46 protein-coding genes, 3 tRNA genes and 1 pseudogene (2 of these 50 cut by a window edge) are annotated in these 57671 nt (G+C 59.5%); 31 read left to right on the top strand and 19 right to left on the bottom strand.

Features of this window, described 5'->3' with window-relative positions; genetic code table 11:
• The 7 genes from modB to CKW21_RS14985 all read left to right on the top strand — a co-directional run.
• Window positions 1–396, top strand: partial view of a molybdate ABC transporter permease subunit gene (gene modB / locus CKW21_RS15015; protein ID WP_095194728.1) — the 3' portion only. It extends 285 nt beyond the left edge of the window; 396 of the gene's 681 nt are visible here — the last part of the coding sequence; the start codon falls outside the window, past its left edge; its stop codon occupies window positions 394–396.
• A gap of 3 nt (window positions 397–399) precedes the next feature.
• Window positions 400–1479: a molybdenum ABC transporter ATP-binding protein gene (gene modC, locus CKW21_RS15010; protein ID WP_095194727.1), complete on the top strand. Its 1080-nt coding sequence runs from the start codon at window positions 400–402 to the stop codon at window positions 1477–1479.
• Between the two features lie 93 nt (window positions 1480–1572).
• On the top strand, window positions 1573–2592 hold the full coding sequence (locus tag CKW21_RS15005) for a DNA topoisomerase IB (protein WP_371917524.1): 1020 nt from the start codon (window positions 1573–1575) through the stop codon (window positions 2590–2592).
• 72 nt (window positions 2593–2664) lie between these two features.
• On the top strand, window positions 2665–2886 hold the full coding sequence (locus tag CKW21_RS15000; protein WP_095194725.1) for a hypothetical protein: 222 nt from the start codon (window positions 2665–2667) through the stop codon (window positions 2884–2886).
• Window positions 2887–3076: 190 nt separating this feature from the next.
• Window positions 3077–3307 carry a hypothetical protein gene (locus CKW21_RS14995; RefSeq protein WP_008031039.1) on the top strand — a complete coding sequence of 77 codons (231 nt, stop codon included), beginning with the start codon at window positions 3077–3079 and terminating at the stop codon, window positions 3305–3307.
• Window positions 3308–3515: 208 nt separating this feature from the next.
• Window positions 3516–3800, top strand: a complete 285-nt coding sequence (locus CKW21_RS14990; RefSeq protein WP_095194724.1) for a hypothetical protein — start codon at window positions 3516–3518, stop codon at window positions 3798–3800.
• Window positions 3801–3946: 146 nt separating this feature from the next.
• Window positions 3947–4372, top strand: coding sequence for a hypothetical protein (locus tag CKW21_RS14985; RefSeq protein ID WP_095194723.1), 426 nt, complete (start codon window positions 3947–3949; stop codon window positions 4370–4372).
• Here the strand turns inward: CKW21_RS14985 and CKW21_RS14980 are convergent.
• Window positions 4365–5048, bottom strand: a complete 684-nt coding sequence (locus CKW21_RS14980) for a TetR/AcrR family transcriptional regulator (protein ID WP_095194722.1) — start codon at window positions 5046–5048, stop codon at window positions 4365–4367. The genes CKW21_RS14985 and CKW21_RS14980 overlap by 8 nt on opposite strands.
• Before the next feature lie 178 nt (window positions 5049–5226).
• Between CKW21_RS14980 and CKW21_RS14975 the strand changes: the two are divergent.
• From CKW21_RS14975 to CKW21_RS14960, 4 genes and pseudogenes are all read left to right on the top strand, one after another.
• Window positions 5227–6063, top strand: a pseudogene (locus tag CKW21_RS14975) (NAD(P)H-binding protein).
• A gap of 103 nt (window positions 6064–6166) precedes the next feature.
• A complete protein-coding gene (locus tag CKW21_RS14970) occupies window positions 6167–6367 on the top strand; it encodes a hypothetical protein (protein WP_095194721.1) in 201 nt (66 codons plus the stop codon).
• A gap of 140 nt (window positions 6368–6507) precedes the next feature.
• Window positions 6508–6801 (top strand): hypothetical protein, encoded by a 294-nt coding sequence (locus CKW21_RS14965; protein WP_095194898.1) that lies wholly within the window; start codon window positions 6508–6510, stop codon window positions 6799–6801.
• 182 nt (window positions 6802–6983) lie between these two features.
• Complete coding sequence (locus CKW21_RS14960; RefSeq protein ID WP_256590232.1) at window positions 6984–7427, top strand: hypothetical protein; 444 nt, start codon at window positions 6984–6986, stop codon at window positions 7425–7427.
• Window positions 7428–7510: 83 nt separating this feature from the next.
• On the opposite strand, the gene CKW21_RS14955 is transcribed toward CKW21_RS14960, so the two are convergent.
• Window positions 7511–7597: transfer RNA gene (locus CKW21_RS14955), tRNA-Leu, on the bottom strand.
• A gap of 528 nt (window positions 7598–8125) precedes the next feature.
• Here CKW21_RS14955 and CKW21_RS14950 point away from each other — a divergent pair.
• Window positions 8126–12271, top strand: a complete 4146-nt coding sequence (locus CKW21_RS14950) for a CheR family methyltransferase (RefSeq protein ID WP_095194720.1) — start codon at window positions 8126–8128, stop codon at window positions 12269–12271.
• Between the two features lie 268 nt (window positions 12272–12539).
• Here the strand turns inward: CKW21_RS14950 and CKW21_RS14945 are convergent.
• From CKW21_RS14945 to CKW21_RS14920, 6 genes are all read right to left on the bottom strand, one after another.
• Window positions 12540–12613, bottom strand: a tRNA-Cys gene (locus CKW21_RS14945).
• A 46-nt stretch (window positions 12614–12659) separates the two neighbouring features.
• Window positions 12660–12735 (bottom strand) — tRNA-Gly (locus CKW21_RS14940).
• A 63-nt stretch (window positions 12736–12798) separates the two neighbouring features.
• Window positions 12799–13359 (bottom strand): CDP-diacylglycerol--glycerol-3-phosphate 3-phosphatidyltransferase, encoded by a 561-nt coding sequence (pgsA, locus tag CKW21_RS14935; RefSeq protein WP_095194719.1) that lies wholly within the window; start codon window positions 13357–13359, stop codon window positions 12799–12801.
• A 32-nt stretch (window positions 13360–13391) separates the two neighbouring features.
• Window positions 13392–15215: an excinuclease ABC subunit UvrC gene (gene uvrC / locus CKW21_RS14930; RefSeq protein WP_095194718.1), complete on the bottom strand. Its 1824-nt coding sequence runs from the start codon at window positions 15213–15215 to the stop codon at window positions 13392–13394.
• Window positions 15216–15217: 2 nt separating this feature from the next.
• On the bottom strand, window positions 15218–15859 hold the full coding sequence (gene uvrY / locus CKW21_RS14925) for a UvrY/SirA/GacA family response regulator transcription factor (protein ID WP_008015884.1): 642 nt from the start codon (window positions 15857–15859) through the stop codon (window positions 15218–15220).
• Window positions 15860–15986: 127 nt separating this feature from the next.
• A complete protein-coding gene (locus tag CKW21_RS14920) occupies window positions 15987–16430 on the bottom strand; it encodes an N-acetyltransferase (protein ID WP_095194717.1) in 444 nt (147 codons plus the stop codon).
• 620 nt (window positions 16431–17050) lie between these two features.
• On the opposite strand from CKW21_RS14920, the gene CKW21_RS14910 reads away from it, so the two are divergent.
• The 13 genes from CKW21_RS14910 to CKW21_RS14850 all read left to right on the top strand — a co-directional run bounded on the left by CKW21_RS14910 (window position 17051) and on the right by CKW21_RS14850 (window position 34601).
• Window positions 17051–18124 (top strand): 3-deoxy-7-phosphoheptulonate synthase, encoded by a 1074-nt coding sequence (locus CKW21_RS14910; RefSeq protein ID WP_095194716.1) that lies wholly within the window; start codon window positions 17051–17053, stop codon window positions 18122–18124.
• Window positions 18125–18312: 188 nt separating this feature from the next.
• Window positions 18313–19194, top strand: a complete 882-nt coding sequence (locus CKW21_RS14905) for a triacylglycerol lipase (RefSeq protein WP_095194715.1) — start codon at window positions 18313–18315, stop codon at window positions 19192–19194.
• 231 nt (window positions 19195–19425) lie between these two features.
• Window positions 19426–19707, top strand: coding sequence for a peptidylprolyl isomerase (locus CKW21_RS14900; protein WP_095194714.1), 282 nt, complete (start codon window positions 19426–19428; stop codon window positions 19705–19707).
• Window positions 19708–19842: 135 nt separating this feature from the next.
• Window positions 19843–21711, top strand: a complete 1869-nt coding sequence (locus CKW21_RS14895) for an extracellular solute-binding protein (RefSeq protein WP_095194713.1) — start codon at window positions 19843–19845, stop codon at window positions 21709–21711.
• Window positions 21711–22772, top strand: a complete 1062-nt coding sequence (locus tag CKW21_RS14890) for a microcin C ABC transporter permease YejB (protein WP_095194712.1) — start codon at window positions 21711–21713, stop codon at window positions 22770–22772. The genes CKW21_RS14895 and CKW21_RS14890 overlap by 1 nt, the downstream gene beginning before the upstream one ends.
• Window positions 22772–23794, top strand: a complete 1023-nt coding sequence (locus tag CKW21_RS14885; protein ID WP_095194711.1) for an ABC transporter permease — start codon at window positions 22772–22774, stop codon at window positions 23792–23794. Before CKW21_RS14890 ends, CKW21_RS14885 begins: the two co-directional genes overlap by 1 nt.
• A gap of 16 nt (window positions 23795–23810) precedes the next feature.
• Window positions 23811–25388 (top strand): ABC transporter ATP-binding protein, encoded by a 1578-nt coding sequence (locus CKW21_RS14880; RefSeq protein ID WP_095194710.1) that lies wholly within the window; start codon window positions 23811–23813, stop codon window positions 25386–25388.
• Between the two features lie 146 nt (window positions 25389–25534).
• Window positions 25535–26950 (top strand): sigma-54-dependent Fis family transcriptional regulator, encoded by a 1416-nt coding sequence (locus CKW21_RS14875; RefSeq protein ID WP_095194709.1) that lies wholly within the window; start codon window positions 25535–25537, stop codon window positions 26948–26950.
• Window positions 26951–27228: 278 nt separating this feature from the next.
• Window positions 27229–28620 (top strand): GntP family permease, encoded by a 1392-nt coding sequence (locus CKW21_RS14870; RefSeq protein WP_095194708.1) that lies wholly within the window; start codon window positions 27229–27231, stop codon window positions 28618–28620.
• Between the two features lie 7 nt (window positions 28621–28627).
• Window positions 28628–29401, top strand: coding sequence for a 3-hydroxybutyrate dehydrogenase (gene hbdH, locus CKW21_RS14865; RefSeq protein WP_095194707.1), 774 nt, complete (start codon window positions 28628–28630; stop codon window positions 29399–29401).
• A 120-nt stretch (window positions 29402–29521) separates the two neighbouring features.
• On the top strand, window positions 29522–31477 hold the full coding sequence (locus CKW21_RS14860; RefSeq protein WP_095194706.1) for an acetoacetate--CoA ligase: 1956 nt from the start codon (window positions 29522–29524) through the stop codon (window positions 31475–31477).
• A 256-nt stretch (window positions 31478–31733) separates the two neighbouring features.
• Entirely contained in the window at window positions 31734–34271 is a 2538-nt protein-coding gene (locus CKW21_RS14855; protein ID WP_095194705.1) for a PAS domain-containing protein, read from the top strand.
• Between the two features lie 54 nt (window positions 34272–34325).
• Window positions 34326–34601: a peptidylprolyl isomerase gene (locus CKW21_RS14850; protein WP_095194704.1), complete on the top strand. Its 276-nt coding sequence runs from the start codon at window positions 34326–34328 to the stop codon at window positions 34599–34601.
• Between the two features lie 114 nt (window positions 34602–34715).
• Here the strand turns inward: CKW21_RS14850 and CKW21_RS14845 are convergent, their stop codons facing one another.
• The 10 genes from CKW21_RS14845 to CKW21_RS14800 all read right to left on the bottom strand — a co-directional run bounded on the left by CKW21_RS14845 (window position 34716) and on the right by CKW21_RS14800 (window position 42195).
• Window positions 34716–35648 carry a sugar kinase gene (locus CKW21_RS14845; RefSeq protein WP_095194703.1) on the bottom strand — a complete coding sequence of 311 codons (933 nt, stop codon included), beginning with the start codon at window positions 35646–35648 and terminating at the stop codon, window positions 34716–34718.
• Between the two features lie 128 nt (window positions 35649–35776).
• Window positions 35777–36994, bottom strand: a complete 1218-nt coding sequence (locus CKW21_RS14840) for an amino acid deaminase (protein ID WP_095194702.1) — start codon at window positions 36992–36994, stop codon at window positions 35777–35779.
• A 39-nt stretch (window positions 36995–37033) separates the two neighbouring features.
• Window positions 37034–37798, bottom strand: coding sequence for an IclR family transcriptional regulator (locus tag CKW21_RS14835; protein ID WP_095194701.1), 765 nt, complete (start codon window positions 37796–37798; stop codon window positions 37034–37036).
• Window positions 37799–37970: 172 nt separating this feature from the next.
• On the bottom strand, window positions 37971–38360 hold the full coding sequence (locus tag CKW21_RS14830) for a RidA family protein (RefSeq protein WP_095194700.1): 390 nt from the start codon (window positions 38358–38360) through the stop codon (window positions 37971–37973).
• Between the two features lie 30 nt (window positions 38361–38390).
• A complete protein-coding gene (locus tag CKW21_RS14825; RefSeq protein WP_095194699.1) occupies window positions 38391–39185 on the bottom strand; it encodes an amino acid ABC transporter ATP-binding protein in 795 nt (264 codons plus the stop codon).
• Window positions 39182–39844, bottom strand: coding sequence for an amino acid ABC transporter permease (locus CKW21_RS14820; protein WP_095194698.1), 663 nt, complete (start codon window positions 39842–39844; stop codon window positions 39182–39184). Before CKW21_RS14820 ends, CKW21_RS14825 begins: the two co-directional genes overlap by 4 nt.
• 8 nt (window positions 39845–39852) lie before the next feature.
• Window positions 39853–40515 carry an amino acid ABC transporter permease gene (locus CKW21_RS14815; RefSeq protein WP_095194697.1) on the bottom strand — a complete coding sequence of 221 codons (663 nt, stop codon included), beginning with the start codon at window positions 40513–40515 and terminating at the stop codon, window positions 39853–39855.
• Between the two features lie 49 nt (window positions 40516–40564).
• Complete coding sequence (locus CKW21_RS14810) at window positions 40565–41410, bottom strand: transporter substrate-binding domain-containing protein (RefSeq protein ID WP_095194696.1); 846 nt, start codon at window positions 41408–41410, stop codon at window positions 40565–40567.
• Window positions 41411–41675: 265 nt separating this feature from the next.
• Window positions 41676–41957, bottom strand: coding sequence for a type II toxin-antitoxin system RelE/ParE family toxin (locus tag CKW21_RS14805; protein WP_095194695.1), 282 nt, complete (start codon window positions 41955–41957; stop codon window positions 41676–41678).
• Entirely contained in the window at window positions 41947–42195 is a 249-nt protein-coding gene (locus CKW21_RS14800; protein WP_095194694.1) for a type II toxin-antitoxin system Phd/YefM family antitoxin, read from the bottom strand. Before CKW21_RS14800 ends, CKW21_RS14805 begins: the two co-directional genes overlap by 11 nt.
• A 315-nt stretch (window positions 42196–42510) precedes the next feature.
• Here CKW21_RS14800 and wecB point away from each other — a divergent pair, with 315 nt between their 5' ends.
• The 5 genes from wecB to CKW21_RS14775 are packed head-to-tail and all read left to right on the top strand — an operon-like array spanning window position 42511 to window position 50929.
• A complete protein-coding gene (gene wecB / locus CKW21_RS14795; RefSeq protein ID WP_095194693.1) occupies window positions 42511–43665 on the top strand; it encodes a non-hydrolyzing UDP-N-acetylglucosamine 2-epimerase in 1155 nt (384 codons plus the stop codon).
• Window positions 43662–45836: a cyclic di-3',5'-guanylate-activated glycosyltransferase NrfB gene (nrfB, locus tag CKW21_RS14790; RefSeq protein ID WP_095194692.1), complete on the top strand. Its 2175-nt coding sequence runs from the start codon at window positions 43662–43664 to the stop codon at window positions 45834–45836. Before wecB ends, nrfB begins: the two co-directional genes overlap by 4 nt.
• A complete protein-coding gene (locus CKW21_RS14785) occupies window positions 45833–48985 on the top strand; it encodes a phage receptor (protein ID WP_095194691.1) in 3153 nt (1050 codons plus the stop codon). Before nrfB ends, CKW21_RS14785 begins: the two co-directional genes overlap by 4 nt.
• The gene (locus CKW21_RS14780) at window positions 48985–49863 is read left to right on the top strand and encodes a DUF4434 family protein (protein ID WP_095194690.1); all 879 of its coding nucleotides are present in this window, start codon (window positions 48985–48987) and stop codon (window positions 49861–49863) included. The genes CKW21_RS14785 and CKW21_RS14780 overlap by 1 nt, the downstream gene beginning before the upstream one ends.
• The gene (locus CKW21_RS14775; protein WP_095194895.1) at window positions 49847–50929 is read left to right on the top strand and encodes a diguanylate cyclase; all 1083 of its coding nucleotides are present in this window, start codon (window positions 49847–49849) and stop codon (window positions 50927–50929) included. The genes CKW21_RS14780 and CKW21_RS14775 overlap by 17 nt, the downstream gene beginning before the upstream one ends.
• Window positions 50930–51043: 114 nt before the next feature.
• Here CKW21_RS14775 and CKW21_RS14770 read toward each other — a convergent pair whose 3' ends face one another.
• Window positions 51044–52603, bottom strand: a complete 1560-nt coding sequence (locus tag CKW21_RS14770) for a TerC family protein (RefSeq protein ID WP_095194689.1) — start codon at window positions 52601–52603, stop codon at window positions 51044–51046.
• A gap of 406 nt (window positions 52604–53009) precedes the next feature.
• Here CKW21_RS14770 and CKW21_RS14765 point away from each other — a divergent pair, with 406 nt between their 5' ends.
• A protein-coding gene (locus tag CKW21_RS14765; RefSeq protein ID WP_095194688.1) for a dermonecrotic toxin domain-containing protein crosses the window boundary here: on the top strand, window positions 53010–57671 show its 5' portion. The gene runs 240 nt beyond the window's last position; the window shows 4662 of its 4902 coding nt (coding positions 1–4662); the start codon lies at window positions 53010–53012; its stop codon lies beyond the right edge, outside the window.

Genomic DNA, 57671 nt, shown 5'->3' with positions numbered 1-57671 from the left:
GTCATCGGCTCGGTGTTGTACTCGATGCCGTTCGTGGTCCAGCCGCTGCAAAACGCCTTTTCTGCCATTGGCACTCGCCCGCTGGAAGTGGCCGCGACCTTGCGCGCCAATCCCTGGGACACCTTTTTCAGTGTGACTCTGCCCCTGGCCCGCCCCGGCTTCATCACTGCGGCCATCCTGGGTTTTGCCCATACCGTGGGCGAGTTCGGCGTGGTGCTGATGATCGGCGGCAACATTCCCGACAAGACCCGCGTGGTCTCGGTGCAGATCTACGATCACGTCGAGGCGATGGAATACGCCCAGGCCCATTGGCTGGCCGGGGCGATGCTGGTGTTCTCTTTTGCGGTCCTGCTGGCGCTGTACTCCAGCCGCAAAACCAAAGCGGGCTGGAGCTGATCGATGATTCAAATGCGCCTGAAGTTGAGTTACCCGGGGTTCGCCCTGGATGTCGATTTGCAGTTGCCCGGCCGCGGCGTTACGGCCCTTTATGGACATTCCGGTTCGGGCAAGACCACTTGTCTGCGTTGTATTGCAGGCCTGGAACGCGCCGATCGGGGGTTTATCAAGGTCAACGATGAAGTCTGGCAGGACAGCGACAAGAAGCTTTTCGTCGCACCCCACAAACGTGCGCTGGGTTACGTGTTTCAGGAAGCCAGTCTGTTCCCGCATTTGTCGGTACTGGCCAATCTGGAATTCGGCCTCAAACGCATCCCGAAACACCAGCGCCGGGTCGACATGGCCCACGCCACCGAATTGCTCGGGATCGGCCACCTGCTCGATCGCCATCCGCAACACCTCTCGGGTGGTGAACGGCAGCGCATCGGCATCGCCCGCGCCCTGCTCACCAGCCCGAAACTGTTGTTGATGGATGAACCGCTGGCGGCGCTGGATGCCCGGCGCAAAGGTGAAATCCTGCCTTACCTGCAACGGCTCCACGATGAACTGGACATCCCGGTGCTGTACGTCAGTCATTCCCAGGATGAAGTGGCGCGTCTGGCCGACCATATTGTGTTGCTCAGCGACGGCAAGGCGCTGGCCAGCGGCCCCATCGGTCAGACCCTGGCCCGCCTCGACTTGCCCTTGGCGCTGGGCGATGACGCCGGCGTGGTGATTGAAGGGTGTGTCAGCGCCTATGACGCTCACTACCAGTTGCTCACCCTGCAACTGCCCGATACGGACCTGCACATTCGCGTGGCACACACGCCGATGGCGGCGGGCCAGGCGTTGCGCTGCAAGGTTCAGGCGCGGGACGTGAGCTTGAGCCTGCACAGCGCCGAACACAGCAGCATCCTCAATCGCCTGCCGGTCACCGTGGTCAGTGAACTGGGTGCCGACAACGCCGCCCACGTACTCGTGCGCCTGGAGGCGGCGGGCACGCCACTGTTGGCGCGCATCACGCGCTTTTCCCGCGACCAGCTGAACGTGCATCCGGGCCAGCAGCTCTGGGCGCAGATCAAGGCCGTGGCCGTCCTGGCATAGGCGTAGCAATCCGGGTAAACGCGCTGGCACGTCTGCTGTGGCGTGAGGTCAATGGCTTTAACGCCCCAGGATTCCTTGCCCAGGACTATCGCCATGCCCGATGCGCTACCGCCTGATTTGCATTACGTCGACGATACCCAGCCCGGTATCACCCGCCGGAAACTGCGCGGCAAGTTCTGCTACGTCGATCCGGCTGGCCAGCGCATTACCGACCCGGACGAGATTCAGCGCATCAATTCCCTCGCGGTGCCGCCGGCCTACACCGATGTTTGGATCTGCGCAGACCCTCGGGGCCATCTGCAAGCCACCGGCCGCGATGCGCGCGGTCGCAAGCAGTACCGCTATCACCCGCGCTGGCGCGAAGTGCGCGACACCGACAAGTACTCACGCCTGCGGGATTTCGGCCTGGCCCTGCCGAAACTGCGCAAGCAGCTGGAAGCGTTATTGGCCGCACCGGGCTTCAGTCGCGACAAGGTCATGGCCACCGTCATCACCTTGCTCGATGCCACGTTGATCCGTGTCGGCAATACTCAATACGCACGGGACAATCGCTCCTATGGCCTGACCACCTTGCGCAGTCGTCATGTGGAAATCAACGGCAGCGCGATCCTGTTCCAGTTTCGCGGCAAGAGCGGCGTCGAACATCAAATCACCGTAAAGGATCGGCGCCTGGCGCGGATCATCAAGCGTTGCCAGGACATTCCGGGGCAAAACCTCTTTCAATACCTCGATGAAAACGGCGAGCGGCACACCATCACGTCCAACGACGTCAACAGTTACCTGCAAACCCTGACCGGTGCCGACTTCACCGCCAAGGACTATCGCACCTGGGCCGGTAGTGCCCTGGCGCTGGCGGTGTTGCGCACATTGCAGTGGCAGCCGGAATCGGAGGCGAAACGGCATGTGGTGGAGATGGTAAAAAACGTTGCCAGACAGTTGGGCAATACCCCAGCGGTGTGCCGCAAATGCTACATCCATCCGGCGGTACTCGAGAGCTTTCTGCTGGGCGCCCTGGCCGAATTGCCCCGGCCGAGAACCCGCAAAGGCTTGCGCGCCGAAGAAGTCGGCCTGGCGATGTTGCTGGAGAAACTGGCATCTGAACCGACGAATTGATCCGCCTATTTTTTGCACGATTACAAATGACTTCTATAGTTGATCTGTACACGAATCAGCTGCGGTGAAGCCATGGAAGACATATTCGTCGTCAAGCGTTGCAACAAGATCATCATTCATGGCCGCCGGGCAGGAGAAACCGGTCACCCACCCCCCGATGCCGCTGTCTGGTACCGCATAAACGATACCCGCACCCAAGGTTTCATCGGTGACGGCTACGATCTTGAAGAAGACGCCCAACGCGTCTGCCGCCAGCTGAATGCCAGATCACAAGTCACGGCCCGACAAGGCTGAGGAGCCTTGGCGTGCCTATTACGGGTCTATAATGAAGAGGGCTGAAGTGTGTAGGAGCGAACCTGCTCGTGATGGACTGAAGAGTGCCGCGTTCAGTCAATCGACACACGTCATCGTTAACGACCATCGCGAGCATGCTCGCTCCTACATTGGTAGGCCCTGCCAGGTGTCTTCAACGGAGGTGTTTCCCATGTCCGAAAAAGAGTCCATCACCACCCTGCTTACCCTGCTTGATTCCCGTCAGGTTCGCTTGGCTGCGGCATGCAAGGAAATCGCCGATTGGGTCGATCATCAAGGCGGACACCCGACTGCCCTGAGAATTCGTGATCGCCTGAACGACATCGAAAAGGATACACCGCTGATCCGCAACACCTTGTCGTCGCTCAAACCTGTCGAGCCACCGCTGCCACGGTTCAGATGAGTCGATCCGGACAGTCGATGCCAAGATACGGGCTGACAATGCAGGCATGATCGGCGACATTCTCGTCACCGCGTGTATGCCTGTCCGATGATTTCGTGCTTTACCCCGAACCCAGCCAGGCGCCGGGATTTTTTTGTGCCCAAGGCAGGCAACGAACGTCACCACGCGCGCGGGGTCCAACGATCACACGTCACGAGGAGACGTCCCGATGGTTACTCACTTCAAAGTCAGCGGGCATCTGGCCTGCGGCCACAAAGGCAACAAGCTTATCTCGACCCGTGAACTCAACCGGGTCAAATGCAGAAGCTGCCGAAATACCGAAGTGTACAAAGAGGCGCGCAAAGCCCAACGCAACGCCGCCCGACGCGCAGCGCGCAAAACCAAAGTCACCCAGACCGTTACCGACTGGCGCCAGAGCTGGACCGAGCGCCTGACCGCCCTGCCCGGGCTGCAAAGGCTGCCGCGCGGCTTTGCCGGCCAACCTTTCGTATGACCGACGACTTCGGCGGTCGAGTCGATTCGACCCGACCGCCCGAGGCGTGCGAACAGGAAAATGGATTGAACGAGAATGCTGATTGCTTTGCCCAACCTTTAGGTCCGCGCACACATGCGCAGGACACCATTGGCGAGTAAATCGGTATGAACAGTAGACTTCTGCTTCTGATCGGCAGCCTGTGCCCCAGCCTGGCCATGGCACAGGGCTGCGATGTCATCACCCGCTCCCAGAGTCCTTCCGTCCCGGTGATCGAGTCCCACACCTGCTATGAATACGAAAACATGCCGGTCGATGCCATCGATTGGTCATGCAGCAACGAGAGCAAGGAAATGCTCACCAGCACCAAGAAAAAAGTCGCTCGGTGCGGCGATCAGTACAAGGCCACGTGCCTGGGCAGATTGACCCCGGAGTCGCTGGCCAATCCCCAGTCCACCAGCAAGGACAAGGACAGCAAATCGCTGAATATTCCCGCGAATGCCCAAGTCGCTACGTATTACTACAACGCGGAAAACCTGGCGCAATCGAAGATCGATTGTGAAACCGGTGGTGGCAGCTGGAAAGTCAAATAGCCGGATCGGGCTTTTCAGACGTTGTATTCATGCAAGCTGGTTGCAGAATCTCGCGCAATGTCATGCGCTTGAAGGCCTCGACCAATCCCCGTCCTTCCTCAGGCGCGCAGGAGATCGCCAGGCGCATGGTCGCCTCACCCAGATGCCAGATCAGAAACGCCGACTCCCGGAGCTGCCGAGGATCGCTGTGCGGATAGACCCGCAGCATCGCTTCGGCCAATACACCACCGGCAACGCGACTCTCCTCCAGTTCCAGCGCCAACAGCTGTTTGTCGGCCTGCATGCCTGACCAGATGTCACGCATCGCCGGGGTTGCCAACACGATCTCGCAATACTGATCGAGCAAATCCGAATAGGCCGCTTGCAACCCCGGCACATCCTTGACTGCCCCCAACGCGTCCTCGATACAGCGACGGCTTTCGGCGTTGTAGCGTTCGGCCAACGTGCGAATGACCGAGCTTTTGTCGGGAAAATACTGATAAAGGGAGCCGATGGAAATCTCGGAACGCTCGGCAATCTCGCTCATCTTGAGCTGATCGCTGCCCTTGTCTGCGATCAATTGCGTAGCCACGGCGAGAATGCGCTCCTGGCGTTCGCGGCTGCGTTGCTGCGTGGGATTGCGCCGAATCGGCTCTGGAAGAGGCTGTTCAAGCACCTCGCTGGTCTTTTTGCCCACGGCCGCCTTCCCGTTCAATAAACATGACATTGACTCACCTTAGCATCGCACACCGGTGCGCCCAATAGGCGATGGCCGTACGTCGGGCTTTACCTTCCAGTGATTGACGCCAAAACATGAGGGTCTATCATCTTTTTAAACATGAGCATCACTCACATTGTAAAGAGAGATGAACGCGATGAACAACCATCAGCAAACCATTCTGATTCTCGGCGCCACCGGCAAGACTGGACGGCGCATTGCCCAGTAGCTCGAAGCGGCCGGACAGCCCGTGCGACTGGGCTCCCGTGGCGCCACCCCGCCCTTTGACTGGGAAAACCGTTCGACTTGGGCGGCTGCCCTGGAGGGCGTTCAAGCCGCGTACATCTCCTTTCAACCGGACCTCGCGGTGCCCGGTGCCCTTGAGACGGTCCAGGCGTTCACGGCCCAGGCGGTAAATAGTGGTGTCGGCAAACTGGTGTTGTTGTCGGGTCGCGGTGAGCTCGAAGCGGAACAGGCCGAACGCGTGGTGCAAAACAGTGGCGTCGACTGGACTATCCTGCGTGCCAGCTGGTTCTGCCAGAACTTCAGCGAAGCGCACTTTCTTGAACCGATCCTGCAAGGCGAACTGGCCTTGCCCGTCGGTGACATCGCTGAGCCCTTTGTCGACGTCGAAGACATCGCCGAGATCGCGGTCGCCGCGCTGACACAGCCCAGGCATTGCGGCCAGCTCTATGAGTTGACCGGACCAAGGGCACTGACCTTCGCCGACGCCGTCGCCGAGATTGCCCGGGCGACAGATCGCGATATCGGTTTCGTCGCAGTGCCGCCGGACGCCTATCGCCAGGCACTGGAGCAGGAACAGTTGCCGGCCGAGTTGATCGACCTGGTGTTGTATCTGTTCACCACGGTACTCGACGGTCGCAACACGCCCGTCACCGATGGCGTGCAACGAGCACTGGGACGGCCGGCGCGAGACTTTTCCGATTATGTCCGACGCACCGCTGAGACGGGAATCTGGAACCATCAGGGTTGAGTACCGACGTACTGCATTGGCGACAATCAGCTTCCTCGACTAGGGTCACCTTCGTGTCGAACTGCGATGCCTTTATTGGCAGGAGCCTGATAAGGAGGAAACAATGTCATCCATTCGTAGTGCGGAACAAACCTATCGCCAGTGGTCCAGCCCGATCCTGCTCGAACTCAAGGAGCGAGAACATCAACTGGCCCCGTCAGACCGCGAGGCGCTGCAAAATATTCTGCTGGAAAGGAGGCTGATTAATAGCGGCAATCCTAACGGCAGCGATCGACGCAAGACAGAACCTGGCACTGGCGGTTGAGTCGGACGTAGTAGATAGCACATATGCCAAAAGCCCGGCTAAACACCGGGCTTCCTGTTTTCCGCTCGTCAGGCGCACAGCACCTTTCCACTCACCGCTCTTCCAACGCTGTACACCCCTTTGTTCGGAAGACTCAAATGATGAACAGAAAAATGGCTGCGCTCACGTTGGCGGGTCTGATGTCGAGCTGCTCGTTTTTTACACTGGCTGCCGAGACGACAAAACAGGGATCCGCTGTTCCCCCTGCTGCGATTCCCGGACTCAACCAGGCTCAGGGCGCTGAGTCCAACGAGGAAAAGGCCGATAAAATTGGCGAGGAAGCGGCAGGCTCGAATTCCGGTGCCGATTCGCAAGCCCTGGAAAAAGAAGCGGAGTCCTCGAGTAACTCGAAGGACGACGGGGACAACCAGGGAAGTAGCGACTCGGAAGGCTGAGTACTCTCACCGCTCAACCCGCTCTATAATGCTCCCTGACTTCTGCGCTCCTGTAGTCGGGAGTTTTTCCTTGGCTGCGATTTACTGAGCAACCTTCGCTGCACATCCTGGGCTAGTCTTCCTCTCTTGAGTGAAAACGTACGACCACTCCTTATTCCATTGCCTTTTGAGGGTTCGTAAACGTGAAAGGCAAATTGATTGGCACTACTGTCGTCGTGACCCTACTGGCTGCCGTGACTTACGGGTTGAGCACGTGGGAGTCCAACAAGAACCGTCGACAGGAAGCACTGTGCAAAGTTGCGCAAGAGCATCTCAAGACCGTGCAGATCCAGGCACGCGCCATGGCAACCGGTTTGTCCGTCGAAGGCTATGCCGAAGCGGAAAAAGCCGAGGTGGGCAAACTCATCACCGCGCTGGATACCGCCAACACCAAAGAGGAAGTGGAAGCTGTCATCACGGAGCACTCCGCCACCGTCCAGGCGCAGGTTGCCGCAACGGATGCGGAAGTGAAATCCCGGGGCGACCAACCCTTTCTTGGACAACAGCTCAAGGAGCAGCGGATAACGACTGACGTGAAGCTGGAAATCCAGCGCGCCGAGAAGGCGGTCAGTACGGCGTGTGAATGAGGTGTGGGCTGCATCTGAAAATTGCGGCCCGGAAACAAACAAGGGTTTGCATTAGCTTTCGCTCGCAAACCCTTGATTTTAGATGGTGCCCGAAGCCGGAATCGAACCGGCACGCCCTTACGAGCGGGGGATTTTAAGTCCCATGCGTCTACCAGTTTCGCCATTCGGGCGGTAGCGCGGTGAATCAGAGGGGGGAAATATATACATCCCGTCCCGGTGAAGCAAGGTCGGGAGTGCGATTTTCAAGACTAAATCTTGCTGATTCCGAAAATAAAAAACTTCGCAAATCATGGACCTACGAAGTTTTCTTGCAGTGATCGACAAAGTCGGTACCAAACCGCTGTCGGGAGATTCTGCAATCCATCGAGAAATCCCGATATTTCAATAGCCTGGCGCTTACACTCCGCCCGCACCGTCAAGAAACAAGTCCTCGCCGAACACAGGTATCGTCGCCACGTGTGAGTGAAATCGACAGAGGTATAAACCTTTGGGCGAGGGAGTGATTCAACGGGTTATCAAGAACGGGTTCCCCACGGAAATTGCGACACTGGCCAACGCCTATACTTTAACTATCATGGGCGTCGGTAGCGACGATATTTCGCAATGCAACGCCTGCCGCATTATCCTTTTTTCACTATCTCTAACCCGTTTGGATTGGCGTCGGCAGGCCATTGTCGAAGCCTTTTAAGGCCATATGAATGAAGTCTTCCGCGAAGCGCTCACCCAGTGCCCCGCAGCGCAAGGAGTTGACACCCAGCACCCTTCCATTTGCCGTGGTCGGGATCGGAGCCTCCGCTGGCGGACTGCAAGCGCTCAAGTCGTTTTTTGAACACATGCCCGCTGACAGCGGCATGGCCTTTGTCGTCATTCTTCATCTATCGCCTGATCACGAAAGCATCGCGGACCGGATTATCCAGGACGTCACCCAAATGCCGGTCCGCCAAGTGACTGACACGATTGGCATTGAAATAAACACCGTGTACGTCATCTCTCCGGCCCATGACCTGACGATGAACGATGGTTATCTTTCGGTGACATCCTCGCAGCGACCACCTGGATCACACATCGCCATTGACCTGTTCTTCCGGGACTTGGCGGATGTGCACAAGGAGCGGGCCTTTTGTGTGGTGCTCTCGGGCACTGGCTCCGATGGCGCGGTCGGTCTGTCGCGGATCAAGGAGCAAGGGGGGATTACACTCGTGCAGGCGCCGGAAGATGCCGAGTTCGACGGCATGCCGCGGGCAGCCATCGACACGCAAATGGTCGATCTGGTGCTACCTGTCGTGGAGATGCCGCAAAAATTGCTGGAGCTTTGGCGCAACTCGCAAGCCATCACCCTGCCGACCGCCAATGACCCGGAATTCAAGGCCCTGCCACCGTCCACCGAACGCGACGTCGCCCTCGCCGAACAACTGCTACAGGACATTTTGCAGCAATTGCGCGTGGGTACTGGCCACGACTTCAAACACTACAAGCGTGCAACGGTACTGCGTCGCATTGAACGCCGCCTGCAAGTGACCGCTCAACCGGACTTGGCTGCCTACTACCAATACCTGCAAACCCACCCGGAAGAAACCAAGGCATTGCTGGGCGACATGCTGATCGGTGTCACCAATTTCTTCCGCGACCGCGATGCGTTCGAGGCACTGGAACGCGATGTCATTCCGAACCTGGTCACTTCGCTAAGAGAAACCCTGCCGTATCGAGAAGAAATCCGTGTCTGGTCGGCCGGCTGCTCGACGGGCGAAGAAGCCTACAGCCTGGCCATCCTGTTAAGCGACCAGCTGACGCTAGAAGCCAATCCTGCCAAGTTGCAGATCTTCGCTACCGACATCGATGATCGTGCCATCGCCTTTGGCCGTGCCGGCGCCTATCCCGAAGCGATCGTGACCGACGTTCCCCCTTCGCGTATGCGTCAGTACTTCTCACGGGAAAACCTGCACTATCGCGTGCGCAAGGAAATCCGCGAAAAAGTGCTGTTCGCCAAACACAGCCTGTTGCTGGATCCGCCGTTCTCTCAAATCGATCTGATCGTCTGCCGAAACCTGCTTATCTACCTCGACCGCGAAGTGCAGCGTGACATCATGCAGATGTTCCATTTTGCCTTGAGGCCGGGTGGCTATTTGTTTCTGGGCACTTCCGAGTCTGCTGATGGTTGCCTGGACCTGTTTACCCCGGTGGACAAGCGTAACCGCATCTTCCGCGCCAAAAGCGTTTCGAGCAGCGTCCGGCGTGCGCCGGCCATGCCGCGGGGTGGCTATGCACGGACCACAGCTGCCGTCAGCCCCATTGAAGCGACGGTGCCACGCAAAGTCTCTTACGCCGATATTCACCTGCGAGCGCTGGAAAAGGCCGCCCCGCCGAGCATCATTGTCGACAGTAACGCCAACATCCTGCACATGAGCGAAGGCGCCGGGCGTTTCCTGCGCTACGTTGCCGGTGAGATTTCCCGCAATCTGCTGACGCTGGCTCACCCGGACCTGCGCCTGGAAATCCGCACTACCCTGTTCCAGGCAAACCAGGCGGGTGTGCCAGTCACGTCCCGCAAAGTCCGCTTCGAGCGTGATCGGAATAACTACCTGATCGACCTGACGGCACACCCGTTCAACGATGAAAAAACAGACACCGACTGTGTGCTGGTGACCTTCGAGGAGCGCAGTGTCGACCCTCAAGACCCGCGGGAGGTCGCCGCCAATCAGACTGAAAACCAGATGCTGGTCAACCTTGAGCATGAGCTGCAGCGTACCAAGCTGCACTTGCAGGAAACGATCGAGCAGTCGGAAGTCTCCAGCGAGGAACTGAAGGCCTCGAACGAGGAAATGCAGGCCATCAACGAAGAGCTGCGTTCGGCCACCGAAGAACTGGAAACCAGCAAGGAAGAATTGCAGTCGATCAACGAAGAGTTGCTGACGGTCAACTTCGAGCTCAAGACCAAGGTTGAAGAAACCGACAAGATCAACGACTACCTCACCAACCTGATTGCCTCGACCGACATTGCCACGGTATTCGTCGATCGCAACATGCGCATCCGCTGGTTCACACCTCGGGCCACGGACATTTTCAGCATGCTGCCGGTCGACACAGGACGCTCGTTGCTGGACATCACCCATCGGCTCGATTATCCGGAAATGACCGAGGATGCCGCGGCCGTCTTCGAATCGCTGAACATGATCGAGCGTGAGGTCAGCAGCAACGACCAGCGCTGGTATATCGCCCGCCTCCTGCCCTATCGTTCCAGCGAGGATCACATCGACGGCACGGTACTGACCTTTATCGACATTACCAAGCGTCGCACGGCGGAAGATGAGTTGCGCCTGAATGAAGAACGCATGCGCCTGGTCGCCGAGAGCACACACGATTTCGCCATCATCATTCTCGATGAGCATGGCGTGATTACCGACTGGAACACCGGCGCCGAGCTGATATTCGGCTACACCAAAGCGGAAGTGCTCGGCGCTTATTACGACCTTATCTTCTCGCCCGAGGATCGTGCCGCCGGCATACCTGCGCTGGAATTGAAAGCAGCCCGCGAGCAGGGTCGCGGCGAAGACGAACGCTGGCACCTGCGCAAAGATGGCAGCCGCTTTTATTGCAGCGGTGAAGTCACGCTGCTAAAGGGAGAGAACCTGGAGGGCTACGTCAAAATTGCCCGTGACCTGACCGGTCACAAGCGCATGCACGACGAACAAAGCCAGAAACTCGCCGAAACCCAATCCAGCAGCCACCTCAAGGACGAGTTCTTTGCGGTGATGTCCCACGAGCTCAAGCACCCGCTCAATCTCATACAGCTCAATGCCGAACTGCTGCGCCGCCTGCCCGTCACCAAAACCGCCGGCCCGGTCATGAAAGCCGTGAACACCATCTGCGATGCCGTTTCGAGTCAGGCGCGGATCATCGACGACCTGCTGGACGTCGCCCGGGTGCGCACCGGCAAACTCAAGCTGAAAAAGCAGGCAGTGGACCTGGGGCGGATTCTCCAGGATATCTACACCGTGGTAATCAATGACCAGCATCCGTGCGAGGTCACGCTGCACGTACCGCAGCCGCCCGAGCCGCCGTTGGTGGTCGATGCCGACAGCACGCGCCTGGAACAGATCGTCTGGAACCTGGTGAATAACGCGTTGAAGTTCACGCCCAAGGAGGGTCGTGTCGAGCTGGTCGCCCATCGCGTCGAGGACATGGCCCAGCTGGACGTCATCGATAGCGGCGTGGGACTTGAAGGGGACAACCTGCACAAGGTGTTTGACCTCTTCAGCCAGGCGGACAACCAGCACACCAGCCATCAGCGTGAAGGCCTGGGCATAGGCCTGTCGTTGGTGCGGCAACTGGTGGAAGCTCATGGCGGCTCGGTGGATGTCACGTCCGAAGGCATTGGCCGAGGCTGCACCTTTACCATCCGGCTACCGCTTTCCCAGCCCTCACAGCAGCCTGGCGAACAACCGGCCGTCGCAGAACCGGGACGTCTGGTCGGCCAGAAAGTCCTGCTGGTGGAAGACTCTCGAGACGTCATGGACGTCCTGCAGATGCTGCTGGAAATGGAAGACGCCCACGTGGAGGCTTTCAATGATCCGTTGCAAGCCCTCAAGGCCGCGAAGGACAGCAACTATGACGTCATCATTTCGGACATCGGGATGCCTGCCATGGATGGCCATCAATTCATCCAGGCCATTCGACAGTTTCCCCAACTCAAACACACGCCGGCCATCGCCCTTACAGGCTATACAAACAGCAATGACCAGAGAAAAGCCAGGCAGTCCGGATTCAACTACCACGTGAGCAAACCGGTTTCCCATGATGACTTCATCGACATCATCGACGAGGCTTGCAACGCTCGGCCTTATTGAAGTGACTGGATCGTTAGATGAAGATTAACCTGTGGCGAGGGAGCTTGCTCCCGTTGGACTGCGCAGCAGTCCTTTTTTTGGGGCCGCTACGCAGCCCAGCGGGAGCAAGCTCCCTCGCCACAGGTTTTGTCACTCTTAACTAACCTGCATTAGCTTTGGTAGGAGCCTCTCTCCCAAGTACAACCAACAGCGGACATGTGCCACCGAAGCACTTTCCTGAAGCCAATAAAAAACCCCGTAGATCATCGATCTACGGGGTTGTTTATAGTGGAGGCCGAGGTCGGAATCGAACCGGCGTAGGCGGATTTGCAATCCGCTGCATAACCATTTTGCTACTCGGCCTCAAAACATTTGCTGTCAGTAGCGCGACATCAAATGCGTACAAACTTGGAGCGGGAAACGAGACTCGAACTCGCGACCCCGACCTTGGCAAGGTCGTGCTCTACCAACTGAGCTATTCCCGCGTCTTGGTGTGGCGCATTCTATAGAATCCAGAAGCCCCGTCAACCCTTTGATTCAAAAAAGTTTTATTTCTTTTCAACGTCGGTCTTCAGATGCGGCCAGGCAGCCCGCAAGTACTGGACCATGGACCACAACGTCAGGCCGGCAGACACCATCAGCAAGGCATAACCCAACGCCACCCAAAAGCTGAAGTGCGACGGATTGGCCAGAAGGATCACCAGCGCCAGCATCTGCGCGGCGGTTTTCCATTTGCCCAGGTTCGACACAGCCACATGGGCACGCGCGCCGAGTTCGGCCATCCATTCACGCAGGGCCGAAACCACGATCTCGCGACCGATGATCACGGCAGCCGGCAGCGTGAGCCACAGATTGCCGTGTTCCTGCACCAGCAGTACCAGTGCAACGGCAACCATCAACTTGTCGGCAACGGGATCGAGAAAAGCCCCGAACGGCGTGCTTTGTTCCAGACGGCGGGCCAGATACCCGTCCAGCCAGTCCGTGGCAGCGGCAAATGCGAAGACCGAGGCTGACGCCAGGTAGCTCCATTGGTAAGGCAGGTAAAACAGTAAAATGAAGATCGGTATGAGCAGGACACGTAGAACGGTAATCAGATTAGGGATATTCATCGGCACAACTGGCTACGAGGTGAGGGGGCATTCTACTCGCTGTGCAGATTTGCATAAATCAACTCTGCGAGCTTTTTACTGATCCCGGGTGCTTTGGCGATCTCTTCGATGCTGGCACGAGACAGCTCCTGCAATCCACCAAAATGTTTCAACAAATCGCGTCGACGAGTGGGTCCGACACCGGCAACACCCTCAAGCGTAGACGTTCGACGGGTTTTTCCGCGTCGGGCACGGTGCCCGGTAATGGCGAAGCGGTGAGCTTCGTCACGAATCTGCTGGATCAAATGCAGCGCGGGGGAATCTCCGCGCAAGGTGAATTCATGGGCGGCGTCATTAAGGTACAGGGTTTCGAAGCCGGCCTTGCGCGTCGCCCCCTTGGCCACGCCGAGAAGGATCAGGTCCGGCACCGCCAGCTCATTGAGCACGTCGCGGGCCATGGATAGCTGCCCCTTGCCACCGTCCACCAGCAGGATGTCCGGCAGCTTGCCCTCCCCGTCCTTCAGCTTGCTGAAGCGTCGCGTCAGCGCCTGATGCATCGCCGCGTAGTCATCCCCGGCCGTCACGCCTTCGATGTTGTAGCGACGGTAGTCGGACTTGATCGGGCCTTCGGGGCCGAACACCACGCAAGACGCCACGGTCGCTTCACCGCTGGAGTGACTGATGTCATAGCACTCGAGTCGCTGCGGTGGCTCGTCCAGCTTCAATACGTCTGCCAGCGCGTCGAAGCGCGCCGTGATGTGCTGACGGTTCGCCAGACGTGCGCCCAACGCCTGCTCCGCGTTGGTCACCGCCAGTTGCTGCCAGCGTGCTCGCGTGCCGCGCACCCGGTGACTGATGGTCAATTCGCGACCACGCAGCTCTTCGATGGCCGCAATCAGGGTCGGAAAGTCCTCGTGAACCACGTTGACGATCAGCTCGCTGGGCAAGTCGCGTTCAGGGCTGCTGATGAAGTACTGGCCAAGAAATGCTGCCATGACTTCGCAAACGTCCTCTTCAATACCGACCTGCGGGAAGAAGTTCTTGCTGCCAAGCACCCGCCCACCGCGCACGCTGATCAAATGCACGCAGGCGCCGCCGGGATTGACGAACGCCGCGATCACGTCGACATCACCGGTCCCGCCTTCCATGCTCTGCTGGTCCTGCACCCGCCGCAGCAGCGAAATCTGGTCGCGCAACTCGGCGGCGCGCTCGAACTCCAGGTTGATCGCTGCCTCTTCCATGGCCGTCGATAATTCATCGGTCAACGCATTGCTGCGACCTTCAAGAAACATCACCGAGTGCCGGACGTCCTCGGCATACACTTCGGGCTCGACCAGACCGACACAGGGCGCCTTGCAGCGCTTGATCTGGTATTGAAGGCAAGGTCGCGTGCGGTTCTTGTAATAGCTGTCTTCGCACTGGCGAACGAAAAACGTCTTTTGCAGCAGGCTCAGGCTTTCGCGAATCGCACCGGCGCTGGGATAAGGTCCGAAATACTTGCCCTTGGCCTTCTTCGCCCCACGGTGGATGCTCAGACGCGGGAATTGGCCATCGGAGAGAAATACGTAGGGGTAGGACTTATCGTCCCGCAGCAGGATGTTGTACGGCGGACGCCATTCCTTGATCAGCGTCTGCTCAAGCAGCAACGCCTCGGTTTCGTTGGCCGTGATGGTCGTTTCGACCTGGGCGATACGGGCCACCAGCGCAGCTGTCTTGGGCGCCAGGCCGGTTTTTCGGAAGTAGCTCGACAGGCGGTTCTTGAGATTCTTGGCCTTGCCGACATACAGCAGGCGCGCATCGCTGTCGAACATGCGGTACACACCGGGGCGCCCACTGACGGTCGACAGAAAGGCACTTGGATCAAAGGTATCAGTCATTTTCAGAGGCTGGCATCAACCATGCCGTGACGAACCGCCAGCAGCGTCAACTCGACATCACTGCTGATCGAAAGCTTCTCGAAAATGCGGTAACGGTAGGTGTTCACGGTTTTTGGCGACAGGCACAGCTTGTCGGAAATGATCTGGACCTTCTGGCAACCAACGATCATCAACGCAATCTGGATCTCCCGCTCGGACAAGGCATCGAAGGGCGAATCGTTGGTCGGCTGGAAGGATTTGATCGCCAGTTGCTGAGCGATTTGCGGACTGATGTAGCGCTGCCCGGCGAATACCAGGCGGATGGCCTGGACCATTTCCGGCAAACCCGCGCCTTTGGTCAGGTAGCCCGCGGCACCGGCCTGCAATAACCGTGTAGGAAACGGATCTTCCTCACAGACAGTCACCGCGACGACTTTGATGTCCGGATGACTGCGCAACAATTTGCGAGTGGCTTCAAGACCGCCGATACCGGGCATCTTGACGTCCATCAAGACCACATCGGGTTTCAGCTCACGCGCCTTGAGCAGGGACTCTTCCCCCGATTCAGCCTGGCCGACCACTTGCAGGCCATCGATGTCAGCCAGCATTCGTGTAATGCCTGTACGAACGAGATCATGGTCATCGACCACTAGCACCCTAATCAAGCAGACACCTCGCGATATGGTCTTATTAAGTTGTCGACACCTTAGCAAAAAAGCTTCTGGCAGACCTAGCGGAAAGCGTCAGATAAAAAGTTTCAATGTGTCTTGTAAGCCCGGTGCCAAGCGTGTTTCAGCGATGCGGACCTTCGACGTCGCGCTGCATTCTCAGAAAACACTCGTCCGTTCCCACCACTTGTAATCCCTTTCTTTCATATAACGCCCGCGCCGGGTTGTTTTGAAAAACCGTCAAGCGCAATGCCGGGCGCCGTTCCTGGCCAGCCATGGCAAAAACCTGATCGATTGCCCAGGATCCGGCACCTTGCCGGCGAAACCCCTTGGAAATCTGCAATTCGCGGATGTAGAGCGCCCTGGCGTCTCGACTCAGGCTGACGTACCCCACCCTGTTCTCGCCGCGCATGATCAAACGATTGTCGCGACCAGCCCAAGCGACGTCGAATGCCTCATCCTGCCACAGCAGATCATGCTCAATGTAATAACGCAGCATATTGCTGCAGGTCAGTTCACGGGCAAATTCAAGATCGCGGTCAGTTGCAGCACGCCATTCAAATTCCATCACGCCTCGATTGCCTTTTGTGGGAGCTGGAAGTGTGTCACAACCGCTGGGGCGCTCAAGCAATAGAAAACGCCATTTTTACCCGATAGCATTTTCTGATTGAATACTCGTACCGGGCTCTTGTAAGCTCGGCGCATCCATCGGAGACAAACCATGTTCAATGCCCTCTCACAGCTCCATACCGCCAGCGCCCCGCGCTCGGTTGCGGCTGCCCGGGCGAACGACGCTTGTGCTCCGGTCAGCTTTTATTTTGGGTATTGGTTTAGCCACTGGCGCGCCTGATACCCACACGGCGCCCACTTCAAACGGGTCGCCACCAGAGAATTCTCAACCCCCGGTCGGCCTCCCGACCGGGGGTTTTGTTTTTTCAGCCCTAAACAATTTTTAGCGACACACCAGACATTCAGAGGATCAAGAACATGAACTACGCCACTTATTACCGTTACGACAGTTTTACCGCCTGGCGATTTACCACCCTCCGCTCGGGACAGCCTGCCGCCTCCGATCGGTCACCCACAGGTGGCAAGCACACACACGCAGCCAATCCGGCCAATTGTCGAACACCCCAATAGGGCCGAGCGCGCGGGAACGAACCCGCTGCCCGCCCAGGAAACCTGAATATGAACTCGTCCGTCTCCGCTCTGCCGCTGTCCACCTTGAGCCCTGCCAATGAAGCGCTGACCCTGCGTCTGCCCAGCTCGCTGCAACTCAAACAGCAACTGCCGCTCACCAACGCACTGACCCAGCAAGTCGAGGCCCACCGCCAGGCCGTTCGCGCGATCCTCAACGGTGAAGATTCCCGCCTGCTGGTCATTGTCGGCCCCTGCTCGATTCACGACCCCAAATCTGCCCTCGAATACGCCGGCAATCTGGCCCGCCTGGCTGCCGAAGTCAGCGACGAAATGCTGCTGGTGATGCGCGCTTACGTCGAAAAACCCCGCACCACAGTTGGCTGGAAAGGCCTGGCCTACGATCCGCACCTGGACGGCAGCGACGACATGGCTGGCGGCCTGGCCCTGTCCCGCCAGTTGATGCGCGAAATGCTCCTGCTGGGCTTGCCGGTGGCGACTGAACTGCTGCAACCCATGGCCGCCGGCTATTTCGATGACTTGCTCAGCTGGGTGGCCATTGGCGCACGCACCACCGAATCGCAGATCCATCGCGAGATGGCCAGCGGCCTGAGCATGCCGGTAGGCTTCAAAAACGGCACCGACGGCGGTGTCGCGGTGGCCAGCGATGCCATGCGCTCGGCGGCCCACCCGCATCGCCATTTCGGTGTCGACAGCCAGGGACACCCCGCGATCATCCAGACCCCGGGCAATGCGGACACCCATCTGGTGCTGCGCGGCGGTCATCACGGACCTAACTACGACCGCGCGAGCGTGGCCAAGGTACACGGCGACTTGACCCGACTGAAGATCCCGGCCCGGATCATGGTCGACTGCAGCCACGCCAATAGCGGCAAGGATCCGCTGCGTCAGCCGGCGGTGTTCAATGACGTGCTTGAACAGCGCTTGCAGGGTGACCGCTCGCTGATCGGCATGATGATCGAGAGCCATTTGTTCGAAGGCTGCCAGCCGCTGAGCCCGTCGCTGAAGTACGGCGTGTCGGTAACAGACGGCTGCCTGGGCTGGAGCGGGACGGAACAGCTGTTGCGTCTAGCGGCAGGCCGGCTTCGCGCACAGCGTGATTAAGAGCGCCCGGCATGCTCAAAGGGTGGATAGGGGGTCCGACTGGCACCTTATCCACCCCGTCTTTTCGGTACTCCCCTATTCCGTTTTCGTCAGCTGAGCGCGTCCTTTTCATACATCGCGTCGACGTCCGAGTGTTTTAGAGTGAGGCGCAAGGCTCCTCCCCCTGACCGCTGAAAAAGGACAAAAACATGCAAAGGAATGCAGACACTCATTACCCGATCCTGCTGGTTCATGGGCTCTTCGGATTCGACCGGATCGGCACCTTCGAGCTCTTCCATGACATCAAACAGGCGCTCCGAAACGTTGGAGCGCGGGTATTCGTACCGCATCTGTCGGCCACCCACAGCAACGAAGCACGGGGCGAACAGCTGCTGGCGCAAATCGTACGGGTGCTGGAAGGCACTGGTGCAAGCAAAGTCAACCTGATCGGTCACAGCCAGGGTGCACTGGCCGCTCGTTATGCAGCAGCGGTCGCACCGCAATCGGTTGCTTCGGTGACCTCGGTCAGCGGACCGAACCACGGCTCCGAGCTGGCCGACTTCCTGCGCAAGGCGCTCACGCCCGCAAGCCTGCCTGAGCAGATAGCCGACACGGTCGCGACCCTGTTCGCTGACTTCTTGTCGTTACTCAGTGGCAAGCGCGGCCTGCCGCAAGACGGTATCGCGGCACTCAACGCCCTGACCACGGAAGGCGTGGGAGCATTCAACGACAAATACCCCCAAGGCCTGCCGAAAACCTGGGGTGGCAAGGGCTGCGGACAAGTCAACGGTGTCCGCTATTATTCCTGGAGCGGCATCTTGTCGGGAAAGCTTCTGGATGATGGTTTGAACTCACTTGATCCATTCCACGGGTTTATGCGGGCCTTTTCCCGGTATTTCATAACTGAAGCCGGGCAGAACGATGGCCTGGTCGGCCGCTACAGCTCCCATCTGGGGACCGTCATTCGCTCCGACTATCCACTGGATCACCTGGGCACCCTGCGCCAGACAGGTTTCCCCCTCGCGAAACACATTGACCCGATCGATCTCTACGTGCAGCACGCTGAGCGCCTGAAGAAAGCCGGACTTTGATCGCGATATCACCCACATACCACCCTGCAGGAGCGAGTCTGTTCGCGATGAACTCAGGGGCAACGCGTTTACTCAGGCAGCACCCGTGATCGTTTACGTCCATCGCGAGCAGGCTCGCTCCCACAGGGACACCGGCCCTGCAGGTGCCTCGCAGCGGAAGTTAGAGGAGAAATAGCGCGCTGAATCCGGTAGGCTGTTCATTTTACCGAACATTGAAAGGAGTATTTTCCCATGGCTAGAGCCACTGCCCGCCACATCCTCGTTGCCAGCGAAGCCAAGTGCACCGAACTCAAGGCCCAGATCGAGGCTGGCGCAGATTTCGCCGAAATCGCTAAAGCCAACTCCACTTGCCCTTCCAGCCGCCAGGGCGGTGACCTGGGTTCGTTCGGTCCGGGCCAGATGGTCAAGGAATTCGACACCGTGGTCTTCAGCGCACCGCTCAACGTCGTGCAAGGCCCGGTCAAGACCCAGTTCGGCTACCACCTGCTGGAAGTGACCAGCCGCCAGGACTGATCGACTCCTGGTTTTCCTTCACAGCGGCCCGCCTATTGGTGGGCCGTCGTGTTTCAGATACGTAATTCGGCTGGCGAGGGACGCGCCGCTAGCGTACAAATTGTCGTTAACGACCACCCGGCTCTAAGGCTGACAATGCGACTGGCTTTCCCTACTGTGTTATTCACTGCCGCGGCCCTGTTGTTGGGCGCCGCCGGTGTGAACGCCGCACCGCAACATGCGTTGACCGTTTACGGCGAACCGGCCAAATACCCTGCCGGTTTCAGTCACTTCGCCTACACCAACCCGCAGGCCCCCAAGGGTGGCACCATGCGTCGTTCGGCGATCGAAATCGGTCACTTCGACCATGTGTTGCCATACATCGACAAAGGCATCGGTGTCTCGCAGATTGACGGCCTGCTCTATTCGCCCCTGGCCCAGCGCTCGCTGGACGAGCCTTACACCGTGTATGGCCTGGTGGCGCAGAAGATGGAACGCTCCGATGACGGGCTGTCCCTGCGCTTCTACCTCAACCCCAAGGCACGCTTTGCCGATGGCAAACCCATCACGGCCGAGGACGTGCGCTACACCTTCGATCTGTTGATGACCCAGGGCAGCCTGCGCTATCGCACGCAGTTCGCCGACGTCAAAGGCGTCGAAGTGGAATCGCCGCTGACCGTGCGTTTCGATTTCAAGAACAACGAAAACCGCACCCTGCCCCTGGACATCGCCACCCTCCCGGTATTTCCCGAACACTGGTGGAAAACCCGCGATTTCGCCGGTGGCGGCGGTTACGAGGCACCGCTGGGTAGCGGCCCGTACAGAGTGGGCAAGGTCGACTCCGGACGCAGCATCACGTTCGAACGTAACGCCGACTGGTGGGGCAAGGACTTGCCGGTCAGTCGCGGCCTCTACAATTTCGATCATTTCAGTATCGAGTACTTTGGCGATACCGACGTTGCCCGTCAGGTGCTGCGCGGCGGCGCCTACGACTACAACCGCGAATTTTCCGCCACCGGTTATTCCATCGGCTATGAAAGCCCGGCCCTGAGCGACGGTCGCCTGCAAAAAGCCCACCTGGCCACAGAAGCGCCGCAACCGAGCCAGGGCTTCGTGTTCAACCTGCAAAAGTCGATGTTCCAGGATCGCCGGGTGCGCCAGGCGCTGGTCATGCTCTGGGATTTCGAATGGAGCAACCGGCAGATGATGCGCAATCTGTACATCCGCCAGCAGAGCTTCTTTTCCAACACCGAACTTGCCGCACGGCAACTGCCGGATGCCGGTGAACTGGCCATACTCGAACCGCTGCGCGGACAGATCCCGGACGAAGTCTTTACCAAGGTGTTCGAAGCCCCGAAAACCGATGGCAGCGGCTTGATTCGCGATAAACAGCTACAAGCGCTGGACCTGCTCGAACAGGCCGGCTGGAAACCCAAAGGCGATCAACTGGTCAACGCCGACGGTGAACCACTGAGCTTCACGTTCCTGGTCAGCCAGAACGGCATGGACCGCTTGCTCCTGCCGTACAAACGCACACTGAAGCAGATCGGCATCGACCTGAACATCCGTCGCATCGACGCGTCACAGTACGTCAATCGCCTGATGAGTCGAGACTACGACATGATCGTCACCGGCTACCCGGTCACCACTTCACCGGGGGGCGAACTGCTCAACTATTTCAGCTCCGCCGCGGCCACCGACCCCGGTTCCAACAACTACATGGTCCTGAAGAACCCGGCGGTGGACACCCTGATCAACGGACTTGTGCGCGCCGACAACAAGGCCGACATGTTGCGCTACGCCCATGCGCTGGACCGGGTGCTGCAATGGAGCTACTACTGGATTCCCAACTATTACCCGCCGGGAACGTCCACCGTGTGGTGGAATCGCTTCGGCATCCCCAACGTGCAGGCCAGCAATGACGAGGCCATCGAGAGCTGGTGGGAAGTCAGCACCACGCCGCTGACCAACCAGCAGATGACCGCCGAGCGCATTCGCCGTGGCAGCCCCGGAGGACCGCATTGATGTGGGCTTACATACTGCGGCGCTTGCTGCTGATCATTCCGACGCTGGTGATCATTCTTCTGGTCAACTTCGTGATCGTCCAGGCGGCACCGGGCGGCCCGGTGGAACAGGCCATCGCCCATCTGCAAGGCATCGGCGGGGCCGGTGTCGGCGGCGGTTCCGGCGAGTCCATGAGTGGCACTTCCCGGGCCAGTCGCGGCCTCGATCCACAGCTGATCAAAGACATCGAAAAACAGTACGGCTTCGACAAACCGGCCCATGAACGGCTCTGGCTGATGCTCACCAGCTACGCGCGCCTGGACTTCGGCAAGAGCTTCTTCCGCGGCGCCACGGTCACCGACCTGATCCTGCAGAAGATGCCGGTGACCATTTCCCTCGGACTCTGGGCGACGCTGATCACCTACCTGGTATCGATTCCACTGGGCATCCGCAAGGCGGTGCATCATGGCAGTCATTTCGATATCTGGAGCAGTACGGCGATCATCATCGGTTACGCGATGCCGGCGTTTCTCTTCGCGATGTTCCTGATCGTGGTGTTCGCCGGCGGCACTTCCCTGAACTGGTTCCCGGTACGCGGGCTGGTGTCGGACAATTTCGAGTCGCTGTCGACCCTGGGCAAAATCGCCGATTACTTCTGGCACCTGGTGCTGCCGGTGACGGCGCTGGTGATCGGTGGTTTCGCCACCTTGACCATCCTGACCAAGAACTCGTTCCTCAATGAAATCACCCGGCAATACGTGGTCACCGCCCGCGCCAAAGGCTTGAGTGAGCGCCGGGTGCTGTATGGCCACGTGTTCCGCAATGCCATGCTGCTGGTGGTGTCGGGGATCCCCCAGGCGTTCATCAGCGTGTTTTTTGCCGGTTCCTTGCTGATCGAAGTGATCTTCTCCCTCGACGGCCTGGGTCGCATGAGCTACGAGGCCGCCGTTTCACGGGACTATCCGGTGGTGTTCGGCTCGCTGTTCATCTTCACCCTGTTCGGTCTCTTGATAAAACTGGTGGGCGACCTGTGCTACACCCTGGTCGACCCGCGCATCGACTTCGCCGCGAGGAATGCCTGATGTTCAAGCTTTCGCCTCTGGGCCGTCGTCGTTTCGAACGCTTCAAGAAAAACCGTCGCGGCTGGTGGTCGCTGTGGCTGTTTGTCGGCCTGTTCCTGTTGACCCTGGGTGGCGAGCTGATCGCCAACGACAAGCCGCTGATCGTCAGCTATCAAGGTTCGTTGTATTTTCCGGCCCTGAAGCGCTACACCGAACAGGAGTTTGGCGGTCAGTTGCCGTTCCAGGCCGATTACCGCAGCGACTACGTGCAAAACCTGATCAAGAAGGACGGAGGCTGGCTGTTGTTTCCGCCTATCCCCTTCAGCGACGACACACCTAACTACGACCTGAACAAACCCGCGCCCAGCCCGCCCTCGAACGTGAACTGGCTGGGCACCGACGATCAGGCGCGGGACGTCTTGGCCCGGGTGATTTTCGGCGCCCGGGTATCGATTCTGTTTGCCCTGATGCTGACCTTCGTCAGCGCCCTGATCGGCATTGCTGCCGGCGCCCTGCAAGGCTATTACGGTGGCTGGGTCGACTTGCTCGGCCAGCGCCTGCAAGAGGTCTGGTCCGGGTTGCCGGTGCTGTATCTGCTGATCATTCTGTCGGGGTTTGTCGAACCGAATTTCTGGTGGTTGCTGGGGATCATGGCGCTGTTTTCCTGGCTGGCACTGGTGGACGTGGTGCGCGCCGAGTTCCTGCGCGGGCGCAACCTGGAGTACGTCAAGGCCGCCCGGGCCTTGGGCCTGACCGATCGCAAAGTCATCGTGCGGCATATTCTGCCCAACGCCATGAACGCGACCTTGAGCTACCTGCCGTTCATTCTGACCGGGGCCATCTCGACCCTCACGGCGCTGGACTTCCTCGGTTTCGGCATGCCGGCCGGCAGTGCATCCCTGGGCGAACTGATCGGCCAGGGCAAGCAGAACCTGCAAGCACCGTGGCTGGGGCTGACGGCGTTTTTCACCCTGGCGTTGATTCTTTCCTTGTTGGTGTTCATCGGCGAAGCCTTGCGCGACGCGTTTGATCCCCGATCTTGAGAGGCGGACTGTTGATATGAGTAACCTGATCGAAATCCGTGACCTCAGCGTGGCCTTCAGCGGCCAGACGGTGGTGCGCAATCTGTGCCTGGACATCCGCCCCGGCGAATGCCTGGCCTTGGTGGGCGAGTCGGGTTCGGGCAAGTCGGTGACCGCCCACTCGATCCTGCAGTTGCTGCCCGAATGCGGGACCCAAACCACTGGCAGCATCCGTTATCGCGGCCAGGAGATTGTGGGCGCAGACGCCAAAAGGTTGCGTCAATTACGCGGTAACCGCATCGCCATGATTTTCCAGGAGCCGATGACCTCCCTGAATCCGTTGCACAGCATCGAAAAGCAGATCGGCGAAACCTTGCTGGTGCACAAAGGCATGGCGGGCAAGGAGGCCCAGGCGCGGATTCTTGAGTTGCTGCACCTGGTAGGTATCCAGAAACCCAAGGAACGGCTCAAGGCTTACCCCCATCAATTGTCCGGCGGCCAGCGCCAACGGGTGATGATCGCCATGGCCCTGGCCTGCGAGCCGGAGCTGTTGATCGCCGACGAACCCACCACCGCACTGGACGTCACCGTACAGCGCAAGATTCTGCTGCTGCTCAAATCCTTGCAACGGCGGCTCGGCATGTCGCTGCTGCTGATCAGCCACGATCTCAACCTGGTACGCAGCATTGCCCAGCGCGTCTGTGTGATGAAGGCCGGGGAAATCGTCGAGCAGGCCAGCTGCGAAACCATTTTCACCGAACCGAAACACCCCTACAGCTGCGTGCTGCTCAATGCCGAGCCGGAAGGCGAAGCGCTGCCCCGTGACGAGCGTGAAAACGTGCTTGAGGTCAACAATCTGCGGGTGCAGTTTGCGGTGAGTGGCGGGTTGTTCCGGCGCAAGACTTACATGAACGCCGTGGACGGCATCAGCCTTAATGTTCAGCGCGGCAAGACCCTGGGCATTGTCGGCGAATCCGGCTCCGGCAAATCCACACTGGGCCAGGCGATTCTGCGCCTGCTCGACTCCGAAGGCGGCATTCGCTTCCAGGGCGAGGCACTGGAAGGCCTGACGCAGAAACAGTTGCGGCCGTGGCGCAAGCAAATGCAGGTGGTGTTCCAGGACCCGTTTGGCAGCCTCAGCCCACGGATGTCCGTGGCGCAGATCATCAGCGAAGGCCTGGAAGTGCATAGCCAGTTGAGCGTCGAGCAATGCAACGCCGAGGTGATTCGGGCCTTGCAGGAAGTCGGCCTCGATCCGCAAAGCCGCCATCGCTATCCCCATGAATTTTCCGGCGGCCAGCGCCAACGCATCGCCATTGCCCGGGCGCTGGTCTTGAAACCGGCGTTGATTTTGCTGGACGAACCGACCTCGGCGCTGGACCGCACCGTGCAAAAACAAGTGGTCGCCCTGCTCCGCCAGCTTCAGGAAAAACATGGTCTGACGTACCTGTTCATCAGCCATGACCTGTCGGTGGTGCGCGCCCTGGCCCACGACATGATCGTGATCAAGGACGGCAAGGTGGTGGAAAGCGGCGCCAGCCATGATGTGTTTGGTTCACCGCAGCATCCGTACACCAAGGAGCTGTTGGCGGCGGCGCATCCGGGGCAGGCATAATCCCGTGACAGGCTATTGACCGGGTCGCGGCCTTCGCGAGCAGGCTCGCTCCCACAGGGGATCTGCGCCTTTCACAAATCCCTTGTGGGAGCGAGCCTGCTCGCGAAGAGGCCGGCACAGGCAACATTCAATCAGGATCAGCACCCATGAACACCACCGAAAGCCTCAAGGACTACCAGCGCGTGCGCCTGCTGGCGATCCGTTCGTTGTTCGAGATCATCGAGCAGTCGAGTGAAGGCACGGTGATCGTCGACCGCGATGCCAACATCGTCTGGATGAACGAGCGCTACGCCCGGCGTTTTGGCCTGCAATCGGCCGAGGGTGCCATCGGCAAGGCCTGTGAAAGCGTAATCCCCGGCAGTCTGCTGCGCGAAGTGGTGCGCACCGGTCGACCGATTCTGCTCGACATGCAGGACACCCCCAAGGAGCCACTTGTGGTGATGCGCCTGCCGATTCACGACGACGCAGGCTTAGTGATCGGCGCCATCGGCTTTGCCCTGTTCGACGAACTGCGCAGCCTGTCACCGATGCTCAAGCGCTACATGAGCATGCAGGAAGAGCTGGCGTCGACCCGCTCGCTGCTTCGAGCACGGCAGACCAAATACAACTTCGCCCACTTCATCGGCACCAGTGCCGCCAGCCTCGAAGTCAAACGCCGTGCCCGCCGCAGTGCCAGCACCGAATCACCGGTGTTGCTGCTCGGTGAAACCGGCACCGGCAAGGAATTGCTGGCGCAGGCGATCCACAATGCCTCGCCGCGCGCGCACAAGGCGTTTGTCAGCATCAACAGCGCGGCCATCCCCGAATCGCTACTGGAAGCCGAATTCTTCGGCACCGCCCCTGGCGCCTTTACCGGTGCCGACCGCAAGGGCCGCGCCGGCAAGTTGCAAATCGCCCAGGGCGGCACATTGTTCCTCGATGAAATCGGTGACATGCCGTTACCGCTGCAAAGCAAACTGCTGCGGGTACTACAGGAGAAGGAATTCGAACCGGTCGGTTCCAACGACGTGATCCAAAGCGATGTGCGAGTGATCGCCGCGACCTCTACTGACCTGGAAGCCGCGATCAAACGCGGCGAGTTTCGCGCCGATCTGTATTACCGCCTCAATGTCCTGCCGATCCAGGTCCCGCCGCTGCGCGACCGCCTTGACGACCTGCCCGCCCTCAGCGAAGCGATCCTTGAAGAGTTGCGCAGCCAGCACGAACTGAACAGCGAAGCGCTGGAGCTCTTGGGGCAGCACGCCTGGCCGGGAAACATTCGCGAGCTGCGTAACGTCCTGGAACGGGCAGCCTTGCTCAGTGATGACCTGCGGCTGACGGCAGCGGATATCCGCGCGGCGATCGGCACGTTCACCCCGGTTCAACGGGTGGTGCCGTTGACCATCGAACCATTGGAGCATGAGACGTTCAGCGCGGCACGGGAGCGGTTTGACCGGCAGCTGATCGAAACCACCCTGGCGCACTGCGGGGGCAAGGTGATTGAGGCGGCGGCGCGTCTGGGGCTTGGGCGGTCGACGTTGTACAAGAAGATGGTGGCGTTGGGGATTGCGGAGTCTCTATAAAGAGACATTGATCTCCATTGGTAGATATGGCCTCTTCGCGGGCAAGCCCGCTCCCACAGTGACCGCGTTATCGATGAACCTGTGGGAGCTGGCTTGCCCGCGAAAGGCCAGTCTTGACAGCAAAAGTCTCAAAACAGAGACAAACCCATTGATTTCGACTCCAAACAGAAAAATATATCTTTATATTTCAATAACTTACTCATCTGGCACGAAACTCGCTACAGCCGTCTCCTACAACGTTTCACCCCTACAAAAATAACAATCCCAGGAGACACACCATGAGTGTGATCATTGCCTTGGCAGCCCTCGCGCTGCTGATGCTGGCTGCTTACCGTGGCTATAGCGTTATCCTTTTTGCCCCGATTGCCGCCCTCGGCGCCGTCCTGCTGACCGACCCTTCCGCCGTTGCACCTGCCTTCACCGGCGTGTTCATGGAGAAAATGGTCGGCTTCATCAAACTGTACTTTCCGGTGTTCCTGCTCGGTGCGGTATTCGGCAAGCTGATCGAGCTGTCGGGTTTCTCGCGCTCAATCGTCGCCGCGGCCATTCGCTTGCTCGGCACCCGTCAGGCAATGCTGGTCATCGTATTGGTTTGCGCCTTGCTCACCTACGGTGGCGTGTCGCTGTTCGTGGTGGTGTTCGCGGTTTATCCATTCGCCGCTGAAATGTTCCGCCAGAGCAATATTCCCAAGCGCCTGATCCCGGCGACCATCGCCCTCGGCGCGTTCTCGTTCACCATGGATGCCCTGCCCGGCACCCCGCAGATCCAGAACATCATCCCCAGTACCTTCTTCAACACCACGGCCTGGGCTGCACCGTGGCTGGGTGTGATCGGCACGATCTTCGTGTTCTGCGCCGGCATGCTGTTTCTCCAGCGTCAGCGCAACAAGGCCCAGCGCACGGGTGAAGGCTATGGCAACGACCTGCGCAACGAGCCGGAAACCGCCGCCGACATCAAGTTGCCCAACCCGTGGATCGCCCTCTCGCCGCTACTGGCCGTGGGCATCATGAACCTGTTGTTCACCCAGTGGATTCCACAGTGGTACGGCAAGACCCACAGCCTGGCGCTGCCGGGCATGGCCGCCCCGGTCACCACCGAGATCGCCAAACTCACCGCGATCTGGGCAGTACAGGCTGCACTGCTGGTGGGCATCATCATGGTGCTGCTGTTCGGCTACAAGGCGATCAGCCGCAAACTGGCCGAAGGCAGCAAAAGTGCAGTCAGCGGTGCCTTGCTGGCAGCAATGAACACGGCCTCGGAATACGGTTTCGGCGCGGTGATCGCGTCCCTGCCGGGCTTTCTGGTGCTGGCCGACTGGCTCAAGAACATTCCAGATCCGCTGGTCAATGAAGCAATTACCGTCACCTTGCTGGCCGGTATCACCGGTTCCGCATCGGGCGGCATGAGCATCGCCCTGGCGGCGATGTCCGAGCAGTTCATCAGCGCCGCCCACGCCGCCAATATTCCGCTGGAAGTGCTGCACCGGGTGGCCTCGATGGCCAGCGGCGGCATGGACACCCTGCCGCACAACGGCGCGGTGATTACCTTGCTGGCGGTCACCGGCCTGACCCACCGCGAAGCTTACAAAGACATTTTCTGTATTACGCTGATCAAGACACTGGCGGTTTTCGTGGTGATCGGTACTTTCTACGCCACTGGCATTGTGTGAGGTATTCATGACGACTCTTTCGGGCAAGACCGCACTGGTCACCGGCTCCACCAGCGGCATCGGCCTGGGCATCGCCCTGAGCCTGGCCAAGGCCGGCGCCAACCTGATCCTCAACGGTTTCGGCGATGCGTCCAACGTCATTGCTGAAGTCGAGCAATTCGGTGGCAAGGTCGGCCATCACCCGGCCGACGTCAGCGACCCGGCGCAGATCGCCGACATGATCGCCTACGCCGAGCGTGAATTCGGCGGTGTCGACATTCTGGTCAACAACGCCGGCATCCAACATGTGGCGCCGGTAGACGAGTTCCCGGTGGAGCGCTGGGATTCGATCATCGCCATCAATCTGTCATCCGTGTTTCACAGTACCCGCCTGAGCTTGCCGGGCATGCGCGCCAAGGGCTGGGGCCGGGTGATCAACATCGCCTCGGTGCATGGTCTGGTCGGCTCGACAGGCAAGGCCGCTTATGTGGCGGCCAAGCACGGCGTGATCGGGTTGACCAAGGTGGTCGCCCTTGAAACCGCTACCAGCAACGTGACCTGCAACGCGATCTGCCCGGGTTGGGTGCTGACGCCGCTGGTACAGAAGCAGATCGATGATCGCGCCGCGACCGGCATTGATCCGCAACAGGCCCAGCATGATCTGCTGGCGGAGAAACAACCGTCGCTGGAATTCGTGACCCCGCCGCAGCTGGGCGAGCTGGTGCTGTTCCTGTGCAGCGAAGCCGGCAGCCAGGTACGGGGCGCGGCGTGGAATGTTGATGGTGGGTGGTTGGCGCAGTGATCTGACGTTAGACCGCGTTATCGTTCTTCGCGAGCAGGCTCGCTCCCACATTGAAATGCGGTCCCCTGTGGGAGCGAGCCTGCTCGCGAATGGATCTGCAGATAGAAGAAGAGGCAAATCATGTCCGACATCCTCTGGCAACCCAGCCCCGAACGCATCGCCAAGACCCGCATGGAGGCCTTCCGGCGCTTCATCATTGCGCGGCACCACCTGCACATCGACGACTACCCTGCCCTGCACCAATGGTCCATCGATCAGCGCGAGGACTTCTGGCAGGCCATCGTCGACTTCTTCGATATCCGCTTCCATCAGCAACCCGACGCGGTGTTGGTGGAAGGCGAGCAAATGCCCAGTGCTCAATGGTTTCCCGGTGCAACCTTGAACTTCGCCGAGCACTTGCTGCGACGCCGCGACGATGCCATTGCGGTGGTCGCCGTGGCGGAAAACGGCCAGCGTGAACACTTGACCTGGGCTGAACTGGCAGAGCATGTCGCCGGCTTCCAGAACGGGTTGATCGCCGCGGGTGTCGGTATCGGCGATCGGGTCGCCGCGTGCATGCCCAACACCTGGCAAACCCTGGTGGCCATGCTTGCCACCACCAGCCTCGGCGCGATCTGGTCCTGCTCTTCGCCGGACTTCGGCACGCAAGGCGTGATCGACCGATTCGGCCAGATCGAACCGAAAGTGCTGCTCACCTGCGCCGGCTACCGTTACGCCGGCAAAGACATCGATCAGACGGTCAAGGTCAACGAAATCCTCGAACGCCTGCCGTCGTTGCGGCAGTTGGTCATCGTGCCTTACGCACGGCCCGATGCGCATATCGAAGACTTCCGCACCCAGGCCAACGTCACGTTATGGGACGATTTCTACTTCCCCGGCGGTGATCCGGACTTCGTCGCCGTGCCCTTCGCCCATCCGCTGTACATCCTCTACTCCAGCGGTACCACCGGCGTACCCAAATGCATCATCCACAGCACCGGCGGCGTACTGCTGCAGCACGTCAAGGAACACGGCCTGCATTGCGATCTTGGCCCCGGCGAACGGTTGTTCTACTACACCACCTGCGGCTGGATGATGTGGAACTGGCTGGTTTCGGCCCTGGCGGTGGGCAGTGCCGTGGTGCTGTATGACGGCTCACCGTTTCATCCGGATTCCGAACGCTTGATCGACCTGATCGACGACGAGCGCATCAGCGTCTTCGGTACAAGTCCCAAGTACCTGGCGACGCTTGAAAGCAACGGCGTCAAACCCATGCAAAACCATGACCTGAGTAGCCTGAAAACCCTGCTCTGTACCGGCTCGGCGCTGTCGCCCCAGAGCTACGACTACGTCTACCGCGACCTCAAGGCGAATGTGTGTCTGGCCTCGATGTCCGGCGGCACCGATATCGTTTCGTGTTTTGTGAACGGCAACCCGTGGCAACCGGTGCGTCGCGGCGAAATACAGGGCAAGAGCCTGGGCATGGCCGTCGAAGTCTGGAACGACGAGGGTCGGCCGGTAATGGGTGAAAAAGGTGAGTTGGTGTGCACCCGGCACTTCCCGGCGATACCCATCGGCCTGTGGCACGACCCCGACGGCGAGAAACTGCGGGCCTCGTATTTCAGCCAATTTCCCGGGGTCTGGTCTCAGGGAGACTATGCGGAACAACTGCCCCACGGCGCGATGATGATCCACGGGCGCTCCGACGCCGTACTTAACCCCGGCGGCGTGCGCATCGGCACGGCGGAAATCTACCGCCAGGTGGAAAAAGTCCCGCAGGTGCTCGACAGCGTGGCCATCGGTCAGCAATGGCAGGATGACGTGCGGGTGGTGCTGTTCGTACGCCTGCGCGACGGAGTGGAACTGGATGAAGCGTTGCAGCAACAGATCCGCCAGGTCATCCGCGCCAACACCACGCCACGCCATGTGCCGGCGAAGATCGTCGCGGTCACCGACATCCCACGGACCATCAGCGGCAAAATCGTCGAGCTGGCGGTACGCAATGTGGTGCATGGGCAGAAGGTGAAAAACACCGATGCACTGGCCAATCCCGAGGCGTTGGAGCAATTTCGGGATCGTACCGAACTCCAGCGTTGAAATTGAGATCCACTGTGGGAGCGAGCCTGCTCGCGAATGCGATGCGCCAGTCGGAATGAATGTGACTGACACGACGTCTTCGCGAGCAGGCTCGCTCCCACAGGGGGGGTGATGTGGGTAGGCGTTTTAACAACGCATCGATTTCCATGGCAAAAAGCATCCGCGAAGCATTCAATTGACAGAAATGACCCGTACGGGTCAGTGCTCAGCAAGCATAGTAGACACCGCCATACCGACTTGAACGCAGGACACCTAGATGAATGCATCACCAACCGGCAGCGATGCACAGGCCTTGATTGCCCGACTGGACTGGGCAAGCACGCCGCTGGGCGAGGCCAGTACCTGGCCGCAAAGCCTGCGCACCGCCGTGGACATCGTGATCCATTCGCCGATGCCGATGCTGTTGCTGTGGGGGCCGCAGTTGACGCAGATCTACAACGACGGCTTCGCCCTGCTCGCCGGCAGCAAGCATCCGCACGCTTTCGGACAGCCGACGCACCAGATCTGGCCAGAACTCCAGGACTTTACCGACCCGATTTACAGTGCCGTCCTACAAGGTCAGGTGCGGACCTACAGCGAACAACGCTTCACCCTGCAGCGCGATGGCAAGGATTCCGATTTCTGGCTCGACCTGACCTACAGTCCGATCCGCGACGAGAACACCCAGGTCGCCGGAATTCTGGTCACCGCCATCGAAACCAACGAACGGCGGCGCATCGCCCTGGAACTGGAACAACGCTCGGCCGCCAGCCTCAAGGCACAGCAGGAAACGGAAGAACGCCTGCAACTGGCTCTCGCCGCGACCGACGCTGTGGGGACCTGGGACTGGGATATCAGTGAGGACCGTTTCATTGCCGATGCCCATTTCGCCCAACTGCACGGCATCGATCCCGCCATGGCCGGGCAATTGCCGATCAGCGCCTATCTGCACGGCGTCCACCCAGAAGACCGTGCCCTGATTGCCCGCAGCATCAAGCATTGCATTACCCATGGCACTGAGTACGCCGAGGAATATCGCCTGTTGCAACCCGACGGCCAGTTGCGCTGGGTGTTCGCCCGCGGGCGGTGCTACAAGGACCACCATGGTCGGCCGATCCGCTTTCTCGGCGCGGCACTGGACCTGACCGAGCGCAAAAACACCGAGCAGGCCTTGCGCCAGAGTCAGACCGAGCTGCAGCTGATCATCAACGCCATGCCGATCCTGATCAGCTACGTTGACCGCGAGGAACGCTTTCGCCTGAACAATTCCGCTTATCTGGACTGGTACGGCCTGACGCCCCAGGAGCTCTACGGCAGGACCATTCGCGAGGTATTGGGCGATGAGGCCTACGCCTTGCGCGCCGAGCATATTGCCCAGGCGCTGACCGGCAAGCCCTGCTGTTTCAGCATCGACGCACCGCACCGTGACGGCAGCATCCGCCATGCCCTGATGAATTATTTGCCGCGCCACGGCGCGGACGGCGCGGTGAACGGTTTTTACATTTTCGTGATCGACGAAACCGAACGCAAAAACACCGAAGAAGCGCTGCGCAACCTGAACGAAACCCTCGAAGAACGGGTCGCAGCGCGTACCCAGCAACTGGCCGAAACCAACCAGCGCCTGCAAAACGAGATGTTCGAACGCGAGCGCGCTGAAGACGCCTTGCGCCATGCACAGAAAATGGAAGCCGTCGGCCAGCTCACCGGTGGCATCGCCCATGACTTCAACAACATGCTCACTGGTATCATCGGCAGCCTCGACCTCATGCAACGCTACATCGCCGATGGACGGACCCAGGACATTGCCCGCTTCGCCGAAACCGCCGTGTCCTCGGCGAAACGGGCCGCCGCCCTGACCCATCGTTTGCTGGCGTTCTCCAGGCGCCAATCGCTGGACCGCAAGCCGCTGAACGCCAACGACCTGATCCATTCCCTGGAAGATCTGTTCCGCCGCACCAAGGGCGACCACATCCAGCTCAAGTTGCAACTGGCCGAAGACGCCTGGCCGGTCAGCACCGATGTCAGCCAACTGGAAAACGCCCTGCTCAACCTGGTCATCAACGCCAGGGACGCCATGCCCGATGGCGGTGAACTGCGCATCGAAACCGCCAATGTTTACCTCGACAGCAGCGACATCAACATTCTGGAGCCGGTCAAGGCCGGCGATTACCTGATGATCGCGGTCAGCGACAACGGCACCGGCATGACGCCCAAGGTATTGGCCAAGGCGTTCGACCCGTTCTTCACCACCAAACCCATCGGCCAGGGCACCGGGCTTGGGCTATCGATGATCTACGGATTCGCCCAGCAATCGGGCGGCCATGTGAGTCTGTTCAGCATGCCCGGACAGGGCACCAACGTGCGCCTGTACCTGCCGCGCTTGCATGCGGTGCAAGCGCAAGACGCTCCGTCGCCGGACATCGGCGAAGCCCCACCGGCGATTGCCGGGGAAACCGTGGTCCTGGTGGAGGATGATCCGGCGGTGCGCATGCTGGTGCTCGACCTGCTCAAGGAGCTTGGCTATAAGGCCCACGAAGCCGAAGACGCGAAAACCGCCTTGCCCTTGCTCGAATCCGATTTGCGGGTCGATCTGCTGGTCACCGATGTCGGCCTGCCGGGGATGAATGGCCGGCAGTTGGCAGAGATTGCGCGCCAGCATCGCCCGGACCTGAAAGTGCTGTTCATGACCGGTTACGCGCAAATGGCGGCCGAACGTCAGGGCTTCCTCGAGGAAGGCATGGACATGGTGGCCAAACCGTTCTCCATTGATCTGTTGGCCAACAAGATTCGCACGATGATCGGCCAACCCGAGTGAGTTAAGGCATAATCGCGCGCCCCGTTGTCGTCACCGTTGCAAGGTAATTGCCCTATGAAAGCTCAAGCCCGCCATATTCTGGTGAAAACCTCGGAAGAAGCCGAGCAGCTCAAACAACGCATCGCCAAGGGTGAAGCGTTTGACGTGCTGGCCAAGAAGTACTCCGCCTGCCCGTCCGGCAAACGCGGCGGCGATCTGGGTGAAGTACGTCCGGGACAGATGGTCGGGGTGATTGACGCGGTGATTTTCAAGAAGCCGCTGCGGGTGGTGCATGGCCCGATCAAGAGCAAGTTCGGGTATCACCTGGTGCAGGTGTTTTTCCGGGATTGACGGGTTGGCCTCAGGGCCTCATCGCTGGCAAGCCAGCTCCCACAAGGACCGCGCAAGACCTGTGGGAGCTGGCTTGCCAGCGATCCGATGGCGCAGCCAGCGGCCCTTCACCGCTTATCTCGGAATCAACGCCCCCGGTACTTGAATCACCCGACTCGCCAACCGATGCCCCGCCTCGGCAGCCTCCACCGGGCTGCTACCCTTGAGCCGACTGGCCAGGTACGCCGCGCTGAACGAATCCCCCGCCGCCGTGGTATCCACCACGCGCTCGACCTTCTGCGCCGGTACTTCGAATGACTCGCCATCACAACGAATCAGACAGGCTTCGGCGCCGCGCTTGAGCACCACCTCAGGCGTGCCGATCTGCTCATACGCGGCAAACACCGCTGCGCAATCGGCGAAATGGAACAGCGCCTGTTCGTCATCCACGGTCAGCAGCGCCAGGTCGACATAGGGCAGCACGCTGCGATAAGCCGCCCGCGCCTCTTCGACCGAAGCCCACAGGCGTGGCCGGTAGTTGTTGTCGAAGACGATCCGCGCATCGCGTTGCCGGGCCTCGATCAAGGTTTCCAGCAGTCTCTCCCTACCTTGCACGCCCAATACCGCCAGGGTGATGCCGCTGAAGTACAGCACGTCGTAATCCGGCAACGCTGCCAGGATCGGCGCGGCGGCCACGGTGGTGAAGCAATCGCGCACCGCCGCCTCATTGCGCCAGTAGAGAAAGCGCCGTTCGCCGGCAGCGTCGGTCTGGATGCAGTACAGACCGGGCAAACGGCCGGGCAAGCGCTGGACCATGTCCAGTCCGATGTTTTCCGCGGCCCAGCTCTGGCACATCGCATCGCTGAAACTGTCATCGCCCAGGGCGGTGACGTAATCGACGCTGCCGGCCGTACCCAGTTCGCGGGACAGATAGACCGCCGTGTTCAAGGTGTCGCCGCCGAAGCTCTGGTGCAGGCTGCCGTCAGCGCGATGCTGCAACTCGATCATGCATTCGCCGATCAGGGCGATGCGCGGGGTGTTGGGGCCGAGGGTGTTGATGGTGTTCATGATGTGGGGTCTCTGGTGCTTCTGTGTTGTCTGGGCGGCCGTCTTCGCGAGCAGGCTCGCTCCCACAGGGAAACGCATTCCATTGTGGGAGCGAGCCTGCTCGCGAAGGCAGCACCTCGGTTCCGGACTTAGAAACAGGTTTCCATGGTTTCGATGACGTTCAACTGCTCATCCACCAGGCACCCCGTGCGCCACTTGTCGAACGTCAGGCACGGGTGCGAGGTGCCGAACGAAATAATGTCGCCCACCCGCAATTCAACCCCCGGCGCCACGGTCATGAACGCATGCTGGTCCATCACCGCCGTCACTTTGCAGGCACCGACATCGTCGCCTTTAGCCGGCACCACGCCCGCCTTGTAACGCAGCAACGGCACCGGCAAACCGGCGTCGTAGGCCACGTCGCGCTTACCCAGGGCGATCACGGCGAAGCCAGGTTCGGGCAACGACTGCACGTGAGCCCAGACTTCCAGCGCCGGACGCAGACCTTCGTGCAGGTCGCTGCGGCGGTCCAGCACACAGCATTGCGCTTCTTTATAGATGCCATGGTCATGGGCCACATAACTGCCCGGACGCAGCACACTGAGGAAACGCCCGGCGGCGTTCTGTGCTTCGAACTCCTCGGCAATCAAGTCATACCAGGCGGAGCCCGACGCCGTGATGATCGGTTTGGCGATGGCGAACGCGCCGCTGTCTTGCAACTGCACGGCCAGGCGAACCAGGGAGCCGGCAAACGCACGAATGCCGCTGACGGCGTGATCACCGTGAATCACCCCTTCGTAACCTTCAATGCCTGTCAGGGCCAGCGCCGGTTGAGCGGCGATGGCCTTGGCCAGGTCGAGGACTTCCTGCTCGCTGCGGCAACCACAACGACCGCCCACCACGCCGTACTCGATCATCACGTTCAGGCGCACACCGCGAGTGGCGAAGTACGCGCCGAGATCAGCGACGTTGTCCGGGTGATCGACCATGCAATAGAAATCGAATGTCGGATCGGCCAGCAAATCGGCGATCAATGCCATGTTCGGCGTGCCCACCAGTTGGTTGGCCATCAGTACCCGACGTACGCCATGGGCATAGGCCGCACGGGTTTGCGTGGCGCTGGCCAGGGTAATGCCCCAGGCGCCAGCGTCCAGTTGCCGGCGAAACAGCGCCGGGGTCATGCTGGTCTTGCCGTGGGGCGCCAGCTGCGCGCCGCTGTTGCTGACAAAGTCCTGCATCCAGCGAATGTTGTGTTCCAGCGCTTCGCGATGCAGCACCAGGGCCGGCAGGCTGACGTCACGGACCAGGTTGGCGCCGGGTTGGGCAGAGCCCTTTTCCACGGCGGCAGTATGGGGGGCAGAAGACATGGTCGAACTCCTCACATTCGCGACTGCAGGCAGCCGCTGTTATTCGTTGATACGACGGGCCAGGCTGTTCGCGCTTTCGATCAGCACCCGGCGGTAGTCGTTGTAATGAGTCTTGGCATCGGCGCGCGGCGCGACGATGCACAAGGTGCAAATGGCCACGCCATTCGGGTCTTTGACCGGGGCGGCGAAGCAATGGGTAAAGGTGTCGGCCACGCTGTCGAAAGAGAAAAAGCCGTCGATACCGGCCTGACGGATTTCCTTCAGAAACTGCGCAAGCTCCAGGCGATCGCCGTTGGGCAGGATGAAGTCGTCGTGGTCGATCAGGTCGACGATTTCCTGGTCGCTCAGGTGCGCCAGCAACAGGCGCCCGGAGGCGGTCCAGGGGATCGGCGCGTTCTCGCCGATGTCTGAGGAAATGCGGAAATGCCGCTCGCCCTCCTTCATCAGCGCCACGGTGTACTTGCGCCCGTTGAGCAGGCACATCTGCGCGGTCTCGCGGGTCTGGCTGACGATGTCCTGCAAGGCGTGATCGGCCTCGCGGGTCAGGTCGAAATGGCGCAAATGCGCCTGGCCGAGGAAGTACAGCTGGCGGCCGAGGTACACGTGACCGTCCTTGCCGACCGGCTCCAGGATCCGTCGTTCCAGCAACGAAGCAACCAGTTCATAGACCGTGGATTTGGGGCTGCCGATGCCGCTGGCGATTTCGTTCGGGCGCAGGGGCTGGCCGATTTCCTTGAGGAAATCTAGGATATCGAACGCCCGGTCCAGACCGCGTGCCCGGCGCTTGATGGTGTCTTCGGTCATATCAGTGGTTCCCTTTCAAAGTCGCCGGGAGTTTAACCAGAGTGCTGCGGTGACTGTTAGGCCGCCATCGCTGGCAAGCCAGCTCCCACAGGTTCTGTGTGCTACCACAGATTGCAGGCACACCATCAATCCCTGTGGGAGCTGGCTTGCCAGCGATGCAGTCACCGCAGACTCAGGTCTTTTTCTTGTAGGCGATGCAATCGATCTCGACCTTGCAGTCGACCATCATGTTCGCCTGCACACAGGCCCGCGCCGGGGCGTGTTCAGGTTTGAAGTACTCGGAAAAGACCTTGTTGAAACTGGTGAAATCCCGCGGATCGTCCAGCCACACCCCGGCACGCACCACATCTTCCAGGCCATAGCCGGCCTCTTCGAGAATCGCGATCAGGTTCTTCATGGTCTGGTGGGTCTGCTCGACGATGCCACCAACAATGATCTCGCCATCCAACGCAGGCACCTGGCCGGAGACGTGCAGCCAGCCATCGGCTTCAACGGCGCGGGCGAAAGGACGAGGCGTGCCGCCAGCGGCGCTGCTGCCGGTGCCGTAACGAGTGATGCTCATGGGTGTTTCTCCTGATTGAAAATTGAAAGCTCAAAAACGCGTGCTTTTGAGAAATTCCGCCAGTCGTGGCGATTGCGGGCGCTCGAACAGTTCCTTGGGCGGTCCCTGCTCTTCGATGCGCCCCTGATTCATGAAAACGATCTTGTCCGAAACCTCGAAGGCAAAGCGCATTTCGTGGGTCACCAGCAGCATGGTCATGCCGTCATCGGCCAGGCCCTTGATCACATTGAGCACTTCGCTGACCAGCTCCGGGTCCAGCGCCGAAGTCACTTCGTCGAACAGCATCAGGCTCGGGTTCATCGCAATCGCCCGGGCGATCGCCACGCGCTGCTGCTGGCCACCGGACAACTGACCGGGGTAGTGATCGCGGCGCTCCAGCAGGCCGACCCGCTCCAGCCACTTTTCCGCCAGGGCCACGGCTTCGTCCTTGTGCAGCTTTTTCACCTTGAGCAAGCCCAGGGTGACGTTCTGCAACGCGGTGAGGTGCGGGAACAGGTTGAACTGCTGGAACGCCATGCCGGTCATGGCGCGATGGCGGGCGATGACTTTTTCCGGGTGGCGGATACGTTTGCCATTGATCTCGTCATAGCCGATGGATTCGCCGTCGAGCAGGATCTGCCCACCCTGAAACTCTTCAAGCATGTTCACGCAGCGCAGCAGCGTGGTCTTGCCCGAGCCGCTGGAACCGATCAGCGTCACAACGTTGCCGCGCTGCATGGTCAGGTCGACACCCTTGAGCACTTCGAGCGGGCCGTATTGCTTGTGCAGGCCACGAATGTCCAGCAAAGGTTGGCCGTTTTGTGGGTTGATTGGAGTCTGAGTCATGGCAAGGCCACCCGCTTTTCAATGTGCCGGCCGAGTAACTCGATGCCGTAGTTGATGACGAAGAACAGAAAACCGGCGAACAGGTAGAACTCCAGGGTCATGAAGGTCCGGGCGATGATCTGTTGGGTGCTGAGCAGCAACTCGGCCACGCCGATCACCGACAGCAGCGTGGACGCCTTGACGATCTCGGTGGACGAATTGACCCAGGTCGGCAAGATCTGCCGCAGCGCCTGGGGCAGCAGCACGTAGCCGAGGGCCTGATAGAACGTCAGGCCGATGGCCTTGCTCGCTTCCATCTGCCCGCGCGGCAGTGCCTGCAACGCGCCGCGCACGATCTCGGCGACGTGGGAGCCGCAGAATAACGTCAGCCCCAAGGCACCCGCCTGGAACGCGCTGATCTGCCAGCCCAGCGCCGGCGCCATATAGAAGCAGGCCAGCACCAGCACAAACACCGGCGTGCCGCGAATCACATCGACGTAAAAACGAAACGGTGCGCGCATCCAGAATTTGCCGTAGGTCAGCACCAATCCGGCGAAAACACCGAGTACCGTGCCGAGCAAAATCGCCAGCGCCGACACCTGCACACTGGTCAGAAAGCCTTGCCACAAGGGCTCCCGTGCAACCCACAACTCATGCAACCAACTGGGGGATTCGTACATGGGGCCTCCTATCGGCGGATCGCCAGACGCTGTTCGAGGTATCGCAGCATCATGGCAATGAGGTAACAGGCCGCCACATACAGCGCCGTGGTCACCAGCCAGGTTTCAATCACCCGGTAGCTCTCGACATTGATCTTGCGCGCGTAATAGGTCAGCTCCGGCACGGCAATCGCCGCCGCCAGCGAGGTGTCCTTGAACAGCGAAATGAAGTTGTTCGACAAGGCCGGCAGCACGTTGCGCAACATCACCGGCACGGTGACGTAAGCCTTGACCTGCCACTCGCCGAGGCCAATCGCCAGGCCGGCTTCGCGCTGGCCCTTGGGAATGCTCAGCAGGCCGCCGCGGAACACTTCGGTCAGGTACGCCCCGGCATACAGCGACAGGGTGATGATGAACGAAGGAATCTTGTCCAGGCGTATGCCCAGGCTCGGCAAGGCGAAATAGATCAACAGAATCAACACCAGAATCGGCGTGTTACGGATCACCGTGACATACACCGAAGCCAGCACCCGCAACGCGCGGTGCTTCGACAGCAAAGCAAACGCCATCAGCAGGCCGATCACGCAGCCGATGGCGATCGACACCAGCGCCAGTTCGAGGCCCAGACCGAGCCCCGCCAGCAAGCTGTCGAAATCGCGCCACACGGCGGCAAAGTTCAACTGATAGTTCATGGTCGGCAGTACCTTGAGCGGGGCGATTCACCGCCCCGCTCTCACGGGATCATTGGAATTCGACGGGGAAACCAATCTTCGGCGACGGCAGATCGACACCGAACCATTGCTTGAAGGACGCCGCGTAAGTCGGGAACTCAACGCCGGTCATGGCTTCATGCAGGGTGGTGTTGACGAAATTCAGCCAGTCCTGATCGCCGCGCTTGACCGCACAGGCGTAGGTTTGCGGGCTCCAGGCATAGGCCGGGCTGCGATAGCGGCCAGCGTTCTGCACCATCAGGTATTTCACCGACGACTGATCGGTGGCCGCCGCGTCGGCGCGTCCCGAGTTCACCGCCTGATACATCAGATCCACGCTGTCGTACTGATCGACCTTGGCCTTGGGCAACGCCTGATGCACCAGTTCTTCGGCATACACGTTTTGCAGCACCGCCACGGTGACGCTGTCACCAGCGGCCTGCATGTCGTCGATTTCCTTGTACTTGCTGTTGGCCGGCAGCAGCAGGCCGACACCTTCACGGTAGTACGGCAGGGTGAACGCCACTTGCTGGGCACGGCTGGCGGTCACGGTGATGAACTGGCAGCTCATGTCGACCTTGTCGGTCAGCAGGTTGGGAATCCGCGCATCGGATGACTGCACCACGAACTCGACCTTGCTCGGGTCATTGAACAGCCCCTTGGCCACCATGCGCGCGATATCGATATCGAAGCCCTGCAATTTGCCGTCCGCGCCCTGGAAGTGCCACGGCGCATTGGTGCTGCCAGTGCCCACAATCAGTTTGCCACGGGCCAGAACGCTATCGAGCTTACTGTCCGCCGCCTGGGCCACGCCCATGGCAGCAGCAGAGGCTGCGAACAGAAAAACACACGCTTTGAACAACGAAGGTCGACGCATGGCAAGCACTCCTGGATGTTGTTTATTCCGCTATACCGGAACCTAGTATGTAACAGCGGAATAGACAGCAGAAAGTGTGCCACAGGTTGGGACGGGTTTGTGCGCGAGATTGAAAAATGTTTTGAATCAGATAGATGCGTAAAAACGCAACGCGGTGTTACGAATGGTGCAGCTTCGGATGCGCTACCATCGGCTACGGATAGCGGGTATCAGGTTCACAATTGGTGCATGCGTGCTACTTAACGAACTTTTGATCGGTGTGGGTTCAGCGGGTTTGCGCATCTTTGCAAACATCTCCCCGCTCTCTTTTTCCAACCGCTACGACCGTTACCACTACAACCTCATCTTTGACTCGATAAACCAGTCGATACCCGGCACTCCGGAGCTTGATCTTGTAAGCATTTCCCATTCCGCTGAGGCGATCTGCCGGAACGTGTGGATTAACAAGCCGCTCCCGTAGTTTCTTTTTGAATTGCTCTCTCAGGTTCTCCCCAAGCTTTTTCCATTCCTTCCAGGCTTTTTCAGAAAACTCCAGTTCATAGGTCATCAATTGAAACCTTTATGGTCGGGTCGTTTTCTCGCTCCTTGCATAATGCGATCAGTTCCAGATCCTCCAGCCGATTCATCATGGCCTCATACTCTTTGGCGGGGACGCAATAAAAGGCAGGTTCGTTACGATTCAGGATCGCAACAGACGAACCGCCGCCCGCGGCCACCGTACCCATCGGGTTTCTTTTCAGTTCCGAGATGCTCGCCACGACCTGCGAAAGCACGATATGTGTCATGAAACAATTCCTTGGGATGCTTTTAGAGACACTCAAAATAGCACTCCAAAACGCATCAGAGTGCGATCTGTATGGATGAATTTCCCTGATTTCGACACGACTGAGACTCCCCTTTGCGGTTGCTCACGACGACTGCACAAAATTATCACGCCATGGCTTTCCGTATTTCCGGGTTTCCTGTGAGGCCGGCCTTATAAAACGGTCAGAAATATCCGAGTTGGACAACCCCCCATCCGGCTGCTTTATTCAATACCCAAGTGATAAGCACTCTTAACAGCGGCGACGCGTCTGGCGTGAGTTGTCCCGGGAGGGTTCATGTCCTTCAAAGTCATGATGGTGTTCGGCACACGACCCGAAGCCATCAAGATGGCACCCCTTGCACGGGTCCTGCGCAACTGGCCCGGTATCGAACTGAACATCTGCTCGACCGGCCAGCACCGGGAAATGCTCACGCAGGTGCTCGACTCCTTTGAGCTGTCGGTCGATGAAGATCTGCAGGTAATGACCCAGGGGCAAACGCTCAATGGTCTCTCCGAACAGCTGCTGGAGCATCTGGACAAGGCCTACGAACGGGTGCATCCGGATATCGTGCTGGTTCACGGCGACACCACCACCAGCTTCATCGCCGCCCTCGCCGCCTTCAATCGCCAATTGCCCATCGGCCATGTCGAAGCCGGTTTGCGCACCGGCAACTTGCGTGCGCCCTGGCCGGAAGAAGCCAATCGACGCCTGACCGGTGTCCTCGCCGACCTGCATTTCACGCCGACCACCAAGGGCGAAGCGAACCTGCTGGGCGAAGGCGTGCCCAAGGCCCACATCGAAGTCTCCGGCAACACGGTGATCGATGCGCTGCTGTGGATGCGCACCCATCAGCAGGACATTCACTGGCACCCGGCCGTTGACTCGCCTTTGGCGGTACTCGATGACAAGCGGCGCATGGTGCTGATCACCGGGCACCGCCGGGAAAACTTCGGTGGCGGCTTTCGCAACATCTGCCTGGCGCTGGCCCATCTCGCCGAGCGCTACCCGGATGTGCAATTCGTCTACCCGGTGCACCTCAATCCGCAGGTGCAGAAGGCTGTCTACAGCGTGCTTTCGGACAAGCCCAACATCTACCTGGTCGCACCGCAGGATTACCAGCACTTTGTCTGGCTGATGGACCGCGCGCATTTCATCCTCACCGACTCCGGCGGCATCCAGGAGGAAGCCCCGGCCATCGGCAAACCGCTGTTGGTACTGCGCGATGTCACCGAACGGCCTTCGGTGCTCGAAGGCGGCACCGTGTTGTTGGTGGGTACCGACACGGAACGCATCGTCAAGGAAGCCAGCCTGCTGCTCGATGACGACGCCACGTTCCAGCGCATGAGCCGAATTTTCAGCCCTTACGGCGACGGCCACGCCAGCGAGCGGATTGCCAACCGGCTCTGCGCCTGGCTCAAACAACACTCGTCGTCGGGTAAAGCGGTATGAGTTTTGGTCTGGTCGACTTCTTTGCCTATGTGCTGTTCGGCCTCAAATACCTCGCGATCATCCTGGCGCTGTTGATGTTTGTACTCGGGCTCGATGACCTGTTCATTGACCTTGTGTATTGGACCCGCAAGCTGATCCGCCGCTGGCGCATTTATGAAAAATTCAAGCGTGCCGACGAGCAGCGGCTCTACACCAAAAGCGAAAAACCACTGGCGATCATGGTGCCGGCCTGGAACGAAGTTGGGGTAGTGGGTGAAATGGCACGCCTGGCGGCCTCGACCCTCGATTACGAGAACTATCAGATTTTCGTCGGTACCTACCCCAACGATGCCGAAACCCAGGCCGATGTCGATGCGGTCTGCCAGCACTATCCGAATGTGCACAAAGTGGTCTGCGCGCGCCCCGGCCCCACCAGCAAGGCCGACTGCCTGAACAACATCATCGACGCCATCCTGCGTTTCGAAAGCGAGGCGAAGATCCAGTTCGCCGGCTTCATCCTGCACGATGCCGAAGACGTGATTTCACCCATGGAGTTGCGCCTGTTCAACTACCTGCTGCCGAACAAGGACCTGATCCAGATCCCGGTCTACCCCTACGCGCCGGAATGGAAAGGTTTCACCGCCGGGCACTACGTCGACGAATTCGCCGAGAACCACGGCAAGGACGTGATCGTTCGCGAGGCCCTGACGGGCCAGGTACCCAGCGCCGGTGTCGGGACCTGTTTCAGCCGCAAGGCCATCAGCGCGCTGCTGGAAGATGGCGATGGCATTGCCTTCGATGTGCAGAGCCTGACCGAGGACTACGACATCGGCTTTCGCCTCAAGCAAAAAGGCATGATCTGCATTTTCGCCCGCTACTCGGTGAGCGACCCGAAACTGGCGCTCGAACAGCCCTGGGTGTTCGGCATGGATCGTGCGTTTTCCCAGGTGATCTGCGTGCGCGAGCATTTTCCCCGGGACTGGCAGCATGCGATCCGGCAAAAATCGCGCTGGATCGTTGGCATCGTTTTCCAGGGCACCAAAAACCTCGGCTGGAGCCCCACGGGGTTACTCAACTATTTTCTGTGGCGCGACCGTCGCGGCATGATCGCCTACCTGCTGAGTTTCCTGGTCAACCTGTTGTTCCTGGTGTTGCTGGCCATGTGGCTGGTAACGGTCATCGCACCGAATGCCTGGCGATATCCGTCGATACTCGCCGACAGCCCGCTGCTCAAAACACTGCTGTGGCTCAACGGATTGATGCTGCTCAATCGGCTGTTCCAGCGCGGCTGGTTCGTCACCCGTTATTACGGCTTGGGCGAAGGCCTGCTGTCGGCACCGCGAATGATGTGGAGCAACTTCATCAACTTCTTCGCCAACGTGCGGGCGCTGCGCCAGGTCATGGAGATGGGCGATTCCCGTCGCGTGGCCTGGGATAAAACCACCCATGAATTCCCGGCCTTGACCAAGGCCCAACGCACGCCGCTGGGTCATCGCCTGGTGGAAAAAGGCCTGCTCAGCGAAGAACAACTGGAAGCGGCGATCACCAACCCGGTGCGCCGGCGCCTCGGTCATGAGCTGTTGCTGCGCGGGCACATCGACACCACGCAACTGGTGCAAACCCTGGCCGAGCAACTGGACATGGAGTGGGCGCCGCTCAACCCGTTCAAACTCGACAAACGCCTGATCGACCTGGTGCCGCGCAAGGTTGCCTCCCACTACGGCGTACTGCCCGTGGCCGAGGAAGGCGACACGCTGGTGCTGGCCTCCGAAGGGCCGGTCAGTCAGGTGTCGCTGGGCGCCATCGGCCGCCAGTTGAAGCGCCCGGTGCGCTGTCGTCTGGCACCCCAGGGGCGGGTCACGCTGGGGATACGCCACTGGTACGCCAGCCCCCGGCAAAATGCCGACGTCCATCACATGCTCGAGGTGCTTGAGCGTCATCAGGATGATGAAGCCTTGCTTGAACGCGTCAGTCATCATCAGGTGTTGCTGGGCAATCTGCTGCAAGTGCGCGGCATGGTCCCGCCGAGCCTGTTCAATCAGGCCCTGATCGACTTCGATGCCGAGCACATGTCGCTGGGCCAACACCTGATCTCCCGCGGCATGATCACCCAGGAAGTACTCGAACAGGCTTTGGTGGAACAGGCCAGCGAACAGCAGGCCGCCTATCGCATCGCCCGGGAGGTTGAATGAAACCTCATGCCGTGTTCGTCGGTTGCCTGCTGCTGAGCCTTAACGCCGCCTGGGTTCAAGCCGAACCGCTGACTGACTTCGAGCAATTTCGCAGTTTCCCCTACATGGACCGCAGCTACCGCGAAGCGAAAAAAGGCAACTGGGCCGAAGTCGAACGACTGATGCGCCACCTGCTGGACATCGTGCCGAAAAATGACGAAGCGCGGGCGCTGCTGGTCGAAGCGCTGGCCAAGCAACGGCGCTACAAGGACGCACTGCAAGCACTGCCGGATAACCCGCAAAACAGCGATGCCTTGCTCAACCTGCGCCTGACGTGGATCGAACAGGATCCGCCCGGCAGTGGGCAGGTCGAACAATGGATGGCCGCCAGCAACCTCAACCAACGCATCCGCCTGTGGCAGGCCTACAGCCTGAGCCTGGCCAAATTTGGCGGTGCGGGCCGGGCTCACGATTGGCTGGCGCAATTGGAGCCCAAAGGTGACGAGCGGATTCTGCACCTGGCCCTGTCCAATTGGTCCGAGCAACTGCGCGACTGGAACGGCACCATCGAACAACTCGCGCCCTTGGCCGCCAACAATCAACTGGGTGCCGAAGACTGGCAGCGGCTGGCCAATGCGTATGTGCAACGGCTCGACGAACAACCGCTGGAACAATTGCTGCAACAGGCGCCCACCCCGGAGGCGGCACGCAAGACTCGCCTGGCGATGGTCGATCGCGCGATAGCCGTGGGGCACACCGAACAGGCTCAGCGCTGGCTGCAATCACTGCCGCCGGACGATCTTGCCGACCCCGCGCAACGCCGGCGCCTGTGGGAGCTGGCGCGGCAAACCGGCGACAGCACAACGGTGCAGCGCTTGAGCGGTGAATTGCAGCGGCCGTGCCTGGAGACCGCCGAATGGCTGTCCCGTCGCGATCCGGATGCGGCGCTCACGCAATTGCGTGGCTGCCCCGCCGACGCTGATCCCGAGACCTGGCTGATCCTTGCCCAACGCCTGCACGCCACCGAACTCCTGCAAGGCACGCGCCTGCCGCAACCCTGGGATAGCCGGCGCCAGCAACACCTGCTGGACATCTGGCAGCAAGAAGGTCAAAGCGACAAAGTCATGGCCTGGCTTGCCAGCCAGCCGCAGACCGCCGAGGTGGTCAAGCGGCGGGCCGAACTGGTTCAGGCGCTGGGGCGCACTACCGAAGCGGCGACACTCTGGGAGCGGCACTACCAGCAAACCGGCAACCTTCGCTCGCTCGATCAGGCCACGTACCTGGCGCTGAATGCCGGACAGCGCGAACACGCACAGCACCTGCTGGAAAACGCTTACGACCGCCATGGCGGCAAGCTCCCCGACGCCCTGTTGCAACGGCTGGCGACGCTGTATGCCTCGTCGACGCCCACGCCTGCACAGCAACGGCGCATCGTGTCGCTGCTCAATCGTGTCGACCCCGCCACCCGCGGCCAACTGTTGGCGCAACTGGCCGAGAGCGGCCAGTGCGGCGCCGTGCAGCAAGCCATCGGTGCGCAACCCCGGGCCGCCGGCGACTACCGCGCACTGGGGCGTTGCGCCATGCCGGATCGCCCTGGCGCTGCCGTCGTTTATTACCAACAGGCGGAAAGCTCCGGCGATCGAAGTAGCCGCGTGCCCTTGGCCTATGCCCTCGAAGCGGCCGGCGATTCGGCCGCAGCCTTGGCAATCTGGCGCAGCCTGCCCGATGCCGAACTCAGCGACAACGCCCGCCTCACCGCCAGTCGCAGCGCCCTGAATGCCGGGGACCTGCCAGCCGCCGAACTTTACTGGCAGCAAAGCCGCAGCCGTGGCCCCAACGAATGGGCACTGGGTGCCGCGATTGCCGATGCGCAGGGCGATCATGGCTTGGCCCTGCAACGACAACGCTCCGCCTTGCAACATTCAGCGGATGCCGGGCACTTCTACGCCGCGTCGGTCACCGCGCAGAAGGCCGGCGAACCTGTGCAAAGCACCGCCTGGCTGGCCGAGGCGGTACGACTCGAACCGGATAACCCGCGTTACCGCGCCGATTACGGCATGCGCCTGGCCGGTGCTGACACCCGGGAAGAACGCGCCCAGGCCATTCCTTATCTGCAAAGCGCCACCCGAAGCTTCCCCGAGGATTATCGCCTCGGCGAAACCCTCGCCTCGCGCTATGACGAAGTTGCGGACAGCGCAGCGGCGCGCAAGGAACTGCGCCGGGTGATCGATCTGGAACAAAACCCGGTAGCGGCCGACGACGAGGACGGCAGCATGGAGGCCCGGCGTTATCGCCAACGCCGCGCCCATGAAACCCTGTCACGCCGCGACTCGCGCACCGTGGCCAGCACCTGGTCGCCGGCCGGGGTCTCGACCAACGACTTCCTGCGATCCGACGAAACCAGCGGATCACGACGCCGTTCCACCTCGCAAAACGTACAACTGGCCATGTGGGATCACGCTCTGGGCGAAGAACCGAGCCGCGCCGGCAGCACACTGTCGGTCTATGGCCGCGTACTGCTCGGTGGTCAGAGTCGATCCAGCTACGCCGAATCCATCGCCACCGGCGTGGGGCTGCGCTACAAACCCTGGGGCACGGCGAACATCAACTTCTACGGCGAGATCTACAAGCAGAGCCAGTTCGATGACCAGGACAATCACGGCCTGAGCCTGGGCCAGATGCTGGCTCCGGAAAAGCTGTCGGACCAGGTCGAGGATCACCGCAAGGACGGGCACACCACCACCGATTACCTGTTGCGCAGCACCGCTTCGTTCCTGGATCAGGGCAGGTTTCGCAACGACTGGCGCGTCGACGAAAGCGACTGGGAAGAACGCTTTCTTTATCTGGATGCCGCGTGGTGGACCAAGGCTGGCGACCATCAATGGTTGTCGCGTTTCCAGCAAGGTCACGCGTGGAAGCTGCCGTTCAACGGCGCGCAAACCCTCATGCCCTACGGCTTTCTCGAATTTGCCAGCCAGGACCCGAGCAATGACTGGCGCCAGGATTTACGCACCGGCATCGGCCTGCGCTGGCAATGGTGGTTCGACGATGACATCTACAACGCCTACCGCGCGCACCTGACCGTTCGCACCGAATACCAGCAATCGTTGGGCGGCAATTTGTATGAAGGCGGTAACGGTGTACTGCTGGGCGTGGAGTTGAATTTCTGATGAAGCGACTTCTATTGCTTGTGTGCCTGTTGCTCGGCAGCGCGATGGTCCGCGCTGAGGAGCGGATTTTCTATCAACCGTTGAACGTCGATGCGAGTCTCGGCCAGGCGCAATGGCAGCGGATCTGGCAGGACACGGCCAAACAGGGTGTCCACACGGTGATCGTGCAGTGGACGGCCTACGGCGATTCTGATTTCGGCGGCGCCCACGGCTGGCTGGCCGACAGCCTGAAGCTGGCCCAGGCCCAAGGTTTGAAGCTGGTGCTGGGGTTGTACATGGACCCGGCCTATTACCAACGCATCAATGAGCTGGACAGTGCCGGGCTGGCGAGTTACTGGCAGGCGCAATTGGGCCAGTCGCTGGCCCAACGTCAGAAGTTGCTCAAGGACTGGAAGCTTCTGGTCACTGGCTGGTACTTGCCGATGGAGCTGGACGACTTGCATTTCCTCGCCCCTGATCGCCGGCAAACCCTGCTGCGTCAACTCAAGGACTTCGCCGGCCAGCTCGATGCGCCGCTGCATGTCAGTGCCTTCAGCGTCGGCAAGCTGGCGCCGCGTGTCAATGGTCGGTGGCTGGCGGCGTTGGCCGGCCAGGGCATTCAGGTCTGGTGGCAGGACGGTGCCGGTACCGAGCGTTTACCGCCATTGGTGCGCCAGGGTTACGCCCAGGCGCTGCCCTGCTCCGTCGGCATCGTTCAGGAAGCGTTTCGTCAGGTCAGCACCGCGGGCACGGCCTTTCGCGCAGAACCGGCCAACCTGCAAACGGCATCGACGGGCTGCCATCCCGGTGCGGTGTTTTCCCTGCGTTACCGGCCATGGGGCAAGGTGATGCTCGATAACCAGCGCAAGAGCAAAGTCGATGATGTACAAAACCATTGAAGATGAAGTGCTGAAAAAGGCGCCACCGGCCGAGTTGCAGGCTGAATTCATCCAACATGAGTTCGAACGGTTGCACTCCTTTTGCCTGCTGATTTACCTCGCCAGCATCGTGATGTGGATTTTCTTCGATCTGATCATCAGCTACGTCGGCGGTCAGGGACTCACCTGGCGTTCAGTGCCGTTTATCGGGCTCTTTGCGATCTTCTCGATCATTCTGGTGTTCACCCGCAAGGCCCGGCATTTCGATGTGCTCAATCTGCTGTTCGCCCTGACCATTACCGTTGGCGCGCGCCTTCTGATCGAAGGTTTACCGCAAGATCTACAGCCCGCGTGGCTGATGCTGGCAGCCACAAGCATCTTGTACAGTGCGTCCACGTTGCCGCTGAGCCGCTGGACGTTTTTTGCTACCCAGATCGTTACCTGGCTGATGCTCAACCCGTTCTTCGACGGCGATGTGGCGCTGTTCGACCTCAGTGGCGTGATGATGGTCTGTTACATGGGTTTTTTCTGCGCGCTGACCCTCTACACCTTTCTCATCCTGCGCAAGGCCAAACTGTATAACTTCATCATGTCCAGGCTGCTGCTGGACCAGGCGTACATCGACACGCTCACCGAAATCCCAAACCGCCGCTCGTTCATGACCCGCGCCGATAAACAGCTGCACCGCGTTCCACGCGAGCACGACCATTACCTGGGGATGATCGATATCGACAATTTCAAGAAGGTCAACGACGTCTACGGACACGACATCGGCGATGAAGTACTCAAGCGCATCGCAGCGGACATCAAGACGGTGATGAGCCACTTCGAATACGCGCGACTGGGCGGTGAAGAGTTTGCGATTTACCTGGCCGGGGTGCGCCGCGAAGATGTCGAGGCCCTGGCCGGCGAATTGTGCCAGGTGGTGCGCGAGCAAGTGACCCGACATCCGGTGACCATCAGTATCGGCCTGGCCAAGGTACTGGAGGGCGACACCTTGAACCAGGCGCTGATCAAGGCGGATGCGGCGCTGTATGAGTCAAAGCATACGGGGAAGGATCGGTACACCTTTCATCAGCAGGCTTGAGTGATCTGTCGCCTGATACATAGCCATCGCGGGCAAGCCCGCTCCCACAAGGTATTGCGCCAACCCTGTGGGAGCGGGCTTGCCCGCGATGGGGGCATCAGCCTCAACGCAGCATCATGCGTCGAGTCGCGCCAGAAACACCCGAGTCACCCGCCGCTCTTGCACCGACATCACCGTCATCCGCCACCCTTCCCACTCGTGGCTGTCGCCCTTCATCGGCAGGCGATCCAGCAAGCTCACCACCAGCCCGGCCAGGGTTTGGTAGTCGTCGGTCGGTTCTGCCGCAAAGCCAGTGCGCTGGCGCACCCGCGCCAGGTTCAAGGCGCCGCTGACCAGGAACCCGCCCTTCTCCTCGACCACATCCGGCCCTTCGATTTCGCTGGCGTCCGGCAACTCGCCGGCAATCGATTCGAGGATGTCGGTCATGGTCAGCACGCCGACGAAATCGCCGAATTCGTTGACCACGAACGCGATGTGGGTCGAGGCCTTGCGCATCTGCTCCAGGGCATTGAGGATCGAATAGCTGTCCAGCAGGTTGATGGTCTGGCGTGCCAGGTGTGCAAGGTCGGGTTGATTGCCGGCCAGGAACTCCTTCAGTAACTCCTTCTTGTGCACGAAGCCCAACGGCTCATCCACCGCACCGTCGCGAATCAACGGCAGACGCGAGTACGACGAATGCATCAACCGCGTGCGAATCGCCTCGGCATCATCGGCCAGATCAATGTGATCGACGTCGGCCCGCACAGTCATCAGGGTGCGAATCGGTCGCTCGGCCAGTTGCAGCACACCGCTGATCATCACCCGCTCACGACGATCGAACAGTTCCTCGCTCTGTGCCTCGCCGTCGTCCAGCATGTCGGCAATCTCTTCACCCACCTCTTCCACCGCCAGCTTGCGCCCGCCGAGCAAGCGCATCACCGCGTGGGCAGTGCGTTCGCGCATCGGTCGCAGGCCCTGCATCGAGCGCTTGCGCCGTGCCCGGGCGATCTGGTTGAACACCTCGATCAGGATCGAGAAACCGATGGCCGCATACAGATAGCCCTTCGGAATATGGAAGCCCAGACCTTCGGCGGTCAGCGCAAAGCCGATCATCATCAGGAAGCCCAGGCACAGCATGATCACCGTCGGGTGCGCGTTGACGAAACGGGTCAGCGGCTTGCTGGCGACGATCATCAGGCCGATGGAAATGATCACCGCGATCATCATCACCGCCAACTCATCGACCATGCCCACCGCGGTAATCACCGCGTCGAGGGAGAACACCGCATCCAGCACCACGATCTGCGCCACGATCGGCCAGAACAGCGCGTACGCCGTGTTGGATGAACGCTGGCCGACGTGACCTTCAAGCCGTTCATGCAGCTCCATGGTGGCCTTGAACAACAGGAACACGCCACCGAACAGCATGATCAGGTCACGCCCGGAGAAGCTCTTGTCGAACACCTCGAACAGTGGCTGGGTCAGGGTCACCAGCCAGGAAATACTGGCCAGCAGTCCCAGGCGCATCAGCAATGCCAGGGATAAACCGATCAACCGCGCGCGGTCGCGCTGCTCCGGCGGCAATTTGTCGGCGAGGATGGCGATAAACACCAGGTTGTCGATGCCCAGCACCAGCTCCAGCACAATCAATGTCAATAAGCCCAGCCATGCGGTGGGGTCGGCTAACCATTCCATAAAAATGTCTCGATCTCTTCAGTGAATTCAGAATGCCGGGCACGGCAAGGCGCGGCGCAGGGGCCGTGGAGCTGCAATGTCGGGGGTAATCGGAAAATGAAAGACCGGGTGTTTCGCGTGCATCAAGACTGCACGTAAGCGCGAAGGGAAAGGGTAACTGGGGGGCTCCGTGAGGGTGTTCATGCAAGTCCTGAAAGAAAAAAAGGACTTGAATCGTACAGGCGGGAGGGACGGATCCTACAGCTGGAAATCATTTCAAGATATATGCAAAAAAGCGTGAGTACACATTGCCAAAGCTTACGTGGGGTATTCAGTTACCGCACATCGACCCGTGAAATCGCATTACATCCCGTTGAGGCGGGCCAAGGGGGCCTTGCCGTTCAATATATGACAACAGGATGTTTTGATGAAGGACGCTCCAGTCACACAGAAAAAAATCTCCGACACATTGGCACAGGCGGTTCAACAAGAGTTCAAGGACCGGCCGATCGTGATCACCGCGGCGTTGAGGCAATTCAGCGCGGCACTGGACAATAGGTATCCCGCGCTGCAAATCGACGTGCTCACGACAACCCTCAATACGCCCAATTGGGTCAGCGAAAACATCATCGATCTTCAGGGCGACGGCGAAAACGGTCACGGCGTCGAACGCCAGGACACTCGAATCGATGGCTATACCACAACACCGCTGTTTGAGGTAATGATCCATAGCATTACCGCAAAGGCGCAGCTGTACTTCACCAATGGGCACTTCCTCAGTGATGCGCAAGACAAGCGCATTGAGGTCGATATGCGAGAGGTCGAAGATCTTCTGCGCCGATTACCCAAGGTCATGATCCCGGCGCTGCAACAGTCCCTGGTCGATTACTGGAATGAACCGGCTGTCGAAGGTACCAGCCGTTGGCAATGGCTCAGCGATGTGCTCAGAACGGCACTGCTGGTCAGTATGGGGCCATCGGCCAGCGGCTCCTTTCTGAATCAAGAGCAGGCCGATACGCTTTTGCAAGTCATCCAAAGCCCTGACAAAGCCCGGCGCGCCAGTCGTTATGGACAGGATTGCGCACAGGCTTTTTTGATTGACTACCAGGCCCGAACCGGGCGAACCCTGCAGGCCCACCTGGCCTACGAGGTATTGGTCACGCGTAAGGTCAATGGTCGTGAAGTGGTTGTCTGGTTCGAACCTGGCGGAGCTATTGAGGCCTATGATTCGTTGCAGGCGTTCGCGGATGACCAGGTGAGCAAGAAAGGACGCGAGCTGGAGTTCAGCGCTCTTGAACTACAGCCTTTCGAGTCGATCGGCGACGTCTTCGTCACTCAGGCCCAGGCATTGCTCAACCATCAGCTTGAGGACCTGAACCTGTTCGGTTCAGTGGAGGGGCAGGATCTGAAGGTTCTGGAAGACCGGTACGCTCGCCTGACGGATCTGGCCCCCTATCTCCTGAAATCCAATCCCGGCCTGCATGAGCAAAGGCTTTATGACGAAGTCAGCAGCCAATTGCCCGATTGGGCAACGCTCGCCAACAATGCCGACACCCAGGAATACAGTCGGTATTTGTTTCGACTGGCGGCCCTTCAACAAACTACAAAAGGCCTGGCCTACAACCACGGGATCGGCACCGCCGAACAGTTTGCCAACCAGGCTCTGATGGACGGGATGTCCTCCTATGGCGAAGCGGTAGATCCGGACCTGATCCAGGTTACCCAATACCGTAATGAAGATGGCGAGCTGCTGATCGTCGAACCCGGAACCGGCCGGTTTACCAGCGAAACCCAAAGCCTGACTCATCGAGCCTTGAATAACCTGGCCGGATTACCCTTCCTGGCCTCTGAGTTCAAACTCAAGGATGGCTCGCCTGCACCGGCCTGGATGACCCTCGATAACCTGAGAGCGCTGATCAGCGCCGCGGACATCGGTAAAAATTACCCGGCCGAAATCAAAAGGCTTCTGCTCGATGATCTGGCACAGAGAGCGGAGCGTGAAAAGCTCTTCGCTGATCAGTTGCGCATTCAACTGCCGATGCTCGCGCTCGAGAACAAGATTCGGCAACGATCAGGCTTTACCGATGCGGGTTACCGCTATGTAGCGGCGATTATGGAGCCGGAGTCCGAAGCCAGGCGCGTTACCGGGCAACAGATCGTGATCAGGCCCCTGGCGTTTAAAACCGAAATGTCGAATCAAACCCATGTGGTTCCCGACATGTTTGTGTTCGGAACGGCAGACGAAACGGTCGGCCCGCATATCCTGTACCGGCCTCTTTACCCTGAACAACTGATTGAGTTCGCTTCGCTCGATGCCTTGATGGAGGAAATTGTCAGCAACAATCCCAGGCCAGCCGTAGAGTTCCCTTCTGACAGCCGGCCCAATCCGTCGTTGCAGAAAAGCATCCTGGACTGGCTGGAATCAGATGTACGCAGAATCTATGACAACGGAGGCTTCCGCGAACCCCACCCGGTGGGCGTCATATTCGATACGGATTTGCTGCGCCCCGCACCTGCCGAATTCGACAAACAGTCACTCAGTGGTGATGTGCTGACGCATTTGTATGAAGCGAACGCCAACATCCTGGCTCGCCAGGCGGACGAGCAAACACTGTCGAATGCCGAGTACCGCTGGAACACGCTTAAGGAAATGGGGCTGATCGTCGTCGACAGCGTACTTAACGTGGTCCTGCCCTTTGTAAGCGGCCCCGCAGCAACCGTTGGCTGGTTGTTTGTCATGGAGACCTCTGTTTTACAGGCGTTGCAGGCACTCGCCCATGACGACAGCGACCCGATACAGGATTTGACGTTCAACCTGTTGATCAATCTGGCGCTGTCTTTGTTGATTCACCGTCTTGCACCCGATATCCATACGTCGGTCCAACCCTTCGCGCGCCCTTCGATAGTGCCCCGACCAGGGGCTGTCGAGGTCAAGCCGCAACTCAAACCCCCGATCGGGCCAGGCGCGGCCACTGCCATTACCGACAGCGTGCTGGATTTTTCAACGCCGACTTCCGGCAATTCACGGCAATTGCTCGAGCGATTCCTGCAAATCAATCAAGCCGGACGCGGACCGGTAATTACCGTCCCGGCGCCGAAAGGAATTGAGGTGGTCGATGGCCGCTGGTATGCAAAAGTCCCCGGTCGTCTCCGTGGGCAAGGCTGGGCAAACGTCGCGCCGACCGAGAGCGAAAACGTTGTGGTTCTCGACAACCTGGGAAAGCCGATAAAAGGGCTGGAGTTGAAAAACAATGGCCAGGAACTCTGGGATATCGCGCCGGAGTTTCGGGTGCGTGGGGGCGGTCAAGGAAGTAGCCGATACCTGTCCGACGTATTCGCTGATTCGCAACTACGGGCGCGGCGTGCGAAGTATGCGCTCGAGGTCAAGAAACTGAATGATCAAGTAAAACAGTTGAATGCAAACCTGACGCAGGCACAGAAAGATGGGAACGACGCCTACGCAAAAGCCAGCGCGATAGCAGAAAAGATCGACCTGGGAACCAGCACTGGCGAGGCGCTCGTAGCACTCAGAAAAGATCTGCGCAAGGCGGATCTGGATTTCAAGAAGATAGCCAGACAGTTCATTGAGGGTCATTTGCAAAAGGTGAATAAACTTGAGGAGGCTGCGAAGATTCTTGAAAAAGACAAAGACTATCAACGTGACGCCATCATTGACAATCTGAGTGAGACTGTAAACAGTCTTCTTGCTGCCGATGAGGATCTGATCACACTGTCAGGGAAATGGCCGCAATCGGGCATTTCCGATCAGGATATTTTCCCGCTGGCCTTTGATATCCAAAAAGCAAACACTGACGCGCCTTACAGCGTGCTGTATGAAACCAGGAAACATGTACTCGATATCTTGCCCGAACGAATCCGCGTCAGCACCAGACTCGAGCAGGCAATGGCGAAACTCGAAACGCTGGATAGTAACGCAAGAAAAGGTTACTTACAAAGAACCGGCTATTTATCCAAGCCAACTGAATTACTAAAAGACAAGTTCGAAAAGCGAAAGTACACCACCCAGTCATTGATCATTCAACAATTGGTCAGCTTGCGAGGGGCACTGTCAGGGGATCCGTTACTTGATCCCAGTCTGACCGAAGTGGCGGGATTGGAAGGACTCAGTAAAGCGCGATTGGGGGAAGTGACGAATAACGTCTTGACGTTGAACTCGACGCAAGGGTTTGACCCGAGGCTACGGATCGACCTGCTCCAGGAGGCTGTCAATGTTTACAATGATGCGGAGCTCATGGCGGGCAACCTTCGCAAGGTTGGCGCTCAACAGACTTATGTACCTCAGCTATTTCTTCAGAGGTTTCTCGATGCCTTGAAGTCTGTGCGAGCGATTGCTGAAAAAGAGTTGTCCGAGTCGATCACTGAGGACATGCAGGGCGAAGCTGTCCCGACAGAGGCAGAACAAAGCGTCGCAGAGACGCCAAAAAAAGCCAGAAAGAGAACCAAACGCCCCAATGAACGCTTGATCAACACACCGGAAGGTTATCGAGTAGGAGAGACTCAGGAGAAAACGACGAGCGAGCCTGACGAAACAGTAGCGGTAAAGGATATTGCAACCGGCAAAGACATTATTTACTACAGGCACGAAGGTGATGACCTCTACCAGCAAAGAAATGTCGAATCAGCGCAAGTTCCTCAATTACCTAAATCAACTCCTGAGCTCCGGACAATGCTCAACGAAGGGCAAAAACTTGTCGATAGTATCAATAAGCTTATTGGGAACTACAGGAAAGACGCCCCCCTGTACCGTAACCCCACCAGTCTCGAAGACAGGTTCCTGACACAGGCAACCAAACTCAAGGAACTGGCGGCAAACATTCATCAGAAGATAACAGGCGTTACCGGGCCTGATCATGGGAAAGCCGTAAAACTGTACCAGGACTTCAAACGCGCAAGCGACCAACTGGTCCAGGAAGGAAAAAAGCTGCGTATTGAAACCACCAAGGCATTGCCGCCGAATGCCGGCAGCTTCGAGTACTTGCTGGGAGAACACGAAGTGGCTATTCAAAACCCGACCTGGACGGATAAGTCGACGCCAAAGGAGTCAAGTTTCTTGCTTGAGTATGAAATA

This window comes from Pseudomonas sp. Irchel 3A7 (assembly GCF_900187565.1).
Lineage (GTDB): Bacteria > Pseudomonadota > Gammaproteobacteria > Pseudomonadales > Pseudomonadaceae > Aquipseudomonas.
Note: the sequence above shows the minus strand (reverse complement) of the source record. Positions and strands in the feature narration are given on the sequence as shown.

Bases quoted from the DNA above. Each gene is read 5' to 3' on its own strand.
- CKW21_RS14920 (WP_095194717.1), bottom strand. From the start codon at position 16,430: ATGGAATTTGAATGGCGTGCTGCAACTGACCGCGATCTTGAATTTGCC.
- CKW21_RS14805 (WP_095194695.1), bottom strand. From the start codon at position 41,957: ATGACCTATGAACTGGAGTTTTCTGAAAAAGCCTGGAAGGAATGGAAA.
- CKW21_RS14820 (WP_095194698.1), bottom strand. From the start codon at position 39,844: ATGTACGAATCCCCCAGTTGGTTGCATGAGTTGTGGGTTGCACGGGAG.
- CKW21_RS14785 (WP_095194691.1), top strand. From the start codon at position 45,833: ATGAAACCTCATGCCGTGTTCGTCGGTTGCCTGCTGCTGAGCCTTAAC.
- wecB (WP_095194693.1), top strand. From the start codon at position 42,511: ATGTCCTTCAAAGTCATGATGGTGTTCGGCACACGACCCGAAGCCATC.
- CKW21_RS14970 (WP_095194721.1), top strand. From the start codon at position 6,167: ATGTCATCCATTCGTAGTGCGGAACAAACCTATCGCCAGTGGTCCAGC.
- CKW21_RS14965 (WP_095194898.1), top strand. From the start codon at position 6,508: ATGAACAGAAAAATGGCTGCGCTCACGTTGGCGGGTCTGATGTCGAGC.
- uvrC (WP_095194718.1), bottom strand. From the start codon at position 15,215: ATGACTGATACCTTTGATCCAAGTGCCTTTCTGTCGACCGTCAGTGGG.
- CKW21_RS14990 (WP_095194724.1), top strand. From the start codon at position 3,516: ATGGTTACTCACTTCAAAGTCAGCGGGCATCTGGCCTGCGGCCACAAA.
- CKW21_RS14995 (WP_008031039.1), top strand. From the start codon at position 3,077: ATGTCCGAAAAAGAGTCCATCACCACCCTGCTTACCCTGCTTGATTCC.
- CKW21_RS14950 (WP_095194720.1), top strand. From the start codon at position 8,126: ATGAAGTCTTCCGCGAAGCGCTCACCCAGTGCCCCGCAGCGCAAGGAG.
- CKW21_RS14775 (WP_095194895.1), top strand. From the start codon at position 49,847: ATGTACAAAACCATTGAAGATGAAGTGCTGAAAAAGGCGCCACCGGCC.
- CKW21_RS14850 (WP_095194704.1), top strand. From the start codon at position 34,326: ATGAAAGCTCAAGCCCGCCATATTCTGGTGAAAACCTCGGAAGAAGCC.
- hbdH (WP_095194707.1), top strand. From the start codon at position 28,628: ATGACGACTCTTTCGGGCAAGACCGCACTGGTCACCGGCTCCACCAGC.
- CKW21_RS14895 (WP_095194713.1), top strand. From the start codon at position 19,843: ATGCGACTGGCTTTCCCTACTGTGTTATTCACTGCCGCGGCCCTGTTG.
- CKW21_RS14875 (WP_095194709.1), top strand. From the start codon at position 25,535: ATGAACACCACCGAAAGCCTCAAGGACTACCAGCGCGTGCGCCTGCTG.
- CKW21_RS14830 (WP_095194700.1), bottom strand. From the start codon at position 38,360: ATGAGCATCACTCGTTACGGCACCGGCAGCAGCGCCGCTGGCGGCACG.
- CKW21_RS14770 (WP_095194689.1), bottom strand. From the start codon at position 52,603: ATGGAATGGTTAGCCGACCCCACCGCATGGCTGGGCTTATTGACATTG.
- CKW21_RS14910 (WP_095194716.1), top strand. From the start codon at position 17,051: ATGAACTCGTCCGTCTCCGCTCTGCCGCTGTCCACCTTGAGCCCTGCC.
- pgsA (WP_095194719.1), bottom strand. From the start codon at position 13,359: ATGAATATCCCTAATCTGATTACCGTTCTACGTGTCCTGCTCATACCG.
- CKW21_RS14800 (WP_095194694.1), bottom strand. From the start codon at position 42,195: ATGACACATATCGTGCTTTCGCAGGTCGTGGCGAGCATCTCGGAACTG.
- CKW21_RS14985 (WP_095194723.1), top strand. From the start codon at position 3,947: ATGAACAGTAGACTTCTGCTTCTGATCGGCAGCCTGTGCCCCAGCCTG.
- CKW21_RS14870 (WP_095194708.1), top strand. From the start codon at position 27,229: ATGAGTGTGATCATTGCCTTGGCAGCCCTCGCGCTGCTGATGCTGGCT.
- CKW21_RS14840 (WP_095194702.1), bottom strand. From the start codon at position 36,994: ATGTCTTCTGCCCCCCATACTGCCGCCGTGGAAAAGGGCTCTGCCCAA.
- CKW21_RS14810 (WP_095194696.1), bottom strand. From the start codon at position 41,410: ATGCGTCGACCTTCGTTGTTCAAAGCGTGTGTTTTTCTGTTCGCAGCC.
- nrfB (WP_095194692.1), top strand. From the start codon at position 43,662: ATGAGTTTTGGTCTGGTCGACTTCTTTGCCTATGTGCTGTTCGGCCTC.
- CKW21_RS14845 (WP_095194703.1), bottom strand. From the start codon at position 35,648: ATGAACACCATCAACACCCTCGGCCCCAACACCCCGCGCATCGCCCTG.
- CKW21_RS14780 (WP_095194690.1), top strand. From the start codon at position 48,985: ATGAAGCGACTTCTATTGCTTGTGTGCCTGTTGCTCGGCAGCGCGATG.
- CKW21_RS15005 (WP_371917524.1), top strand. From the start codon at position 1,573: ATGCCCGATGCGCTACCGCCTGATTTGCATTACGTCGACGATACCCAG.
- CKW21_RS14815 (WP_095194697.1), bottom strand. From the start codon at position 40,515: ATGAACTATCAGTTGAACTTTGCCGCCGTGTGGCGCGATTTCGACAGC.
- modC (WP_095194727.1), top strand. From the start codon at position 400: ATGATTCAAATGCGCCTGAAGTTGAGTTACCCGGGGTTCGCCCTGGAT.
- CKW21_RS14885 (WP_095194711.1), top strand. From the start codon at position 22,772: ATGTTCAAGCTTTCGCCTCTGGGCCGTCGTCGTTTCGAACGCTTCAAG.
- CKW21_RS14900 (WP_095194714.1), top strand. From the start codon at position 19,426: ATGGCTAGAGCCACTGCCCGCCACATCCTCGTTGCCAGCGAAGCCAAG.
- CKW21_RS14855 (WP_095194705.1), top strand. From the start codon at position 31,734: ATGAATGCATCACCAACCGGCAGCGATGCACAGGCCTTGATTGCCCGA.
- CKW21_RS14835 (WP_095194701.1), bottom strand. From the start codon at position 37,798: ATGACCGAAGACACCATCAAGCGCCGGGCACGCGGTCTGGACCGGGCG.
- CKW21_RS14890 (WP_095194712.1), top strand. From the start codon at position 21,711: ATGTGGGCTTACATACTGCGGCGCTTGCTGCTGATCATTCCGACGCTG.
- CKW21_RS14825 (WP_095194699.1), bottom strand. From the start codon at position 39,185: ATGACTCAGACTCCAATCAACCCACAAAACGGCCAACCTTTGCTGGAC.
- CKW21_RS14905 (WP_095194715.1), top strand. From the start codon at position 18,313: ATGCAAAGGAATGCAGACACTCATTACCCGATCCTGCTGGTTCATGGG.
- CKW21_RS14860 (WP_095194706.1), top strand. From the start codon at position 29,522: ATGTCCGACATCCTCTGGCAACCCAGCCCCGAACGCATCGCCAAGACC.
- CKW21_RS14880 (WP_095194710.1), top strand. From the start codon at position 23,811: ATGAGTAACCTGATCGAAATCCGTGACCTCAGCGTGGCCTTCAGCGGC.
- CKW21_RS15000 (WP_095194725.1), top strand. From the start codon at position 2,665: ATGGAAGACATATTCGTCGTCAAGCGTTGCAACAAGATCATCATTCAT.